Source organism: Pseudomonas sp. NPDC088444 (assembly GCF_044900175.1).
GTDB lineage: Bacteria > Pseudomonadota > Gammaproteobacteria > Pseudomonadales > Pseudomonadaceae > Aquipseudomonas.
On record NZ_JBJDNK010000004.1, the window covers coordinates 115,077 to 170,165 of the forward strand.

At 59.3% G+C, this 55,089-nt stretch carries 59 protein-coding genes (2 of these 59 running past the window's edge); 23 read left to right on the top strand and 36 right to left on the bottom strand.

Translation table 11 applies throughout. The features are described 5' to 3' along the window. Positions 1-678: the 5' end (the start) of an FUSC family protein gene (locus ACI2KB_RS09575; protein ID WP_404633775.1), read on the bottom strand. The gene continues 1,521 nt to the left of window position 1, outside the view; 678 of the gene's 2,199 nt are visible here — the first part of the coding sequence; it begins with the start codon at positions 676-678; its stop codon lies off the left edge, out of view. A 68-nt stretch (positions 679-746) separates the two neighbouring features. Beyond that, positions 747-2,258 (bottom strand): efflux transporter outer membrane subunit, encoded by a 1,512-nt coding sequence (locus tag ACI2KB_RS09580; RefSeq protein ID WP_404633777.1) that lies wholly within the window; start codon positions 2,256-2,258, stop codon positions 747-749. Positions 2,259-2,454: 196 nt separating this feature from the next. On the opposite strand from ACI2KB_RS09580, the gene ACI2KB_RS09585 reads away from it, so the two are divergent. After that, on the top strand, positions 2,455-3,402 hold the full coding sequence (locus tag ACI2KB_RS09585) for a LysR family transcriptional regulator (protein WP_404633779.1): 948 nt from the start codon (positions 2,455-2,457) through the stop codon (positions 3,400-3,402). 202 nt (positions 3,403-3,604) lie between these two features. Next, positions 3,605-4,579: a 2-hydroxyacid dehydrogenase gene (locus tag ACI2KB_RS09590; RefSeq protein ID WP_404633781.1), complete on the top strand. Its 975-nt coding sequence runs from the start codon at positions 3,605-3,607 to the stop codon at positions 4,577-4,579. Positions 4,580-4,629: 50 nt separating this feature from the next. Here the strand turns inward: ACI2KB_RS09590 and ACI2KB_RS09595 are convergent, their stop codons facing one another. Then, on the bottom strand, positions 4,630-5,529 hold the full coding sequence (locus tag ACI2KB_RS09595) for a DMT family transporter (RefSeq protein WP_404633783.1): 900 nt from the start codon (positions 5,527-5,529) through the stop codon (positions 4,630-4,632). A gap of 371 nt (positions 5,530-5,900) precedes the next feature. Between ACI2KB_RS09595 and ACI2KB_RS09600 the strand changes: the two genes are divergently transcribed. Continuing rightward, on the top strand, positions 5,901-6,773 hold the full coding sequence (locus ACI2KB_RS09600; protein ID WP_404633785.1) for a helix-turn-helix domain-containing protein: 873 nt from the start codon (positions 5,901-5,903) through the stop codon (positions 6,771-6,773). 34 nt (positions 6,774-6,807) lie between these two features. Here the strand turns inward: ACI2KB_RS09600 and ACI2KB_RS09605 are convergent, their stop codons facing one another. The 6 genes from ACI2KB_RS09605 to ACI2KB_RS09630 form a co-directional block, all read right to left on the bottom strand. Continuing rightward, positions 6,808-9,150 (bottom strand): TonB-dependent siderophore receptor, encoded by a 2,343-nt coding sequence (locus ACI2KB_RS09605; protein ID WP_404634351.1) that lies wholly within the window; start codon positions 9,148-9,150, stop codon positions 6,808-6,810. Positions 9,151-9,466: 316 nt separating this feature from the next. Continuing rightward, complete coding sequence (locus ACI2KB_RS09610) at positions 9,467-10,462, bottom strand: FecR family protein (protein WP_404633787.1); 996 nt, start codon at positions 10,460-10,462, stop codon at positions 9,467-9,469. Further along, on the bottom strand, positions 10,459-11,067 hold the full coding sequence (locus tag ACI2KB_RS09615) for an RNA polymerase sigma factor (RefSeq protein WP_404633789.1): 609 nt from the start codon (positions 11,065-11,067) through the stop codon (positions 10,459-10,461). The genes ACI2KB_RS09610 and ACI2KB_RS09615 overlap by 4 nt, the downstream gene beginning before the upstream one ends. 7 nt (positions 11,068-11,074) lie before the next feature. Beyond that, on the bottom strand, positions 11,075-11,407 hold the full coding sequence (locus ACI2KB_RS09620) for a DUF3325 domain-containing protein (protein ID WP_404633791.1): 333 nt from the start codon (positions 11,405-11,407) through the stop codon (positions 11,075-11,077). Continuing rightward, complete coding sequence (locus ACI2KB_RS09625; protein WP_404633793.1) at positions 11,407-13,053, bottom strand: PepSY-associated TM helix domain-containing protein; 1,647 nt, start codon at positions 13,051-13,053, stop codon at positions 11,407-11,409. Before ACI2KB_RS09625 ends, ACI2KB_RS09620 begins: the two co-directional genes overlap by 1 nt. After that, on the bottom strand, positions 13,050-13,397 hold the full coding sequence (locus ACI2KB_RS09630; RefSeq protein WP_404634353.1) for a DUF3649 domain-containing protein: 348 nt from the start codon (positions 13,395-13,397) through the stop codon (positions 13,050-13,052). Before ACI2KB_RS09630 ends, ACI2KB_RS09625 begins: the two co-directional genes overlap by 4 nt. A 470-nt stretch (positions 13,398-13,867) precedes the next feature. Between ACI2KB_RS09630 and ACI2KB_RS09635 the strand changes: the two genes are divergently transcribed. Together ACI2KB_RS09635 and ACI2KB_RS09640 are read left to right on the top strand one after the other, a co-directional pair. After that, positions 13,868-14,287: an HPF/RaiA family ribosome-associated protein gene (locus tag ACI2KB_RS09635; protein WP_404633795.1), complete on the top strand. Its 420-nt coding sequence runs from the start codon at positions 13,868-13,870 to the stop codon at positions 14,285-14,287. Between the two features lie 459 nt (positions 14,288-14,746). Beyond that, on the top strand, positions 14,747-15,079 hold the full coding sequence (locus ACI2KB_RS09640; protein WP_404633797.1) for a DUF3509 domain-containing protein: 333 nt from the start codon (positions 14,747-14,749) through the stop codon (positions 15,077-15,079). 110 nt (positions 15,080-15,189) lie between these two features. Here ACI2KB_RS09640 and ACI2KB_RS09645 read toward each other — a convergent pair whose 3' ends face one another. Next, positions 15,190-15,627, bottom strand: a complete 438-nt coding sequence (locus tag ACI2KB_RS09645; RefSeq protein WP_404633799.1) for a phosphate-starvation-inducible protein PsiE — start codon at positions 15,625-15,627, stop codon at positions 15,190-15,192. Between the two features lie 274 nt (positions 15,628-15,901). Between ACI2KB_RS09645 and ACI2KB_RS09650 the strand changes: the two genes are divergently transcribed. Together ACI2KB_RS09650 and ACI2KB_RS09655 are read left to right on the top strand one after the other, a co-directional pair. Next, positions 15,902-16,174: a YebG family protein gene (locus ACI2KB_RS09650; protein ID WP_404633801.1), complete on the top strand. Its 273-nt coding sequence runs from the start codon at positions 15,902-15,904 to the stop codon at positions 16,172-16,174. A gap of 221 nt (positions 16,175-16,395) precedes the next feature. After that, positions 16,396-17,430 (top strand): alpha/beta hydrolase fold domain-containing protein, encoded by a 1,035-nt coding sequence (locus tag ACI2KB_RS09655; protein WP_404633803.1) that lies wholly within the window; start codon positions 16,396-16,398, stop codon positions 17,428-17,430. Between the two features lie 287 nt (positions 17,431-17,717). Here the strand turns inward: ACI2KB_RS09655 and argH are convergent, their stop codons facing one another. From argH to ACI2KB_RS09710, 11 genes are all read right to left on the bottom strand, one after another. Next, positions 17,718-19,145 carry an argininosuccinate lyase gene (gene argH / locus ACI2KB_RS09660; RefSeq protein WP_404633805.1) on the bottom strand — a complete coding sequence of 476 codons (1,428 nt, stop codon included), beginning with the start codon at positions 19,143-19,145 and terminating at the stop codon, positions 17,718-17,720. Between the two features lie 163 nt (positions 19,146-19,308). Then, positions 19,309-20,061 (bottom strand): putative DNA-binding domain-containing protein, encoded by a 753-nt coding sequence (locus ACI2KB_RS09665; protein WP_404633807.1) that lies wholly within the window; start codon positions 20,059-20,061, stop codon positions 19,309-19,311. Then, a complete protein-coding gene (locus ACI2KB_RS09670) occupies positions 20,058-20,900 on the bottom strand; it encodes a DUF692 domain-containing protein (protein ID WP_404633809.1) in 843 nt (280 codons plus the stop codon). The genes ACI2KB_RS09665 and ACI2KB_RS09670 overlap by 4 nt, the downstream gene beginning before the upstream one ends. 74 nt (positions 20,901-20,974) lie before the next feature. Further along, positions 20,975-21,256, bottom strand: coding sequence for a hypothetical protein (locus ACI2KB_RS09675; RefSeq protein WP_404633811.1), 282 nt, complete (start codon positions 21,254-21,256; stop codon positions 20,975-20,977). 53 nt (positions 21,257-21,309) lie between these two features. Continuing rightward, a complete protein-coding gene (locus ACI2KB_RS09680) occupies positions 21,310-22,086 on the bottom strand; it encodes an alpha/beta fold hydrolase (protein WP_404633813.1) in 777 nt (258 codons plus the stop codon). Between the two features lie 62 nt (positions 22,087-22,148). Further along, positions 22,149-22,589: a DoxX family protein gene (locus ACI2KB_RS09685; protein ID WP_404633815.1), complete on the bottom strand. Its 441-nt coding sequence runs from the start codon at positions 22,587-22,589 to the stop codon at positions 22,149-22,151. After that, positions 22,589-22,864 carry a DUF2282 domain-containing protein gene (locus tag ACI2KB_RS09690; protein ID WP_404633817.1) on the bottom strand — a complete coding sequence of 92 codons (276 nt, stop codon included), beginning with the start codon at positions 22,862-22,864 and terminating at the stop codon, positions 22,589-22,591. The genes ACI2KB_RS09685 and ACI2KB_RS09690 overlap by 1 nt, the downstream gene beginning before the upstream one ends. A 405-nt stretch (positions 22,865-23,269) precedes the next feature. After that, positions 23,270-24,376, bottom strand: coding sequence for a dihydrolipoamide acetyltransferase family protein (locus tag ACI2KB_RS09695; RefSeq protein ID WP_404633819.1), 1,107 nt, complete (start codon positions 24,374-24,376; stop codon positions 23,270-23,272). 18 nt (positions 24,377-24,394) lie between these two features. Next, positions 24,395-25,396, bottom strand: coding sequence for an alpha-ketoacid dehydrogenase subunit beta (locus ACI2KB_RS09700; RefSeq protein WP_404633821.1), 1,002 nt, complete (start codon positions 25,394-25,396; stop codon positions 24,395-24,397). Further along, complete coding sequence (gene pdhA, locus ACI2KB_RS09705; RefSeq protein WP_404633823.1) at positions 25,386-26,486, bottom strand: pyruvate dehydrogenase (acetyl-transferring) E1 component subunit alpha; 1,101 nt, start codon at positions 26,484-26,486, stop codon at positions 25,386-25,388. The genes ACI2KB_RS09700 and pdhA overlap by 11 nt, the downstream gene beginning before the upstream one ends. 90 nt (positions 26,487-26,576) lie before the next feature. Further along, entirely contained in the window at positions 26,577-27,599 is a 1,023-nt protein-coding gene (locus tag ACI2KB_RS09710) for a Glu/Leu/Phe/Val dehydrogenase dimerization domain-containing protein (RefSeq protein WP_404633825.1), read from the bottom strand. A 206-nt stretch (positions 27,600-27,805) separates the two neighbouring features. On the opposite strand from ACI2KB_RS09710, the gene ACI2KB_RS09715 reads away from it, so the two are divergent. Next, positions 27,806-28,609, top strand: a complete 804-nt coding sequence (locus ACI2KB_RS09715; RefSeq protein ID WP_404633827.1) for a SirB1 family protein — start codon at positions 27,806-27,808, stop codon at positions 28,607-28,609. Here the strand turns inward: ACI2KB_RS09715 and ACI2KB_RS09720 are convergent. After that, positions 28,606-32,025 (bottom strand): dermonecrotic toxin domain-containing protein, encoded by a 3,420-nt coding sequence (locus ACI2KB_RS09720; RefSeq protein ID WP_404633829.1) that lies wholly within the window; start codon positions 32,023-32,025, stop codon positions 28,606-28,608. The genes ACI2KB_RS09715 and ACI2KB_RS09720 overlap by 4 nt on opposite strands. Positions 32,026-32,606: 581 nt before the next feature. Between ACI2KB_RS09720 and ACI2KB_RS09725 the strand changes: the two genes are divergently transcribed. After that, a complete protein-coding gene (locus ACI2KB_RS09725; protein WP_404633831.1) occupies positions 32,607-33,002 on the top strand; it encodes a hypothetical protein in 396 nt (131 codons plus the stop codon). Positions 33,003-33,055: 53 nt separating this feature from the next. On the opposite strand, the gene ACI2KB_RS09730 is transcribed toward ACI2KB_RS09725, so the two are convergent. From ACI2KB_RS09730 to ACI2KB_RS09755, 6 genes are all read right to left on the bottom strand, one after another. After that, complete coding sequence (locus ACI2KB_RS09730; RefSeq protein ID WP_404633833.1) at positions 33,056-33,580, bottom strand: hypothetical protein; 525 nt, start codon at positions 33,578-33,580, stop codon at positions 33,056-33,058. Between the two features lie 178 nt (positions 33,581-33,758). Next, a complete protein-coding gene (locus ACI2KB_RS09735; protein ID WP_404633835.1) occupies positions 33,759-34,670 on the bottom strand; it encodes an SDR family oxidoreductase in 912 nt (303 codons plus the stop codon). Between the two features lie 99 nt (positions 34,671-34,769). Next, a complete protein-coding gene (locus ACI2KB_RS09740; RefSeq protein ID WP_404633837.1) occupies positions 34,770-35,744 on the bottom strand; it encodes an alpha/beta fold hydrolase in 975 nt (324 codons plus the stop codon). Further along, positions 35,744-36,505: a class II aldolase/adducin family protein gene (locus ACI2KB_RS09745; RefSeq protein WP_404634355.1), complete on the bottom strand. Its 762-nt coding sequence runs from the start codon at positions 36,503-36,505 to the stop codon at positions 35,744-35,746. The genes ACI2KB_RS09740 and ACI2KB_RS09745 overlap by 1 nt, the downstream gene beginning before the upstream one ends. Positions 36,506-36,682: 177 nt before the next feature. Next, positions 36,683-37,369: an LrgB family protein gene (locus ACI2KB_RS09750; protein WP_404633839.1), complete on the bottom strand. Its 687-nt coding sequence runs from the start codon at positions 37,367-37,369 to the stop codon at positions 36,683-36,685. Beyond that, positions 37,366-37,755: a CidA/LrgA family protein gene (locus ACI2KB_RS09755; RefSeq protein ID WP_404633841.1), complete on the bottom strand. Its 390-nt coding sequence runs from the start codon at positions 37,753-37,755 to the stop codon at positions 37,366-37,368. The genes ACI2KB_RS09750 and ACI2KB_RS09755 overlap by 4 nt, the downstream gene beginning before the upstream one ends. A 152-nt stretch (positions 37,756-37,907) precedes the next feature. On the opposite strand from ACI2KB_RS09755, the gene ACI2KB_RS09760 reads away from it, so the two are divergent. Further along, positions 37,908-38,780 carry a LysR family transcriptional regulator gene (locus ACI2KB_RS09760; protein ID WP_404633843.1) on the top strand — a complete coding sequence of 291 codons (873 nt, stop codon included), beginning with the start codon at positions 37,908-37,910 and terminating at the stop codon, positions 38,778-38,780. Positions 38,781-38,789: 9 nt separating this feature from the next. Here ACI2KB_RS09760 and ACI2KB_RS09765 read toward each other — a convergent pair whose 3' ends face one another. Continuing rightward, a complete protein-coding gene (locus tag ACI2KB_RS09765; protein ID WP_404633845.1) occupies positions 38,790-39,245 on the bottom strand; it encodes a flavodoxin in 456 nt (151 codons plus the stop codon). A 247-nt stretch (positions 39,246-39,492) separates the two neighbouring features. Between ACI2KB_RS09765 and ACI2KB_RS09770 the strand changes: the two genes are divergently transcribed. The 7 genes from ACI2KB_RS09770 (at position 39,493) to ACI2KB_RS09800 (ending at position 43,660) form a co-directional block, all read left to right on the top strand. Further along, positions 39,493-40,098, top strand: a complete 606-nt coding sequence (locus ACI2KB_RS09770; RefSeq protein WP_404633847.1) for a hypothetical protein — start codon at positions 39,493-39,495, stop codon at positions 40,096-40,098. Between the two features lie 186 nt (positions 40,099-40,284). After that, positions 40,285-40,854, top strand: a complete 570-nt coding sequence (locus tag ACI2KB_RS09775; RefSeq protein WP_404633849.1) for an antibiotic biosynthesis monooxygenase — start codon at positions 40,285-40,287, stop codon at positions 40,852-40,854. A gap of 291 nt (positions 40,855-41,145) precedes the next feature. Then, a complete protein-coding gene (folM, locus tag ACI2KB_RS09780) occupies positions 41,146-41,856 on the top strand; it encodes a dihydromonapterin reductase (RefSeq protein WP_404633851.1) in 711 nt (236 codons plus the stop codon). A 21-nt stretch (positions 41,857-41,877) separates the two neighbouring features. After that, complete coding sequence (folE, locus tag ACI2KB_RS09785) at positions 41,878-42,438, top strand: GTP cyclohydrolase I FolE (RefSeq protein WP_404633853.1); 561 nt, start codon at positions 41,878-41,880, stop codon at positions 42,436-42,438. Positions 42,439-42,441: 3 nt separating this feature from the next. Next, positions 42,442-42,813: a dihydroneopterin triphosphate 2'-epimerase gene (gene folX, locus ACI2KB_RS09790; protein ID WP_404633855.1), complete on the top strand. Its 372-nt coding sequence runs from the start codon at positions 42,442-42,444 to the stop codon at positions 42,811-42,813. Between the two features lie 218 nt (positions 42,814-43,031). After that, a complete protein-coding gene (locus tag ACI2KB_RS09795) occupies positions 43,032-43,322 on the top strand; it encodes a DUF1244 domain-containing protein (RefSeq protein WP_404633857.1) in 291 nt (96 codons plus the stop codon). Then, positions 43,319-43,660, top strand: a complete 342-nt coding sequence (locus tag ACI2KB_RS09800; protein ID WP_404633859.1) for a HopJ type III effector protein — start codon at positions 43,319-43,321, stop codon at positions 43,658-43,660. The genes ACI2KB_RS09795 and ACI2KB_RS09800 overlap by 4 nt, the downstream gene beginning before the upstream one ends. 90 nt (positions 43,661-43,750) lie before the next feature. On the opposite strand, the gene trxB is transcribed toward ACI2KB_RS09800, so the two are convergent. Both trxB and ACI2KB_RS09810 read right to left on the bottom strand, forming a co-directional pair. Then, positions 43,751-44,713, bottom strand: a complete 963-nt coding sequence (trxB, locus tag ACI2KB_RS09805; RefSeq protein WP_404633861.1) for a thioredoxin-disulfide reductase — start codon at positions 44,711-44,713, stop codon at positions 43,751-43,753. A gap of 158 nt (positions 44,714-44,871) precedes the next feature. Next, entirely contained in the window at positions 44,872-45,471 is a 600-nt protein-coding gene (locus ACI2KB_RS09810; protein WP_404633863.1) for a peroxiredoxin, read from the bottom strand. A 261-nt stretch (positions 45,472-45,732) separates the two neighbouring features. On the opposite strand from ACI2KB_RS09810, the gene cysZ reads away from it, so the two are divergent. Beyond that, positions 45,733-46,485, top strand: a complete 753-nt coding sequence (gene cysZ / locus ACI2KB_RS09815) for a sulfate transporter CysZ (protein ID WP_404633865.1) — start codon at positions 45,733-45,735, stop codon at positions 46,483-46,485. Between the two features lie 39 nt (positions 46,486-46,524). On the opposite strand, the gene ACI2KB_RS09820 is transcribed toward cysZ, so the two are convergent. Beyond that, positions 46,525-47,133, bottom strand: a complete 609-nt coding sequence (locus tag ACI2KB_RS09820) for a hypothetical protein (protein ID WP_404633867.1) — start codon at positions 47,131-47,133, stop codon at positions 46,525-46,527. Positions 47,134-47,296: 163 nt separating this feature from the next. Here ACI2KB_RS09820 and ACI2KB_RS09825 point away from each other — a divergent pair, with 163 nt between their 5' ends. Then, on the top strand, positions 47,297-47,596 hold the full coding sequence (locus tag ACI2KB_RS09825; RefSeq protein WP_404633869.1) for a hypothetical protein: 300 nt from the start codon (positions 47,297-47,299) through the stop codon (positions 47,594-47,596). Positions 47,597-47,712: 116 nt separating this feature from the next. Then, the gene (locus ACI2KB_RS09830) at positions 47,713-48,879 is read left to right on the top strand and encodes a glycosyltransferase family 4 protein (protein WP_404633871.1); all 1,167 of its coding nucleotides are present in this window, start codon (positions 47,713-47,715) and stop codon (positions 48,877-48,879) included. 135 nt (positions 48,880-49,014) lie between these two features. Here ACI2KB_RS09830 and ACI2KB_RS09835 read toward each other — a convergent pair whose 3' ends face one another. From ACI2KB_RS09835 to ACI2KB_RS09845, 3 genes are all read right to left on the bottom strand, one after another. After that, positions 49,015-50,118, bottom strand: coding sequence for an NADH:flavin oxidoreductase (locus ACI2KB_RS09835; RefSeq protein WP_404633873.1), 1,104 nt, complete (start codon positions 50,116-50,118; stop codon positions 49,015-49,017). A gap of 274 nt (positions 50,119-50,392) precedes the next feature. After that, positions 50,393-50,875 (bottom strand): glutathione peroxidase, encoded by a 483-nt coding sequence (locus ACI2KB_RS09840; protein WP_299607273.1) that lies wholly within the window; start codon positions 50,873-50,875, stop codon positions 50,393-50,395. A 131-nt stretch (positions 50,876-51,006) separates the two neighbouring features. Continuing rightward, on the bottom strand, positions 51,007-51,492 hold the full coding sequence (locus ACI2KB_RS09845; RefSeq protein ID WP_404633875.1) for a peptidylprolyl isomerase: 486 nt from the start codon (positions 51,490-51,492) through the stop codon (positions 51,007-51,009). Positions 51,493-51,596: 104 nt separating this feature from the next. Between ACI2KB_RS09845 and ACI2KB_RS09850 the strand changes: the two genes are divergently transcribed. From ACI2KB_RS09850 to ACI2KB_RS09860, 3 genes are all read left to right on the top strand, one after another. Continuing rightward, positions 51,597-51,824, top strand: coding sequence for a DUF3565 domain-containing protein (locus ACI2KB_RS09850; protein WP_404634357.1), 228 nt, complete (start codon positions 51,597-51,599; stop codon positions 51,822-51,824). 76 nt (positions 51,825-51,900) lie between these two features. Beyond that, positions 51,901-53,994: a phosphate acetyltransferase gene (gene pta / locus ACI2KB_RS09855; RefSeq protein WP_404633877.1), complete on the top strand. Its 2,094-nt coding sequence runs from the start codon at positions 51,901-51,903 to the stop codon at positions 53,992-53,994. Positions 53,995-54,090: 96 nt separating this feature from the next. After that, complete coding sequence (locus tag ACI2KB_RS09860; RefSeq protein WP_404633879.1) at positions 54,091-54,990, top strand: acyltransferase; 900 nt, start codon at positions 54,091-54,093, stop codon at positions 54,988-54,990. A 98-nt stretch (positions 54,991-55,088) separates the two neighbouring features. Here ACI2KB_RS09860 and ACI2KB_RS09865 read toward each other — a convergent pair whose 3' ends face one another. After that, position 55,089: a 1-nt sliver of an OmpA family protein gene (locus ACI2KB_RS09865; RefSeq protein WP_404633881.1), read on the bottom strand. The gene runs 698 nt beyond the window's last position; a 1-nt sliver of its 699-nt coding sequence is all that appears in the window; its start codon lies off the right edge, out of view; its stop codon straddles the right edge of the window (only 1 of its three bases is visible, at position 55,089).

Below are 55,089 nucleotides of genomic sequence, written 5' to 3' on the forward strand. Positions count from 1 at the left end.
CAGGCCCACGGCATCAGCGATGAAGCGCACGTTGCTGGCCTCGAACGTCGCGGGGTCACTCTGGCCTCTCAGGCCGTTGATCACGAATTGGGCGAACACACCAAAGCGTTGGTACACAGTGTTGCGCATGGCCGCGCCGGAGCTTTGCGGCAGGATCGCGGCGCTGACCAGGGTCGAGCAGATGATGCCCAACGAGATTTCCAGCAGCCGCCAGACCGCCGCCATGAACGAGGTTTCCGGGTGCGCCAGCGCTGGGAGGCCTGTGAAGGCAGCGGTGTAGCCCGCCAGCACGAACCCGTAAGCGCGAAAGTTGCGATAGCGTGCAGCACCGGCGCAGCAGAAGCCGACCCACAGCGCCAGCAGCCCCAGAAACGGTGCGCTGTCCTGAGGGAACAAGGCCATCAGGACCACCATCACCACCGACCCCGCGAGGGTGCCAAGCAAGCGATAAAAGCTCTTGGCGAACACATGCCCGCTCTGGGGCTGCATGACGATGAACACCGTGATCATCGCCGTGCGCGGCTGTGGCAATTCCAGCCGCATGGCGATCCAGTAGGTCAGGAAGGCCGCGATCAAAACCTTGAAAATGTAGATCCAGGTCACCCCGTCGCTGCGCGCCCAGCCGTTGAGTTCGCGGCGAAATTCGAGGGATTTGAGCCAGGTCAGGGCTTGGTTCATTTCAATTCAAGACCTGTGTTGGCTGAGACGACGCCATCGTGGGCGTGGCTGAAAACTGCTCATCCTGCTCACCGCCCCAGCACATCCAATGAAATCGGCGTTTTCGGCGCAGCAACCTTGTCCGCCGCAGGCGAATCATTCCCCGCCATCAACCCGCCACCCAGCGCCACCACCAGTTCGGCATGCACGGTCAGACGCGCGGCCTGAACCTGTTGCTGAACCTGCTCCTGATGGAACAGCAGGGTTTGTGCGTTCAGCACATTGAGGTAATCGGTCAGCCCGCGTTTGTAGGCAACCATGGCGATGTCGTACGTCTTCTGCGCAGCCGCCACCGACTGATCGGCAAACACTTGCTGCTTGTTCATCGACTCGCGACGAATCAACTGATCGGAAATGCTCTTGAGCGCCGTCACCAGCGTCTGGTTGTACTGCGCCACCGCAGCGTCATACCCCGCCGAAGCCACACCCAGCTCAGAACGCAGGCGACCGCCATCGAAGATCGGCAGGCTGATCGCCGGACCCACGCTGTAGTTGAATTTCTTGCCGGTCAAAAACTCCAGCATCCCACCGCCGGTCGCCATGTAACCCAGGCTGCCCATCAAATCGACGTTGGGATAAAAACCGGCATGAGCGACATCGATGCCACGCGCCTGCGCCGCGACCCGCCAGCGACTGGCGACAACGTCAGGACGCTGACCCAGAAGCTGCGCAGGCAATGCAGAAGGCAAGGCGAGCGGCGCACCCAACGACAGCGTCGGGCGTTTGAGGCTTGCGCCGTCGCCCGGCCCCTTGCCCGCCAGCGCGGCAATCTGGTTGCGGCTCAGGGCGATGGCTTCGTCCAGTGAGTCAATCTGACGATGGGTTTCCGGCAGCGGGGTTTCAGCCTGACTCACTTCGAAGTGAGTGCCGATACCGCCTTTCAAACGACGCTGCGCCAGTTCAAGAATCTGCTGTTGCTGGGCGAGGGTCGCTTCGGCGATGTCGCGCTGGGCGTAGTTGAGCGACAACTGGATGTAGGCGCGGACGATGTTGTCCTGCAATTCCAGTTGTGCCTGACGCTCTTCGGCAGCACTCATGTGCGCCATGTCCAGCGCCTGCTCGGTGGTGTTACTTTCCTTGCCCCACAGGTCGAGGGAATAACTCAGCCCGATGGACGCGTTGTTGTCCCAGGTGCTGGTGTTCGACAACTCGCCCGGCCCGTAGAACTGGTCGGTCGGCCAGTTGTGGCGTTTGAGGGTGCTGTCACCCGTGACATGCAGCGATTCAGCCGACTCGGCGATCCCGGCCATGGCCTTGGCCTGACGCACGCGAGCAGCCGCAATGGCCAGACTCGGACTGCCCAGGGCTGCGAGTTCGATCCAGTGATTGAGCTGATCGTCGCCGTAAATGCGCCACCACTGGCCGTCGGGCCAATGGGCGTCTTTGGCTGCTTCCTTGATGGCGTCGTCGGTGGCCAGGGCGTCTGGCGACAACGAGTTGCCTTGAGGGGCGATTCCGCCGGTTCCGATGCAGCCGCTGATGAGTAACGTTAAAGCCCAGACACTGAGGGGTTTGAGTCCCCTGACGATGCGACGCGGCACAGCTGCAATTACCTGAAATGGGAGAAATGATTGGAGAAGAGTGGATATCGAGCCGCGATTCTAGGATGCGTCTGTTTCGGCGATAAGCCGGGACTTCTGTGAATCTTTGTTACCGAACGGAAGATAATCCTTTGGTATGGCTGACATGGATCAGTAACTTCATGTCACAATTTGCTATCTCACCAGAGAACGGCCCATGGACACTCTGCAAAACATGCGCGCTTTCAGTTGCGTGGCACAGGCAGGCAGCTTCACCGCTGCCGCAGCTCAACTGGATACCACCACCGCTAACGTTTCACGCGCTGTTTCCAATCTCGAAGCGCATCTGCAAACCCGCCTCCTCAACCGCACCACCCGACGCATTGCCCTGACCGAAGCGGGCAAGCGCTATCTGCTGCGTTGCGAGCAGATTCTGGGGTACGTCGAGGAAGCGGAAGCCGAGGCCAGCGACGCCCATGCACGACCGGCTGGGCAACTAAAGGTGCATTCGATGACCGGCGTCGGCCAGCATTATGTGATCGATGCGATTGCCCGCTATCGCCGCAACCACCCGGATGTGTCGTTCGACCTGACCATGACCAACCGCGTGCCGGATCTGCTTGAAGAAGGCTACGACGTGTCCATCGTGCTGGCCAGCGAGCTGCCGGATTCGGGGTTCGTGTCGCAGCGCCTGGGCATCACGTACAGCATCGTTTGTGCGTCTCCCGCCTACATCAAGACCTTTGGCTTGCCGCAGAAGCCTGAGGATCTGCTCAACCATGCGTGCCTGCGCCTGGTCAGCCCGGCGTTCCCGCTGGAGAAATGGGCGTTCGATGGCCCCGATGGCCAGGAGACCGTGACCATTGGCACCTCGCCGTTTCAGGTCAACTCGGCTGACGCCATGAAGGCCGCGATCAGCAGCGGCATGGGCGTGGGCATTCTGCCGATCTACTCGGCCATCGAAGGCTTGCGCAACGGTTCGTTGAGCCGCGTGTTGCCGCAGTACCGCTCCAACGAACTGAACCTGTACGCGATCTACCCGTCGCGCCAGTACCTGGACGCGAAGATCAAGACCTGGGTCGAATACCTGCGCGGCTCGCTGCCGGAAATCATGGCGGCCCATGAGGCGGATTTGCAGACTCATGTGTTGCCGGAGTTGGTGTAAGGCCCTTGGATACACACCCCATTCTGTAGGAGTGAGCTTGCTCGCGATGAGGCCGGTATGGCCGCCACATCCCCAGCGTTAGAGATGTTGTCATCGCGAGCAAGCTCACTCCTACAGGTTTCGGCGAACCGTAGCCCTCCCCCAACAAGAATGTTAGCGTGCTACGCATCGTCTAACCGAACCGCCCGAGAGAAGCTATCCGATGAAAAAGACCGTCCTTGCCTTCAGCCGCGTGTCCCCGGAAATGGCCGAGCGCCTGCAGCAAGACTTCAACGTGATCATCCCCGACCCCAAAAAGGGTGATCTGAACGAGCAGTTCAACGAAGCCCTGCCCCACGTCCACGGCATGATCGGCGCCGGTCGCAAGCTGGGCCGCGAGCAACTGGAAAGCGCGAAACAGTTGGAAGTGGTGTCGAGCATCTCGGTCGGTTATGACAATTTCGACGTCAGCTACCTCAGTGAACGCGGCATCATGCTGACCAACACCCCGGACGTGCTGACCGAAAGCACCGCCGACCTGGGCTTCTCGCTGATCATGAGCAGTGCTCGTCGCGTCGCAGAGCTGGACGCCTACACCAAGGCGGGCAAATGGACTCGCAGCATCGAAGCGCCGCAGTTCGGCACCGATGTCTACGGCAAGACCCTCGGGATCGTCGGCATGGGCAACATCGGCGCAGCGGTTGCGCGTCGTGGTCGTCTGGGGTTCAACATGCCGATTCTGTACAGCGGCAACTCGCGCAAGACGGCGGTCGAGCAGGAACTGGGCGCGCAATTCCGCACGCTGGATCAGTTGCTGGCTGAATCGGATTTCGTCTGCCTGGTCGTGCCATTGAGCGAAAAGACCAAGCACTTGATCAGCACCCGCGAACTGTCGCTGATGAAGAAAAGCGCGATTCTGGTCAACATCGCCCGTGGCCCGATCGTTGATGAACCGGCACTGATCGAGGCGCTCCAGAACGGCACCATCCGCGGCGCAGGCCTGGATGTGTACGAGAAAGAGCCACTGGCCGAATCGCCGCTGTTCCAGTTGAGCAATGCCGTGACCCTGCCGCACATCGGCTCCGCGACGCATGAAACCCGCCAAGCCATGGCCGATCGTGCGTGCGCCAACTTGCGCTCGGCGCTGCTGGGCGAGAAGCCGCAGGATCTGGTGAATCAGCAGGTGTGGAAGGGCTGATCTTCTGCGGTCCCTGATCGTTCCCACGCAGAGCGTGGGCACGATCATCTTTACGCCAGTTTCGCGGCCACAGGCACCGCCGCCTTGGGCTTCCGGAACACCAGCACATTCCCCACCATCACCAACACCAGCCCCATCAGCGCAGGCAGGGTCCACTGGTAACCTTCGGCATACGCCGAGACGTTCAACGCCACCACCGGGAAAAGCACCGTGCAGTACGCTGCGCGCTCAGGCCCCATGCGGCCCACCAGTGTCAGGTAAGCGGTAAACCCGATCACTGAACCCGGAATCACCAGGTACAGCAGCGAACCGATGTAACGCGCATTCCACTCGAACGCGAACGGTGTGCCGCTGATCAGGCAATACGCGCACAGCATCGCCGCGCCGTACAGCATGCCGTACGCATTGGTGGTCAGCGGGCGCAAACCGGCCTTCTGTTGCAGGCTCGACAGCATATTGCCCGCCGAGAAGCACAGTGTACCGAGCAAGGCCAGGCCCAGGCCGATCAGCGTCTCGCGGCTGGCGCTGTGCCCTGACAGTTCAGGCCAGAACAGACACCCCAGCCCCAACAGGCCCAGCGCGCCGCCGGTCAGCACGTTGCGGGCGACTTTCTGTTTGAAGAAGACCCGCGCGTTCAGCGCGTTCCACAGCGTGGCCGTGGAAAACACCACCGCCACCAGCCCGCTCGGGATCCAGCGGCTGGCGGTGTAGAAGCACATGAAGTTGACGCAGAACAGGCAAAGCCCCTGCGCCAGACAGATGAACTGCCCGCGACGATTGACCTTTTGCAGCTTGCCGCTGATCAGCAGCATCACGAACAGAATCAGCGCCGCCAGCCCGAAGCGGTAAACAATGGACACCGGAATCGCCACCTCGCCCAGTTGCAGCTTCAGGGCGATCCAGGTGGTGCCCCAGATCAGGACGGTCAGCAGATACAGCGAGATGTTCATGGCAGGCTCCTCATTGAGGCCCCAGTCTGAGCGCGGCCGGTGAACGTCACTTGCAAAAACTTGCGCATTTGATCGCCGTAGCGCTGGCAGCAGGCGCGCTACGGAGTAGGATGCGAGGCACGGAAAACCGATGCCGCCTGTTTCCCCTTTGGGATTCTATGGTGGCTGGTCAGCCTTTTTCGCCACCAAGGCGGCTCCCACAGTGATTGCGTCGAATCCAGATTTTTCGTTCGACGCTGAACCTGTGGGAGCCAGCTTGCTGGCGAATGCGATCTGTCAGCCAACTCATTCGTAGCGGACTCACCGTATTCGCCAGCAAGCCGGCTCCCACAGAAAGCAGTACGCCGTCGTATAGTCGCAACGAGACCGCCATGCCATCACTCGAAACCATCCAGGTCTTCCAATCCCTCAACAGCTCGCCCCACGCGCAGCTGGAGCAGAGTGCATCCCTGGGCGACGGTGTGGTAGCTGCCTTGTGGAACAACCGCCACGACTCGCAGGACTATCACGCACCGACCCACCACACCCTGTCCTGCTACATCGGCGGCGGAACCGGCACTTACCGCCGTGACCAGCCAGACCGCAAAGGCGCGCCAGACAAGCTCTGCGTATTGCCTGCCGGGCATCAGTCGTCGTGGGTGATCAATGGCGATATCCGGCTGGCGCATCTTTACATCAGCCCGGAACAGTTCGCACTCAACTGCGTCACGTTGCTGGACCGCGAACCTCGGGAGATGGCGCTACGGGAAGACACCTTCCTCGACGATCCGCTCCAGGCCGAGCGTTTCCATCGCCTGATTCGCATGAACTGGAACGAGCCGGGGGAACGCTTGCAAACCAGCAGCCTGGCCCACGAACTGCTCGCTCACGTGGTGCTCAATCAGGTCGGGCTGCGCGAGGGTCTGAAGCTGAAGGGCGGTTTGGCGCCGCATCTGCGTCGTCAGCTAGTGGAGTTCATCGAGCTGAACCTCGCCGAGCCGCTGAGTCTTGGGCAATTGGCGGGGATGTGTGCGTTGTCCGAGTACCACTTTGCGCGCATGTTCCGCGAAAGCTTCGGCCTGCCGCCACACCAGTATTTACTGGCTCGACGCATGAACCGCGCCCGCGAATTGCTGCGCACGACCCGTCTGGCTTTTGGTGAGGTTGCACTGGAATGCGGGTTTGCCAGTGCCAGCCATTTCAGCAACACGTTCAAGCAGGCGATGGGCGCGACGCCGGGGACGTATCGGTTGGCGTTTCAGTAGGCCAACACGCGCTACTACAAAGATAAAGCGCTCTTCAAAACTCCAGCATCGTCGCCAACACCACCTGCCGCGAATCCCCCACCGAAACGAAATACCGGCTCACCGCCGAGCTGTAATAGGTTCGGTCGAACAGGTTGTTCACGTTGAGCTGAAACTTGACCTTCTGCCCGTCCAGCTTCGTTTCGTAGGTCGCGAAGGCATCGGCGACGGTGTAGCCCGGCAAGGTGAAATCGTTATCGGGGTTACCCGCCCGATCGCCCACGTAGTTCGCCCCGGCACCCAGTCTCAACCGATCGCCGCCCGATACAGCACCCACGTCATACACCGCGGACAACGATCCGCTGTGCCGTGGGACGTTTTGCAGGCGATTGCCCTTCAACGTCGGGTCTTCCACCACCCAGGCATCGGTGAAGGCATAGCCGCCGATCACGCTCCAGCGCTCCGACAACTGCCCGCTCATGTCGAGTTCCAGGCCCCGGGAGCGCACTTCCCCGGCGGTGGTGTACACCGTGTTGCTCGTCAACGAATCGAAGTTGGCGACCAGCACGTTACGTTTCTTGATATCGAACAACGCCAGCGTACCGCTGATGCCGCTGTTCAGATCCCACTTCGCGCCCAGCTCCCAGGCCTTGGCCTGCTCGGGCGGAGTGCCCGAATCCAGTACTGTGCCGCCCGTCAGTGCGGCAATGCTGGAGTTGGGTTTGAACGACTCGGTGTAACTGCCATACAGCGACAGCTCATCGTTATAGCGATACACCAACCCCGCCCGGGGAATCCATTTTTCGCCATTCAGATCCGTGTTGCGGGTGAACGGAATCCCCTTGCCCGCCTGCTGATCGAACCGTTGATAACGCGCCCCCGCCACGAAGATCCACTGATCCGTCAGGTGCACCGAATCCTGAAAGAACAGCGAGTCACTGCGCAGGATGTCCAACTGATTGCTGTCCGGTGCGCTGACCTGCGTACCCTCCACTTCCTGACCGTAAACCGGATTCAGGTAACTGAACGTGGTCAGGCTCTTTTGCCGGATCAACTCACCGCGATAGAACTTGCGGTATTCATCGTCGAGGCCGAACAACAAATCGTGCTGCATGCCCGCAACGTCAACGCTGCCGTTGAGCGTCAGGGTGGTGAAGCGGTCGGTACTCAGGGAATTTCCGGTGCCATCCATCGAACGGGTCAGCGTGCCATTTTCCGCGTTCACGGCCGTTATCCGCACCTGGCTGGCGTCGTAGGTTTCGCGGTTGTAGCTGTAACCCAGATGCCCCTTCCAGGTGTCGTCGAACTGATGATCGACTTCGAGGTGGTACAGGTCCGAACGCCCTTCCATGTTGTTGAACGGCTCATCGAGTCTGCGAGTGGCGGGGATGTTCAGCGGGTGATTAGTGACCGGATCGATAGCCGTGCCCCGGTCGAACGGCGAGAGAAACTCCCGATGCTCGTAGCTGGCGACGATTTGCGTGGCGTCGCCGTACCAGGCCAGTGACGGTGCCACCAGCGACTCGCGATGCACGCCGAAATTGCGCCAGTAATCTTCGTCCTCATGGTCCACGATCAGCCGATACGCCAGCCCTGAATCGCCCAATGCGCCGGTACTGTCGAGGGTCCCGCCGCTACCGTTTTTTCCCGCCCCGTAGCTCGATCCTCGGGCCGTCAGCGCATTGTACGACTGCAACTCCGGGCGTTTGCTGACCACGTTGACCACCCCGCCTGGGTCCTGAATGCCATACAACAGCGAGGTCGGCCCCTTGAGCACTTCCACCCGTTCCACCGTCGCGTTGAGGCTGCGCCCCTGCACCACCGGCATGCTGTCGCGCATGATCGAGCCGTCGCGGTTGTCGCCAAAGCCGCGCTTCATCAGGGTGTCCTGAGTGCTGCCCAGTGTGTTGCCTTGGGTCACGCCGCTGATGTTCCTCAAGGCGTCATCGAGATTGCGCGGGGCTTTGTCCCGCAGGACTTGCGCGGGCACCACGCTGACGAATTGCGGGTTTTCCAGCGAGGGGGTCGAGGTGCGCATGACGGAACGGGTAGACGGCGGCTGCCAGCTCTCGGAAGCGTTACGCTTTGAGTCGATCTGGGTCAGCCCCAACAAAATAGCGCCGTCACTCGATGCCGGTTCCAGCGTGAAGGTGTCTGGGGTCAGGCGACGAAATCGCAGCCCCGATGCTCCCAGCAATCGCCACAAGGCCTGCTCGGCTGTGAACGATCCTTTGATGGCCGGGGCTTCGACGCCATAAGGGGCGTCCTGGGTGTAAATGACGCTCTGCCCGGTGATGCGACTGAACTCGCTCAGGGCCTGAGGCAAGGGTCGGGCAGGCATCGAAAAGTCAAAAGCAGGCTCCGCCGCCTGAACGCATGCGCTCCAGACAGTGAACATGGAAATGCCGAGCCAGACTTTCACCCTGGAAAACCTCTTAATATCGATCTCAGGCGCTTGAGACGAATACACTCCCTTTGGGAGGTTCTATGTTGGCTGGTCAGTCGCTTTCGTCGGAACGCCGCCCGCACCAAGGCGGCTCCCACAGAATCAGCGTCAATCACAAATCCAGGGTCCAACACGTATCACGGTGGGAGCCGGCTTGCTGGCGAAGGCGTTATGTCAGCAGCATAAACGTTGACTGACACGCTGCTTTCGCCAGCAAACGGAGCGCTGCCCGGCCGTCTCCCACAAATCAGCCATCCACCGCAATCACTTAACGGATGACAATCACCCGCCCCAGCGCTTCGTACTGCTCAAACCCCACCACCGATTTCAACGCGGCCAGCACCGCCACCGGATCTTTGCTGGGGAAACTGCCGCTGACCTTCTTCGCCGCGAGTTGATCGTTGAGCACCACGATGCGACCTGGGTAATAACGGCTCAGGTCGTTGATCACATCCGCCAGCGGCGTGCGGTAGTAATTCAGCCAACCCTGACGCCAGGCCAACTGGTTTTCGCTGTCGACGGGCTGCGGATCGGTGGTGCGGGTCTGGTCATAGCTGACCCGCTGCCCCGCCGTGAGAATCTGTTGCGGCAGATCAGCGCCCGCCGTCACGCCCACGCGCCCGGACAGCACCGTGACCTGTGCCCCTTGAGGCTGCAGACGCACTTCGAACTGGGTGCCCAGCACGCGGGTTTCACCCTGCCCGCCATCGACCACGAACGGCTCACCGGTATGGGTGACCTGAAAGAACGCCGCGCCTCGACGCAACTGCACGTGGCGCTCGCCGTTGGCGAAGTGCACGGCAATGGCGCTGTCGGCGTCGAGGGTCACTTGGGAGTCATCCGCCAGAGTCACGGTGCGCACCTGCCCCGGCGCGGACACGTAATCCGCGCCCACGTCGTCGATCCAGCGCTGCGGCTGCCAGCCCAGCCCCACGCCAATCATCATCACCAGACACGCCGCCATCGCCAGCGCCGCCCCCCATCGAGGCAGGGAGCGCTTTGGTGGCGCGTCCATGGCTTTGAGCAACGCGTCGAGGGACGCCGACTCTTCGGCTGCCAGTTTCGCGGCGGGCTCTTCGCTCATCTCCCAGATCACCTGGGCCTGCGCATACGCTTCGGCATGGGCCGGATCGGCCTGCAACCAGCGGCTGAAACGCGCCTGATCAGCCGCGCTCGGTTCGTCATGCAGCAAGCTCAGCCAGCGCAGGGCGGCATCGTGTTGTTCGGGGCTTATCATCGGGATCGGGTCCGTCGGCGCTTTCATCGACGAACGTCCTCGGACTTCGCACGAAAGGGAATCACCCGCGCGGCGTCCTGATCCAGACTCGCCTTGCAGGCTTGCAAGGCGCGCATCATATGTTTTTCCACCGCGCTTTGCGAAAGCCCCATGGCCTTGGCGATCTCGCCGTACTTGCGCCCGTGAATGCGATTAAGCAGAAAAATCTGCCGCGTCTTCTCGGGCAGCCCACGCAGCGCCGCTTCGATATGGCGCAGATCGTTGCTGGCCTCGACGGCAGCCTGCGGCTCGTCGTTGCGCAGATCATGCTCGTCCGGCATCAGCTCTTCATTGAGGCGCGCACGTGTACCTTCGGTGCGCAAATGATCAATGGCGATATTGCCCGCGCAGCGCAGCAAGTACGTGTTGAGTTCTTCGACCTGCACCAGCGGACGCCGCCAGAACCTGACGAACAGGTCCTGCACCAGATCCGCTGCCGTCGCACGACAGCCCACACGGCGACTCACCAGCGCTTCCATTTGCGGGCGTTGCGAGAGGAACACTTTCAGAAAATGTGCGCGTGCCGCCTTCGGAGCATCGGGGTCGGCGTCGACAGAGGTCGAGGTCGAGGTCGGAGGGGTGAGGTCGATCATGTCAGGCTCAGGCCAGAAGTTGAATGCAAGCAGCGACCGGCACGAGAAGCACGCCGATTCCTGCCAACGACAAGGCCAGCCTTGGCCAGTAAGACATCACAAAAACCAGCACCACCGCGCTGACCATCAGCGCAGCGGACCATTGCACCAGCGCCTGCCCGATACTGAGCGACACCCTGGCGATCCAAAGCGACGCCAGCAGCGCGGCCCAGCCGATCAGCCTCAGCCATTTGCCACGTGAGTCGGACAACGCGCCGCCCACAATATCCTCATAGTGGCGGCTCATCGACAGGCACAGGGCCGTGAAACCGACGTAGCAGAGCAAGGTGGCCAGAAACATCAGTTGGCCTCCCGGGCTTCAGCAGCAGGACTGACGCCATCGCGAGCAAGCTCACTCCTACAGTTTTGGGCCAGGACACTGTCTTTCATACGACGCGAACCTGTAGGAGTGAGCTTGCGCGCAATAGCGATTTTGCCCTCCCCACGAAACCTGAACGCGCCCCACGCCAGGAAAATCCCCGTCGCCAACGCCGTCACATCCAGCGCTGCCAAGGTCATGTACCCCTGTTTCAACGACGCCAGCAGATAACTGCCTGCCGTCAGCATGTCCAGAATCGGCAGCGCGCAATACAGCAACGCGGCGAGGTTCAGTTGCTCGCGCCACGCGGTGCGACCGTCGCGGAAAAACACCCGCGCAAAGCCATGCAGCAACGCCGCGCCCCACACGTAGAAAAACACCTTCACTTCCCAGTCGCTGCGCGCGGCAAAACTCATCGGCAACAACCGATTGGCCCAGAAGAAACTGATGATCGCCAACATCAACCCCGACATGCTGGACACGTTCAATGCTTCCACCAGCCGCAACTCAAAGGGCATGACTCCGGATTTGGCGTGCTTGAGCTTGCGTTTGCCCAGCCAGATCACCAGCCCTGTACCGATCATCGCCGTGCCGCCGATGCCCGCGAAGAAATATAACCAGCGCAGCAACGGCCCCGCGAAATGCCCCATGTGCAATCCGTAAAGCCCACCGGCCAGCAGCAGTGAAGCCGCGCTCATGGTGCTCTGATCTTTCAGCGCGCCGCTGACGCCATCGAACACCAGCACGGTGCCTGGCTCATTGGGGATGTGATCGGCGCCATGGCGCGTCAGCGTGACCGACGCACTGGCGCTGCCCGGATTGTTCACGGTGATCAGGCCGACGCGACTGCCGGGCCATTTGTCTGCGGCGATGTCGAACATCGGCGCGATCGGTGCCATAGGCGCCCGCTCAGCGGCGGCAGGCACGGTCTTGAACGCCGGAAACAGATCCTCGAAAAAACCCTGCGTGTTATTGCCATACGTCGTGAGAATGCTCACCGGCATAATCATCGTCATGAAAATCACCAGGCTGCTGTAGGTGATCATCAAGTGAAACGGCAACACCAGCACCGCCACCGCGTTATGGCCGTCCAGCCAGGTGCGCTGGCCTTTGCGCGGGCGGAAGGTGAAGAACTCCTTGAAGATTTTCTTGTGGGTGATGATGCCGCTGATCAGCGCGACGAACATCACCATCGCGGCCAGCGACGCCAGCCAGCGGCCCCAGGGATAGGGCATCTGCAACTGGAAGTGGAAACGGTAGAAGAACTCGCCACCCATGCTTTCGCGGGCTTGAACCGGAGCGCCGGTCAGCGAGTCGAGCGATTTGTCTTCAAAAGCGCCTTTCGCGGTGGTCCAGCTCACACCCAGCTCTGGGGTGCGTTCGTCCGGCAAACGGATGAACCAGCGTTTGGCGTCAGCGGCATTCTGTTGCAGCCAGTTCTGCGCCCGATTGACGCTGTCCGTTGCCGAGACCTCATGGGGCACGATTTCCGGCTGAGTCCATTGGGTGATTTCATTCTTGAAGTACGAAAGCGTGCCGGTCAGAAAAATCGCAAACAGCAGCCAGCCAAATACCAACCCGGCCCAAGTGTGCAACCAGGCCATCGCCTGACGGAAGCCCTCTTTCACAGCAGCCACCTCGCACTGGCGTAAACCGCGCCGAGCACCGCGCAGGGCAACAACAGGCCGTACCAGGCACGCCACGCCGTGCGGCAGGCAAAACACCAGAGCACCGCTGGCAGATAAACCAGAAACGACAGGGTCATCGACAATACTGCTGCTTCAGCGCGAGGCAGCGGCAGAAATTGCGCCATGCACACACTGGCCAATGCAGCCAGCAGGTAACCGCCGATCAAGGCAGCGGCCACGCGAGAGGCCACCGCCAAACGCACGCGCAAGCAAACGCCGCCGCGCTTTTTCGCACACTTTGCCCGCTTCTCGGGCACGGGCGCGCTCACCGATGCAGCCTCCATCACGGGCGAATCCCGAGGGTAGCGCAGGTGTTTTCGCAGCAGCTTGAGCGAATCGGCATGGCGGTGATCTTCTTGAAATCAAACAAGCGGACAGGCCCGGTCCGTAGCCTGCAAACAAAAGAATGCAATATTAATGATAAATATTCTCATATGCAAAAGAGTCTGACCGAATCCCTAGCATTTATTGGCTCATCTCGACGGCGTTTACGTGCTCGACGAGTCGAGTCCGCTGCTGTCCGGCTTCGACGTCTTTCACCACGGCCGCGCAGCTGACTGCGGGACCAGCCCCCTTACAACGGCGCGTGCGATGCTGCAAAAAGATTTCTGCAATGAAATATTTCTTTCGTTTGGGGGTTGAATTGTTTTTCGATCGGCGCCAACACTGTGCGTGAGGGCAGACGAAAATCCACCTTCGTCGAATCCCTCGCTAGCAAGCGCAAGCCCGAGCAAGCCAAAGTAAGGGAAGAACTATGCAAATCCAGGTCAACAGCGATAACCACATCGAAAGCAGCATCCGACTGGAGGAGTGGGTACGAACCACCGTTGAAAGCACGCTCGACCGCTACGAAGAAGACCTCACCCGCGTCGAAGTTCACATCCGCGACGAAAACGGCGACAAGCCCGGCCCGCATGACATCCGCTGCCAGATGGAAGCCCGGCCAAAAGGACACCAACCCATTTCCGTGACCCACAAGGCCGATTCGCTGGATCAGGCCGTAGACGGTGCCGCGCTGAAACTCGATCACGCGCTGGATCACCTGTTCGGCAAACTGCGCAGCAAACGCGGTGGTGTGTACGCCATCAGCAACGCCCGCAGCCGCACTACGGAAGACCCCGACGCCCTGCTACAGGAAGAATTCCTCGAAAATGATCAGGCACGGCACGGCTGATTTGGCTGGCTGACCTCAGCGACTGATCCAGACAACAAGGGCGGGCCTGTGGAGACAGGCCCGCCCTTTTTTGTGTCCTGCGATAACAGACTCGTGATCCCTGTAGGAGCGCAAACGCGCACACAAATCAGGCAGCCAGCGCAGTAATGGTGCTCACCCGCTACCAAGGCGGCATCTGGCTAGCACTAAAGCATTAATCAAAAACAACAAACCACTTCGCAGTTTTATCGCTGAAAGGATTCGTGATCCTTTTAAAAGCGCCATTTGTCCCAAATGGCCCGAACCCTGCAAGTATCAATGCGTCGAGCCTCCACCTCTGCAGGCCCCGCTTTTCATGGCTCGACGGGCCGCTGACTCATACACCCGATGCAGATCGACTGCTACCGTCCATCCAGCGTCAAGAACTAAAGGGACTAACCCCAAGTCAACTTATGCAGATCGATAATCAGGTATCAGGCCATGGACAATCCTTTTCAACAGATCACTGATGCGTTTCACCCAGACTACCGGGTCAATTTGAGTATCCAGGGCCTCGACGGCACCATCATGCTGACGCTCTCCAACGAGTCAGGCGTGGTCGCCAAACGCTTGATCAGCCCCGAGCAACGCAATTCACCCAAACGTCTGCGTCGCTTGATCGAAAGCGTGCAATTCGGCATTGCCATCGAACAGGGTCACAGCGCGATCAAAATTCTCGCCGCCATGACCGATGGCGACCTCAAACAACTGGCCCCGCCACCGGCGCGCAACGAAGCGTTCATCAATCGCCCACAGTTGAACGTCGGCATCTGAACAGCAGCCCGCTAAACCGAATGCTCCCCACATGACGCGAAACGAAAGGAGGCGACTCAATGAATCGCCTCCCCTTCGCAGCCCTCTCAAGATTTCTAACGTCAGCCCCTTCAATCAGCCTTTTCTTTGACCGAAGGAAACCGGGCAGAGGCGTACCGCACGACCAGAATTGAAACAGAAAGCAGCACCACGCCCCCCGTCAGATAAAGAATGCCCTCATCTGGCGACTTGTGGTGCGACACATCACTGATCAGCAGACGGATCAACGCCGTTACCCCGATGTACAACAGAAACCTGAGGGGCATGTGATTGGTGCGGAAGTAGATGCCGCTCATCGCCAGCAATTCCAGGTAGATGAACAGCAGCAAAATATCGTCAACGCTGATTTTGTCCTGATGAAGCATTTCGACGAACGCTGTAATACCCGCATAGACGGTAATGGCGCCGATGCCGAACAGGGCAAGGTAGTGAAACAGCTCCACCCCAAGGTTGCCGAGACTGTTCGCTCCGGCATGTAGCCTGATACGCATCCGGTCTGCCCATTTCATCCGTTTTCACTCCCCACAACTGGTCGTTTCGTCAAAAGAACTGCATTTTCGCTGCATTAATAAAGCCATCGGCTAGGGTTGAGAACGTGACCGGTTGTCGCAAGTCACGGCATTGGCGTTGAAAATGAATGTGAATTGCCACTATTCAGACTGCGTCGATTCCCTTATGCTGCGCACTGTATAAATACACAGTAACCACAATGGTTTTACTGTTGGCCACCAGGCCCCGCCTCGCAGGGCCAACCTCACCACTGCATACAACGACGAGGCCAAAATGGCTGTTGAAACCCTTTACCGCAGTACCCGCGATTTGGAGACTACGTTCGTGGACCGCAAACTCGCCGATGCGCATGATCAAATGCTTGAGCTGGCCGAGCTCCTCACCGACGTGCTGATGAAGAACGTGCCGGGTCTGTCCGAAAAGCATGCAGAAGACGCGAGTATTTACATGGCCAAGAACCGCGCCGTGTTCGCGGCAGCGTTCAAGAACAACGCCACGGCCCTGAACGAGCTTTCCAATCCTGGAGAGGTCGACAGCGAGAGCTGATTTGCCCCCTTCAAAACGACCTCCCTCGGGAGGTTTTTTTATGGGCGAAAAACAGCGAAAGCAATAGTCCCCAAAAGAGAAACAATGAGTCTCCATTTACCCTAATTGTTCCTTCGAGGATTAGTCCGTAAATTTACTCCCAAGCCAGCCAAGACACAGCGAAGACGCTGACAGTGGCGACCCAAATTTAAAGACCCAATCGAATCCGAAGGAACATGAAAATGACTACTCGCACTCTGAAAACCATCAAGAAAGCCGTAACCGCCACCGTTCTCGCCCTGTCCATCGGCAGCGCTTTCGCCGCTGAAACCGCAGTGCCTGAGCACCAGACCCAAGCGTTTCTGAATGCGCTGGCCGCTGGCGGTGGTCGCCCACTGGAGCAACTGAGCCCTAAAGACGCTCGGGCCGTTCTGACCGGCGCGCAGAACTCGGTGAAAGTGGACATGTCGGGCATTCAGGTCAGCGACAAAGTGATCAAGGCTGACGGCCAGGACATCAAACTGACCATCGTGCGTCCAGCCGGGGTCAAGGGTGAGCTGCCAGTGTTCATGTTCTTCCACGGCGGCGGCTGGGTACTGGGCGACTACCCGACTCACGCCCGTCTGATCCGTGATCTGGTGGTCGGTTCCGGTGCAGTGGCGGTCTACGTGGATTACACCCCATCGCCTGAAGCGCACTACCCGACTGCGATCAACCAGGCGTACGCGGCAACGAAATGGGTCGCTGAACATGGTAAAGAGATCAACGTCGACAGCTCTCGTCTGGCAGTAGCGGGTAACAGCGTCGGTGGCAACATGGCGGCGGTCGTGGCCCTGAAAGCGAAGGAGCAAGGCACACCGAAACTGCGCTTCCAGTTGCTGCTGTGGCCTGTGACGGACGCCAACTTCGACACCGGTTCGTATCAAGCGTATGCGGAAGGCCACTTCCTGACCAAAAACATGATGACCTGGTTCTGGGACAGCTACACCACCGACGCCAAACAGCGCGCCGAGATTTACGCCTCGCCACTGCGTGCAACCACCGAGCAACTGAAAGGCTTGCCACCTGCTCTGGTACAGACCGCTGCACTGGACGTGCTGCGTGACGAAGGCGAGGCTTATGCCCGCAAACTGGATGCCGCCGGTGTCGATGTGACCGCCGTGCGCTACAACGGCATGGTTCACGACTACGGCCTGCTGAACCCACTGGCCAACATTCCAGAGGTCAAGGCTGCGATGCGTCAGGCGGCCGGTGAACTGAAAGCTCACCTGAACTGATCCATCCGGTAACGAAAAAGCCCGCGAAGTGATCTTCTGATCCTTCGCGGGCTTTTGTCTTTTTGCATTCTCCACCCGTTGGCCAGCCACGGATGAGCTGACTGACGGACCGCCTTCGCCACCAAGGCGGCTCCCACAGATTCAGCATCGGACAAAATATCTGAATCCCATGCAGCCTTTGTGGGCGCCGGCTTGCTGGCGAAAGCAGTTGCCCAGCCAACATAGAAGCTCCCGAAGGAATGGCGTCCTGACAGTGGCTACTCTTTGCAATGGGCGCCCACCGAAAATCACCCCCTTGGCCCGGCGTACGCCAGCGCCCATTTCTCCTGCACTTGCAACTGCGCCTTGAACCGCTCGATCTGTTCGGCCACGCGAACCGGGGAGGTGCCGCCCCAGCCGCTGCGCGCGGCCAACGCCGCTTCGAGTGTCAGGCAATCGAGCACGTCTGGCGTCAGCCGCGCATCGGTGCGAGCCAGCATCTCGGGGGTGAGCTGTTCCAGTCCGATGTCTTGCGCTTCGCACAATTGCACCAACTGCCCGGTAATCTCATGGGCTTCCTTGAAGGGCACGCCGCGCATCGCCAGCCAGTCCGCCACTTCGGTCGCCAACGTAAAACCCAACGGCGCCTGGCGCAGCATCTCGTCTTTACGCACTTTCATCGTCGCGACCATACCCGCGAACGCTGGAAGCACCAAATGCAAGGTTTCCAGCGTGTCGATGACCGCGTGTTTGTCTTCGCTCAAGTCGCGGTTATAAGAAAGCGGCTGGGCCTTGAGCACCGCCAGAATGGCGGTCAGCGAACCGATGATGCGCCCCGACTTGCCCCGCGCAAGTTCAGCGATATCAGGGTTCTTTTTCTGCGGCATGATCGAGCTGCCGGTGGCGTAGCCGTCGTCTAGCTCGACCCAGCGAAACTGCCGCGAGGTCCACAGGCAGAATTCCTCGGCCATGCGCGAAATGTTGATGCCCAGCATGCTGCTGCAAAACAGAAACTCCGCAACGTGGTCACGACTGGCGACCGCATCAATGGAGTTTTCGCACGGCCCGGCGTAACCCATTTCAGCCGCTGACTGTTGCAGATCGCGCGCAATCGCCGAGCCTGCCAACGCCGCCGCGCCCAACGGTGACAGGCTGAAACGCTTGTCGAAATCCTGTAGCCGCTGAATGTCGCGATGAATCGCCTGGGCGTGAGCCATCAGATGGTGAGCGAAGACGATGGGCTGCGCCTGCTGCAAGTGGGTGAAGCCCGGCGCGATGGTGTGGAGGTGTTGCTCGGCCTGCCCGACTAGCGCTTTTTGCAGCTCAAGAATGGCCAGGGTCAAGCGGCGCACCTGATCGCGCAGGTACAAGCGCAGGTCGTTGGCGGACTGGTCATTGCGTGAGCGACCGGCGCGCAGCTTGCCGCCCAATGCGCCGAGACGTTCGGTCAACAAACGCTCGATGAAGGTGTGCACGTCCTCGTCCGCCGCAATGGGCTGGACCTTGCCGGCGGCGAAGTCAGCGTCGATGGACGACAACGCCTCGATGATACGTCGGGTTTCGCCCGCATCGAGCAGGCCTGCGCGTTGCAACTCGTTGGCGTGAGCCTTAGACCCGGCCACGTCGTAGGGCGTCAGACGAAAGTACGCAGAGGGTGAGCGTGAAAGATTGGCCATGGCTTCAGCCGGGCCAGACTTGAACCGCGCCCCCCACAGGCGCTCGGTAGCATCAGACATTTACCTTCTCCGTTGTCACGTTGAGTGCGAAATCGCGAACGTTGAATCGATCACCGGAGAGGGATCCTAGGAAAATTCAAAAGGGGGGCAAATGTTTCAAATGGCAAGTCTACTTACGCAAACTGGAAACCTGCCGGACCGGTCAAGCCCATCGAGCAGCGCCTCACGCCTCTTCGACGCCGACAATCAGCTCGCTGCCTAACCAGTTCGCCAGCAGCGCACCCGCTTTGGCCACGCCCTCCTCTTCCCCAAGCCGGGCAACGAGCCTTTCACACAAGCCCATGAAGCTGGCGTCGTCCTGAAGCTGAACCAAGGCGGCGTACTCCAGTGCATCGACCTCTCGCAGACGTGAAGTGAACTGTCGCCGCCAGACCACCAGTCCGCCTTCCTCAGCCAGCATTTCGCTCTCCGGTGGCGTGCGTTCTTCGCACAGTGCCGACCAGATCGCCTCGACGTTGGTGGTCATCGTATGCACACGCAGCGACGGGGTGAAACGCAAGCGAGCGTGGTCCCAATCGAGTGTCGCCAGCGCGTCCAGCGCCAGCGGTTCGGCATCACGGGCCACGAACGCCTCACCCAAGGCCTGCTCGATCCACGCCAATTCGTGCACATCGGGGTTGTCGGGAAAACGCCTGCCCAACGTCTCGCCAAACGACTCGGCATACGCATCGAGGGTCCAGGCATGAGGCGGATGGCCGTCGATGTGGGCGATGGCGGTCTGGCGAAACTCGTCCTCGCCCAGCCATTGGCGCAATTGCGGGAAAGCGTGCTCCAGGCAACTCACCAATTGCGCACGGTAGTTGTTCTGGTAGACCGCCAGCCCTGCGGCGTCGTGACAGCTCAGACGATCGGCGGCATCTTCGGACGCATCGACCAGCCAGGATTGAAAATCGCGCTGCATCTGAGCCAGTGTCATGCCACATCCCCCATGCGACGACGGGTTTCGGCCACGCCCAGATGACGGGCGATGGACAGCTCGTCAAGCAAATCGGCCAACGGCGGAATGTCGTCGTCGCGCTCAATCATGGTTGCCACCGGCCCCAGAAGCGAAATGGCCTTGGCGTACAACTGCCAGACATCCGGACACACCGGACTATCGTGGGTGTCGATCAGCAAATCGGGACCCTGGCTGTGGCCCGCCAAGTGGATCTGCCGCACGCGCTCGGCAGGAACGCCGTCGAGAAATGCCAGCGGATCGAAGCCATGGTTGCTGGCGCTGACGAACACGTTGTTGACGTCCAGCAGCAGTTCGCAGCCGGTGCGTCGGGACATCTCGGCAATGAATTCCCACTCGCTCATCGCCGCGTCGGGAAAGCTCAGGTAACTGGACGGATTTTCGAACAGCATCGTACGGCCCAGTGCATCCTGCGCTCGGGAAATATTCGCGCACACCCGCTCCAGCGCTTCCCAGGTGTACGGCACGGGCAGCAGATCGTGGGAGTTGAAGCCGCCAATCCGCGACCAGCTCAGATGGTCGGACACAAACAACGGCTCGATTTCGTCCACCAGAGCGCGCAGGCGCTTGAGGTATTCAGGATTCAGCCCGTCCGCCGAACCGATCGACATCGAAACACCGTGTAACACCACCGGATGACGTTCGCGCACCTGACGCAGAATGTGGCGCGGCTGTCCGCCTTCAATCATGAAGTTTTCCGAGATGACCTCGACGAAATCCACCGGCACGTCAGTTCCAAGAAAATCGCGATAGTGTTCTCGGCGCAACCCCAGCCCATAACCTGAAAAAACCGCTGACATCGTCTGTCCCTCGTTGCTCTTGCATGCGGAATCAATAACGGGCCTGCCGCTTAAACTGACAGGCCCGTGCTCACTTATTTAGGCTCGGTCAAGGTGCCGCCCGCTTTCAGGCATTCGGCCTTGGTCTTGACGATCACGCCCTCGCCCTTGCAAGTGTTCAGGCCTTTGCAGTCGTGCTTGGCCGTGGCGCACAGGCTTTCGCCCTTGCAGCTGTTAACGCCGTAGCAGCGGCCCGGCTTGTTGGCGTCGGCGTCCGCATCGGCGGCCGAAGCCGCAACACTGAAGGACGCCGAGGCCAGTGCGATCAGGGCAGCAGCGGTAGCGAGGCTGAAACGGGATTTGCTGGAAGTGGTCATGCGGGTGTTCTCCAATTGCGTTTTTGAGGTGATTCGTTTGGGTGAAAACGGGATTACTTGACGGCCAGCGCGGCGTCTTCGATGACCTTGGCCACGGCCTCAGGCTGCGAGATGTAAACGGCGTGGCTGGCCTTGATTTCCGTGACTTTCGAACCGGCACGCTGGTACATCCAGCGCTGCAGATCAGGGCTCAAAGCGTGGTCTTCGGTGGCAACGATTCCGTAGCTCGGTTTGTTGTGCCACGCGGCCGCCCAGGCCTGGGTGCCGAAAGTGGCGGCGGTCGCGGCCGGTTGGGAAGCGGCCATGAAGTCGGTGCGATTGCTGGTGAGGTCACCGGCGAAATCAGTGCCGAATTTGCTGCGATCAAAGAACAGGTGGCCGTCGCGAGTCGGGCGCACGTCATCGCTGGGCGACGGCATCGAGGCAATCAACTGGCCCATGCTTTCACCGACTTCCGGTTGCAGCGCGGCGACGTACACCAGCGCCTTGACCTTGTCGCGCACACCCGCTGCGCTGATCACGCCGCCGCCGGAACTGTGCCCGACCAGCACCACCGGACCGACTTGTTGATCGAGGATTTCCCGGGTCGCGGCGACATCTGCGTCCAGGTTGGTGGCGGGCTGCTGCACCACAGTGACCTTGTAGCCCTTGTGAATCAGGATGTCGTGCACGACACGCCAACCCGAGCCATCGACGAAGGAACCGTGAACGATCACGATGTTTTTCGCCCCAATGGCCGGAACCGGTGCAGCCGCAGGTGTGGCAGCGGATGCCCAGATCGGCGCAGCAACCGCCATGATGCCCAGGGCAAGTTTGGAAACAGCACGCATATGACTCTCCAGGGGCCGGTGCGGCCCCACTCAGGTTTCAAGGGTTCGGTTGAACGAAAACGTCAACGACGGGCGGTGCGAAACCGGCCAAAGAACAACTCATCCAGTGACCAGCGACCGGCGCCGTACACCACCAGCGGCAGCAGCAAGCCCGCCCAGGTCAGGTGCGTCGGCCACGCGTTCGGGTACACGAAAAACTCGATCACTGCCGTCATGGCCAGCAGCGCTGCGGCGGCCGGTCGGGTGACGAGTCCCAATACCAGCAGGATCGGAAACAAGTGCTCTGCATAGGTCGCCAGATATGCCGCCACGTCCGTTGGTAAAACGGGCAACGCGTACTCGTACTGGAACAGTTGCAGGGTCGATGGCTTGAGGGTCAACCAGCCGGAGACCTTGGTACGGCCCGACAGGAAGAACACCGCCGCGATCCCGACCCGCGCGACCAGCAGCAACGCACTGGGCGTCGCCGCCCGCAGCGAAGGCGCCAGCATCCAGCCACGCATCACTTCTGTTCCGTCAGCGAGCCGTAGCCCTTGGGTGTCTTGATCGAGGTGCAGGTGCCTTTGTCGACCAGCACCCAGGCGTCACCCTGATAATCCGCAGACGCAGTGGCCGCGCACGAAGTGCCAGGGCCCGCTGCGCAATCGTTTTGCCCAGCCAGCGACACGCCGTAACACTTCTCTTTGGGGGTTGCCTGATCGGCAGCGGAAGCCGTGCCGGCCAGTGCCGTCAGGGACAGCGCGAGGGTTGCCGCGAGGGCAGCGTATTTGCGATTCATGTGTAACTCCTGCTCGTTCGGAATGGGGACCGAATCCGGCATTCTTGCCAGGTCTCAACGTTGAAACCGGCAGCGCCTTTCGGTGAGCAGATTTAATCGCGGGGTTGTATCTCGTCTGTGTCGCAGAGCGGGACGAAGGCTGAACAGATGTATCTCTCGGGGGGCGATACACAGTGCGATACAAAGTCACAGGAAATAAAACCGAATGTGCTGCGTATGGATACGTTGTAGGAGCGCGCTTGCCTGCGATTGCGCAGTGTCAGACAACACCTGTGTGTCTGATCTGCCACCTTCGCCAGCAAGTCGGCTCCCAGAAGGGTTGCGTCTGATCCAGATCGACGCTGAACTGCGGGAGCCGGCTTGCCGACGAAGGCAATGGGTCTGACAACACCATCAGCAAGCCAATTACTCTGGCTTTTCCAAGGCCTCCACCAGCGCCTTGAAGAACCGGGCCGCCTCACCGCCCGTGACCGCCCGATGATCGAAAGTCAACGACAGCGGCAGAATCGGATGAATCACCACCTGTCCGTCCATCGCCACCGGCTCTTCACGAATGCCCCCCGCGCCGATGATCGCTACTTGCGGCGGCACCACCACCGGGTTCGCATAGCGCCCGAACAAGGTGCCGAAATTGGACAGGGTAATGGTCGCGCCCATCATTTCCTTTGGCGGAATCGAACGCGCCTTCACGTCGGCCCGCAAGCGGCTCATGCCCTCTTTCAAGTCTGCCGATTGGCGATTGCCCACGTCGCGCAACACCGGCACGAACAGCCCGTCCGGCGTGTCCACGGCAATCCCCAGATCAAGATTGTCGTGGTGTTTGATCGACAACGACTTGCCGTCGAACCAACTGTTGAGCACCGGTTCCACCTTGCACGCCGCCGCCATGGCCTTGCCAATCCGAATCAACGGATCCCGAGCCGCGCCCCAGCGATGCAGATCGGCATCACCGAAGATCGTCACCGGCACCACTTCGGCATGAGACTTGGCCATGTTCAGCGCCATGCTGCGCCGCACGCCGCGCAGTTTCTCGCCACCGAACCTGTCGCGCTCGGCCTGAGAAGCGGCCTCTACGTCAGCGCGGGTGATCAGACCTGCGCTGCCTGTGCCGCTGAGCGCGTTGAGGTCCACACCCAATTGCCGGGCCAGCTGTCGCACTGCGGGCGTTGCACGGGTCGACATGTGTTCGCGGGTCGAGGGCGCAGCACCGACGAAAAACTGATCGTCCTGACTGCTGCCCCCGCCTTCCAGACGCCCGACCACCGTGCCCGCGTCGCCCTCGCCTTCGAACGCCATCAGCGGTTCGCCAACGTGCAAGATGTCGCCATCGCCACCGTACAGCTTTGCAATTACGCCATCATAGGGCGCGGGAATGTCGACGAGGGCCTTGGCTGTCTCCACGGACACCACCCGTTGGTCAGCCTTGACGGTGTCGCCTTCCTTGACGTGCCACTCGACGATTTCCGCTTCCTGCAACCCTTCGCCCAGATCGGGCAGTTTGAAATATTTCATCGCAAGCCTCCTCGGCCGTCAGGCGAAATTCAGAGCGCTGTCGCACGCGTGAAGAATGTCTTCGACGCTGGGGATGTACAGCTGCTCAAGCCGGTACAGCGGCGGTGGAATGTCCGGCGCGGTGACGCGCTGAATCGGCGCCTGCAAATCCAGCAACACGCGCTCGTACAGGCTTGCAGCGATTTCCCCGCCCAATCCACCGGAGCGCGGCGCTTCGTGAACGATCACGCAGCGCCCGGTCTTGCGGACCGAAGCTTCCAGCGTGTCGAGGTCCAGCGGCTTGACGCAGGCGACATCGATCACCTCCGCCGACACGCCTTGCTCGGCCAGGGCGCTGGCGGCTTGCAAGGTTTCGTGAACGCTGGCGCCCCAACTGACAAGGGTGATGTCACTGCCTTCGCGCAAGGTGAAGCAGGTGTCCAGCGGCAGGCGTTTGCCATCGTCGACGAGGATTTGCGGGTTCATGCGATACAGGCGTGTGGGTTCAAGAAAGATCACCGGATCGGGATCGTCGATGGCCGCCAGCAACAGGCCGTAAGCCCGCGCAGGCGAAGACGGAATCACCACCCGCAATCCTGGCACGTGGGCAAACATCGCTTCAGTGCTTTCGCTGTGATGCTCGGGTGCGCGAATGCCCGCACCCATGGGCGAACGCATGACCATCGGGCAGCTCAGCCGCCCCCGCGTACGGTTGCGCATGCGCGCGGCATGGGATACCAGATGCTCCATCGCGGCATAGATGAAACCCATGAACTGGATTTCAACCACAGGTCTCAGGCCTTGCGCGGCCATGCCGACGACCAGTCCGCCGAGCATGGTTTCCGCCAGCGGTGAGTCGATCACCCGCTTGAAGCCGAAGGTTTCGCGCAAGCCTTGGGTCGCACGAAAAACACCGCCGTTGACGCCGACGTCCTCACCGAGCACCACGACGTTTTCGTCTTCACTCATGGCCCGGTGCATCGCCAGATTGACGGCCTCAAGCAAGCTGAGCTTTTTATCGACGGGAAGGTCATTCGCCATGATGAGCACCTCCCTGACGACGGGCCACGCGCTCCAGAAACCACTCGCGCTGATCGGCCAATGGTGCAGGCCAGCGGGCGTAGACGTGATCAATCACTGATGCCGGCGCCTGATTGCCTGCGCGTTCGAAGTTATCCACAGACTGCTGAACCAGCCCCTGACATTCGGCGATCAACGCCTGTTCACGGCCTTCGTCCCACACCCCTTGACTGGCCATGAACGATTGCAGGCGTTTGATTGGCTCCTCCTGCCAAGCCTGCTTGACCTCATCGGCGGCGCGATACCGGGTCGCGTCGTCAGCGGTGGTGTGATCGCCGAGCCGATAACTCAAGCACTCCAGCAACACCGGGCCTTTCCCTTTGCGCGCTCGCTCCAGGGCGACCTGCATGCGGTCGTACACGGCGAGCATGTCATTGCCATCGACTTGCTCACCGTGAAAGCCAGCGCCAATGGCCTTTTGCGCCAACGTCGGCGCACCACACTGAATGCGCCGGGGCACGGAGATCGCCCACTGGTTGTTGTTGATCACGAACACCACCGGCAACTGCCAGGCCCCCGCGACGTTCAACGCTTCGAGGAAATCTCCCTTACTGGTGGCGCCATCGCCGCAGGTGGTTACAGCGACGCGGTGTTCGCCGCGAATTTTGAACGCACTGGCCACACCACACGCATGCAGGGCCTGCGTGGCGATGGGAACGCACAGAGGGAAATCCTGCGCGACGGCAGGCTCGGCGTAATCGCTGCCCCGCTCGTCGCCGCCCCAATACAGCAGGATTTCTTCCATGCGCACCCCACGCATCAGCTGCACGGCGGTGTCGCGGTAATAGGGAATCAGCACGTCTTCGGGGTGCATCAGACTGCCAATCGCTACGCCGATGGCTTCCTGACCCAGTGTGGGCGCGTAGGTGCCAATACGACCGGTACGCTGCAACGCGACAGCTTTCTGATCGAAAAGCCGTGTCAGGACCATCTGGCGATAGAGGCGGGTCAGCAGGTTGAAGTCATCGGCCCAGTTGGGAAGCGCTCCGGCCAGCCGACCGTCGGGGGACAGATAACGGGTGTACGCAAGATCGATCTTGTTATTGGACATTGCACACTCCTGACACGCGCTGCCGCGCGTGATGGTCTCGACTCGCCACTTGTGGTCGCGAGCTTCAATAGAGCAGCGCCGGTAAGGCACTCACTCAAGGTTCAACAGGCGTTCTGCCAATGCATCGGCTACCCGCGCGGGTGAGCGCTTCTCGGCCTGGGCATGGGCAAATACTTCAGTCAGCCGTGTTCCTATCTGGGACAGATGTGCGGTGATGGTGTTCTGGTTTTCTCCTCGATGCTGAAGCGCGACGTAGATCAGCCCGCCGGAATTGATGACGTAATCGGGTGCGTAGAGGATGCCTCGGGTTTCGAGCTGATCGGCGATGGCTGCGCAGCTCAATTGGTTGTTGGCGCCACCGGCCACGGCAGCGCAACGCAGTTTGGTCACGCTGTGACTGTTGAGCACGCCGCCCAGTCCGCAAGGCGCGAGGATGTCGCACGGGGTGCTGAGCAAGGCTTCGCTGGCGATGGGCTTGGCGCCCATTTGCTCCATGGCCAATTGCACCTTGCCACTGTCCAGGTCGGCGACCAGCAGTTCAGCGCCCGCAGCGTGCAGTTGCTCGGCCAGCGCCCAGCCCACATGGCCCAAGCCCTGAACCGCAACGCGCAACCCTTCCAGATTGTCGCTGCCCAGCCGCGCCATGGCCGTAGTACGAATGCCAGCGTAAAGGCCCATGGCGGTATAAGAAGAAGGATCACCCGATTCGGTGGTGCTGGTGACGTGTTGGGTGTATTGCGCAATACAGTCCATGTCTTCGCCGGACGTGCCACTGTCCATGGCCGCGATGTAGCGACCATCCAGCGTCTGGATGAAACGTCCAAAGGCTTCGAACAAGGCAGCGCGATCAGGCACATGGGCAGGCCGCAAAATGACTGCGGTCCCACCGCCCAGCGGCAAGCCTGCCAGAACAGCCTTGTAGCTCATGTTCCTCGCCAGTTGAATGGCATCCTCAACGGCGCTCTCTTCATTTGGATAGGAAAGGTAGCGAACCCCACCCAGAGCAGGGCCTTTCTGACTGCTGTGGATCGCGATCACGGCTTTTAGGCAGGTGTGTGAATCGACGATCAGATGCAACGATTGAACGCGCGCGCTTTGCATGAGAGCGAACATAGGTCGTGCTCCCGGTTTTTTGTATTGCGAGTATAGGCGCTGGCAAAAAAAACGACGGCTGCGCCGGACACATCTCGACAATAAATCGGCAGATTTCTGACAGAACATGTCCGCGAGCATTCGTCACTGGACGAACATCGTCGCCAGCGCTAAAACGAAACTTCCCAAGACACCGTTTCAGACGCCTGATCCTACTGGAGAAGTCGATGAATCCACGCCAACTCTGCCTTGACTGTCTGCACCACACCCCGCCTTTGACCTTCCAGGCGGCACTGTGGATTTCGGTCGAGCACGACGCTCAGGCCGACCTTCGGCACACCCACGATCTGATGGATCAACTTCAGCGTCGTCTCAGCGCAGCGCTGCCTTTACTGCCTGCCAACGAACTCGCCCAGCCTCTGCTACGGCAAATGGCGACGATCGGTTTCCAGCAAGATGATGTCGCCCAACCCAAACCTCAGGTGGCCTTGCTGCACAAGATCGTCGAGCGCCGCCGTGGCCAGCCTCTGGGCCTGGCGCTGGTGGCGCTGGAACTGGCGCGTCGGCTGGACATTCCGCTGGAAGGCGTGAATTTTCCGGGGCACTTTCTACTTCGTGTTCCCGGCGCCGATCACACACTTGACCCCTGTGACGGCCGCAGGCTCTACCCCAAGGATTGCCGCGAACTGTTACTTCGCCAGTTCGGCCCCGACATGCCGCTCAAGGCCGAACACATGCGTACCGCCACGCCTCAAGCCATGCTTCAGCGTTTATCGCGCAATTTGCGTCATTTGCATCAGATCAACGACGATCTCATCGCATCCTTGAAGGATGCCAACCGGGTTCTGGAACTGGGGCAAGCCAACACCAGCGATTACCTCGCCCGTGCCAGCCTGTATCAGACACTGGAATGCCCGCAGGCAGAGCGTTACGACCTTGAGCATGCGCTGCTGTTGAGTGATGACCCCGTGCAGCGCATCAGGTTGACCCAGCGCCTCGTGCAACTGCCCTCGGGGCGGGCGGTGCACTAGGCCGCAACCTGATACACCCGACTCAGCTCAAGTTTGCGCCATGCCCATAGCCCTGTGCTGAGGCCAATGCCCTTGAGTACCGTCTGGGAGCCATGGATAAACGCCCGAACGCCATCGGCACCGCTCACCATCCCCATCACACCAAAGATCAGCAATGGCAATGCTGTCGCCCGGTCTCCGGATGAATACGCCTCGTAAGCTTTTATCAAATTGACCGTACTGGTCAGCGCCGTCCAGCCAAAGCTTGCGCCAGGAAAAGGCAAGAGCAGTATTGTTCCGGTCCATCTGATGACATTCCACGCGAGCGAAAGATGTTTCTCGGCCGACGTTTCGATCCGCTCATCCACGTCCGCGATCATGCGTTCGAACATCTCGCCGTAAAGCTGCTCAGAGCTGGAGATCCGGTCCTCCATACGATTGACGATGGTCAAAAACGCCGGATCATGTTTACCACCTCGTTCGAAGTTTTCGATGAACGTCCCCACTCTGCGCTGTCCGGCGTATGCCACTCGCCCGTAGAAGTAGCTTTGCATCGGCGCGGAATTCAGGAGTGCGCCATAGTCGGTCAGGGGTCTGAAATGCACACCATCCGGTGCATTAGGGGTATAGAGCATGTTGTAGTCAGGATCGCTTGTAGAAAAATCACGGAAGATAAAAACGCCCTCGATGATCTGACCCGCTATTTTGAATGCCGACACTCCGGTGTTTTTGACAATCCCTACGCTTGGGGTGCGACGGCCAAATGCATGGATGGCCGCACGGAGCCAAGAGTACTGTCGGTCATGCAGGTCCCCCTCTAGATACTGCAACATGACGCCACGCGTCATCTCGTATTCGGAACGGGTGGCGATCAACGCTTTGCGGCGAACATAAATCGGGTTATTCCTCTTCAGAAAGTCATTGGTCAGATGGCTCATGTAACGGGCGCCCAAGTCAGCCTCTCGAATCTGTTTATCCAGAAACGGAATCAGCGTCTTGGGAAGTTGCGAGACATCAAGACCAGTAGAGGAATAAAGATGAATGCCAGGCCGGTAAGACAGAATGTCTTCGGCTCCGTGCATCATTAAATCGGTCAACGATTGCAACGGTGAATGCTCGCCAAAGTCAGGGCTGTCGAAATAGGGTTGGCCCAATCCCAGATAAAGCGTGTCCGGATCGACAGGACGTCGGTAGCCCTGACTGCGCAAGAACTCTTGAAGGCGTGCTGACGTCTGCTGATGGACATAATCCCTCAAGTTCATAAGGCCCGGACTAAGCCTTGCAAACTCTGTGTTAAGAGCTTCGATACGGGACTCGACCGTTGCCAGCCCCGACAGGGTGGAACGTAATGTTTCGGCGTCCATTTGCCACAACGCGATCTTCTCGCCCTTGACGAGCGCCACGACTTTCAACAGCACAAGTAGAGCAAGGTTGGCTTCGTACGTTTCATTGGGGCAACGCTCGAATACACAGCTATCAGGCCCCCACAGTGAAGGTTTGAGCTGAATGTTATTGAGGAGCGTATTAATGCTCTGCTGTGCAGGACTGGCCAGTTGGTCGTAAACGAACGATCGACCGGACTCGCTGGCCAGCCATCCACCCACGTGCAGGCTCAGTTGTCGCCACGAAGAGAACTCATAAAAATCCTGGCCATTCGGCGCGCCGGGCGCGTAGAGCACGAATTGCTCATCGAACTCAGTTTCTTCGCTGAAAACAATCAAGTCCCTGAAGCGCGTATTACCGTGTTTCAGGTGCAGGCTGCCAATGCTGTAACTGGCTCCTTCTTTGGCCTTGTCTGCACGGATGAACATCAGCAGTTCATGGCTACGGTCCTGAACCAGATGGCCCTGCATTCGCGCCGCCTGCGCACTCAGTTCAATGGCACTGTCGCGATGGTGGGCCATGACACGAAGGTTTTCTTCGTCCAGATAGCGATCTCGCAGTTGCTCCGCGTACCGCTGAGGCAGCTTGAGCACATCGAGCATTGTGGTGACAAAGTCATGGGACCAATCAACATGAACCCGCTCGGGCGAGACTGACATTTCCCCGGCGACAAGAGGCAGCCCTTTTACCGCAAAATGCAAAAGCGACCCGCTGTAATTCGCCTGCAAGGCGTCGCCGCCACCGACATGAATCGTGTCAGACAGCGTCAGTTGAATCGCGCCGGGGTCGATCTCACAACCCAGGTGTTCGCGGCAGTACCGCATCATCTCAGCGGCGGCGAACGCCTCGATCGACTCCAGCCCCTGAAGTGCGATCTGCACCCTTTCTTTACGTCGACGGTGCTCGCCCTCCAGTACATTCAAATGCTCCCGATCCTCGGGACTGGCGTATTTGCGCCAGTGCGGCTGGGCACGTTCACTCATATGATTCGCCAACGAACGAAAGCGTTGGCCCATGGCGTCGTCCAGGTGAGCACAGCGCCTCAGACGCTCAAGACACTCCAGAAACGAACCCGCATCCAGGACGGGTGACTCTCCCTCCAGAACAAAATGAAGGTCTTCCATTTGCCTGTGTTGCAGGGCTCGAACGTGATCGAGCACGACCGGCTCGCTCACGGGCTTGAACGTCCACATCTGCGGATCCAGGTTTTCGTGGGCGCTCATTGAATGCTGATCCGAAAGCCGCAACAGATTTGCCACGACATCTGCCGGATCGACGACCCGTCGGGTGAGGGCATCACGCAGCGCATCCAGCGAAGCGAAGCGCTCGATGCCAGCGCCCGGAATGAGTAGAAACACAACGCCTTCCGGGGCGTTGGTCGCCTCGGCAAACTGGCCGACGACATAAGCAGACGGCACAAGTATCGCTACGTCATCACTGATGTTCAGATGAACAGAAAAAACGCTAGCCGGAATCGAGTTATCCACAACCGCCAGCAAACGAGACTGCTCGGTTTCGGACAGTTCTCCTGAAAAACCGCGCAACGCGATTTCGTTCGTCAGAGCATCGAAGTGCTGCTGAAGCAGGGGTTGGAGAGCGCCAGGCCCACGCCAGAATTCGTCAAAATGGAGACGGATACGCTCCGGTAAATCCCGAGCGACATCACGGATGATTTCAACCAGCGACTGGCCCTCTTCGGCGGTCAGCTTTTGCGACGGATCCAAGGTGTTGTGTCGAAGAAAAGCCTGCGCATGGCTCAGATCCCGAACCGGTGTCGCACGACGCAAGAGGTCAATGAGCAAATCCGTCATCGACCGGGATAACAGAACCCCACGCTCATCCTGCCAGTTGAAAAAAATGGCATCAGGGTTGGAAACGATCAGTTGAGTCTGCTGACGGACCCGTGCACTCAGTTGCGCCGTGGCCATATCGCGTAACGCCAGGGTGCGGGCCAGTGTTTTCGAGCATCCGGCACAGGCTTCAGCGAGCGCTGCCAGGTGTTGCGTGATGCGGTCGGTGTCGGACGCAGACGGGCCGCCGGTTACAGTGTTCATAGGTGTAGCTCCAAGGGTAAGTCGCTGATCTCCCTCCCGGCATCCAGCCGTTCGGTCATGCAGACGAGCGATGAAATGAGCGCCTATGAAACATCGCCAGCTCGATCAATGTGCGGTAACTATTGCTGGATCGACCGCGGCTGATCCGACAGAGCGGGTAGGAATTCGGATATCAAGATGTCGGTCGGCCAGCAGCATTGTTGCCGTTCAAGTAAAACAGCATGTCGCAAACCGCTCTGTTTAGAAGTGCCCGAACAACTTACCATTGGCTCACTTCGCGGCCGCCCTCGCCGCGAGTTGGAAACCTGCTTTATGAGTTTGGCTTTTACCGGCTCCATACTTTTAGAAAGGGTTTCCCGGCGTAGATTTTCAAGCTCCTGGATCTGACGTCTTGTTTAGCCGCTGCCATTGCAGCGGCTTTTTTTTTGATATTTTAAAGAACCGTCAAATCTTCAGAAATCTCCCACGCCATTATTGGGAGCAGTCCGACCAAGGAATATGTTTAAACATCCGTCATCGAAACGGGATTGCGCATGCGGTCCAGTGGCGATACACAATTCAATGACGAATGGAGATTCACCATGAACAAGAAAAAATGGATGTTATTGCTGCTCGCTCTAGGCTTGACCCAAGATTTGCCCATCGTCGTGGCAGCGCCCTTCGCGCAGGGAATTCCTTGTCTTCGATTTACCAGCCAGATGGCACCTGGCGTGGCGCAGGCTGGGGAATACAAGGTTATTCACAGTTACCAGGTGAAATGCGGTACTTCGCTGCATAACCTTACCGTTCGCACGCAACGAGGAGCATTGCAGCCTGTCACTGTCGAGCGTGATCAGGGGGGAGGCTGGGCTGTCGTCGCGAAAGATGCTCACGATCCAACTGTAAATTGGGGAAGCGGAAGTTTCCGCGTTATTCTAGATAACAGAAAAGGTACAACGCCTATTGCTTATCGCGGACATTTCTCTTTGCCGCTTTAATACCATAAAAACGAGGGCCACGAACCGTGGCTCTCGCCTAAGCCGATAACACCCTACACACGAATAGTGATCAGTGATTTTTTTTGAGAGCGCTGAGCATGCTCAACGAGCGCCTCAGTGACAGACATGACGGTTTTAAGCTTGGTTAACGTATCTCTTGCATATTCCTTTCCCTCTGACACACGAGCCGTCAAAAAATCTAGCTGGCGCTGAAAATAGCTATACATATTGACTTTCTTATCAAGACTTATTTCGTTGCCTTGCGCATCGAAATCCACGTCAATACCGGAAAGCCAACCTGATGTAGCGTAATCAACGATCCCCATATCGGCGAGCGTATTACCAATTTCACGGAGCTGCCGATTCGTCGTATTCCTCGGATCAAACCCCGAAAGGTCCATGTCGAAACCCTTCAGTTTTTCGGCGTTGGAAATGCGGGTATCCGCCCAATACTGACGCACTTTCGTCTTGATGCTCTCTTCCTGCTCTGTGGCCCCCGACCGCGTCCTGAATCGGTCATCCGGCGCCACGGTATACGCACTCAACCGCTGACGAATTTCCACGAAATTCTGAATCATGATTGCCTCCTGATAAGAACGATTACTTTCGTCCTATCGGGAGGCGCTTCAGCGGCTTGACCCCGATAACGCTCCCTTTCGAAGAAACAGATTAGTCCTACAAAACCGCAAATAACCCTCCTACAAAAGTGGCCCGTTCAATCCCTGAACCGGGCACTCCGAGCAGACTGTCAGGCCATCACCCCGCAAACCTCTGCAAGTTCGCCATCATCTCTTTCAGCGCTTCGACGTTATCCGCCGGATGAACAGCATCGCTGAAATCACTGATCACGCCCCACTGCGCTGCGACGTCTTCAGGAGAGAAGCCCGCACGCGGGTCGAATCCGGCGCCCAGACTACGTTCCCAGCGCACTTTGCCTACCCAGCCGCCGCCCACTTCATACAAGCCCGAGGTGTCCTGGCATTGCTCGCTGCCCAGATACACCACCAGCGGACTGACAAGTTCGGGCTTGAGCAATTCGAATACGCTGGCCGGGATCAGCCCTTCGGTCATGCGGGTGCCGCCGGTGGGCGCGATGGCGTTGACCAGAATGTTGTTCTTGCGCCCTTCCAGCGCCAGTGTGCGGGTCAGGCCGTAGAGTCCCAGCTTGGCCATGCCGTAGTTGGACTGACCGAAGTTGCCATAGATGCCTGATGTGGATGACGTGAAGATCACTCGACCATAATTTTGCTCGCGCAGGTGTGGCCAGGCGGCACGGGTTACTTTGTAGGCCCCCTCGACATGGACTTTGTAAACCAGGTCCCAATCGGGATCTTCCATTTTGGCGAAGCTCTTGTCGCGCAGGATGCCCGCGTTGTTGACCACGACGTCCACCCGGCCAAATGCGTCCAGTGCGTTTTGTACGATCTTGTCCCCGTCAGTGACGGAATCGTGGTTCGCCACCGCTTCGCCGCCCCCTTCGCGGATTTCTGCGACCACACGGTCCGCCGCTGAAGCATTGGCACCTTCGCCGTGTGCCGAGCCGCCGAGATCGTTGACCACCACGCGCGCACCATGGCGGGCGAACAACAGGGCGTGAGCGCGCCCCAGGCCACCACCCGCGCCGGTCACGATCACCACTTTGTCGTCAAAACGTACGGATTCGCTCATGCCACTTTCCCCGATGATGATGCTCGCTCTAAGCCCTCTTCAGGGCCGGGAGCGGCTAAACAGTCACAGGAGTTTCAACCAGTCACTTGCGAGTCACAATCAACACGAAGCAGGCTGAATGGTGTTCGATAACACAAAGGGATGATTGAGCGGCTCATTACCGGGGACCACTCGCGGCGCAAGGACGGCCGGTCTGAAATCAGCGGCGGCGGCACGAAAGGCGGCGTACAGGCGCAACACCTGCTCAGGTGCTTCAGTTTGCGGGTAGTGACCGATGCCAGGGATGGAAACCACATCAGGGTGGGGGATCAGCTCCCGATATCGCTCAGCCATGTGCTCACCGGAAACCGGATCGGCGGCCCCGTTGATGAAGCGCATCGGCACGTGATTCTGCTGCATGGCCTGCACCCAACGCTCGCGATGCAGCCGCCGCTCAGGGACGTAGTGAATCAGGCGATGCAGAATTCGATGCCCTCGATGAGCCGCGATCAGGCTCCAGAAATCGTCCAGCTCGCTTTCACTGGGGCGCGTGTCAGGCCCGAAAATGCGGCTGAAGTCCCGATCCAGACAGCCACGGTCAAACAGACGACTGACCAACCAACCCGCCCGACCGAGCAACAATTTCTGCGCTTGTATCGCTCGATGCGCCTCGGGAAACAGACCGCCGTTGAGGAACGCACAACTGGCCATTTTGAACCGACCCTCGCCGTGCCGCGCCATCAATTCTTGCGCGACGCTGACGCCATAATCATGCGCCAGCACATGCACCGGCCTCGGAACGTTCAGGTGATCCAGCAACGCCTGCTGCAAATCCGCCTGTTCGATCAGGCTATACGGATGGCGCCGAGGCTTGGCCGAATCGCCAAACCCGAGCATGTCGCAGGCGATCACCCGGTATTGACGCGAGAGCGGTTGCCACAGGTAATTCCAGTCCCAACTGGCGGTGGGGAAGCCATGAATCAGCAACAGTGGCGCCCCGTGCCCCGCTACCCAGTACCGGATAGTGCGGCCACGAAACTGAAAATCGTGCCCGCGCGTGCGCCAGACGCAGAGGGGAATCTCGCCAGGCCTCATTACTGCGAATACCCAGGCGAGAACTGGTCGAGTTTGCGCAACAGCGCGGGCCACGCCAACTTGCCGCCCATGCCTTCGGCACTGCGCGTCACGCCCGCGATCATGGCTTTGGCGCCCGAAAGAATCTGCCCGTCGATGGGAATCAACTCAGCCCCGCCCCCTTGCGCGAGCACCTGGATTTCACAGGCGCGCTGGAAGGTGAACATCATCAAAAAAGTGTCGGCGATACTGCCGCCGCAGGTCAGCAATCCATGATTGTTGAGCATCAGAAAATTGCAGTTGCCCAGATCGGCTTGCAAACGGGCTTTTTCGTCGTGATTCAGTGCAACACCTTCATAGCCGTGATAGGCCAGACTCGCGAGCACGAACAGCGACTGCTGGCTGATGGGCAGAACACCCTGTTTCTGCGCCGACACCGCGACGCCCGCTGCGGTATGGGTGTGCATCACGCAGAGCACGTCGTGGCGCACTTCGTGAACCGCGCTGTGGATGGTGTAGCCCGCAGGGTTGATGTCATAAGGGCTGTCCATGAGCTTCTTGCCCGCCTGATCGACTTTGACCAGGCTGGATGCGGTGATCTCATGAAACATCATGCCGTAGGGGTTGATCAGAAAGTCTTCGGTGCCTGGCACCTTGGCCGAGATGTGAGTGAAGATCAGATCGTCCCACCCGTGCATGGCCACGAGTCGATAACACGCAGCCAGATCGACTCGCGCCTGCCATTCCTCAGCGCTGACCTGGCCCTTCACGGTGTGGTTGATGTGACTGACGGTTTCCGCGACTACGTGTGCGACTTTCACGATCGGCTTCCCTCGGCATTTATTCTGCTCTAATGGATCAGCAGTCTAGTCAGCCAAAACGGAAGCGGTACTTGCCTTGCCAGCCAGCTTAATGGCCCGGCGAGTCAGTTATTGACTGAACGCTCTGGAACGGGCATTTCAGAGCATCCACACCAATAGAGGCGCGGCAAAAAGATTGAGCAGGCCGGTCAGTACCATGACCAATCCGGCCACAGAACCTTCTTCGCCGCCCACTTCCCTCGCCCGGCTGACGCCCGCGCCATGAGCACCGACGCCAAACAGTGCACCACGGGCCAGTGCCGTGCGCAGCGGCAGCCATTTGAGCAATACGCCACCCAATGCGGCACCGAACACCCCGGTGCACATCACGAATACCGCTGTCAGCTCCGGGACGCCGCCCAAGTCATGGGCCAATGGCATCGCGAAAGGCGTGGTGATGGAGCGCGGCACCAGTGACATCACCACGGAAGTGTCCAACGCCAGCGCCTTCGACAAGCCAAACGAGCTGGCAATCGACGCCGTACTGCCCGCCAGCATGCCGATCAGCAGCGCAGGCCAGTGCCGCGCCAGCAAGGCACGCTGCTGCCAGATTGGAATGGCGAACGCCACCGTCACCGGCCCCAGAACCAGCATCAGCCAGTGGGTGTTGGTGGAATATTCGGCGTAGGCCGTGTGCATCGGGGCCGCGATGGCCAGTAGCACCGTTGGCACCAGAATCAGCGGTGACAACAAATAGCGTCCGGTTCGACGGTACAGCCAGCGGCTGCTGACGTAAGCGCCCACCGTGATCAGCAGCCAGAAGATCGGCATCGGCTCGAATTTCATGCCTGCTCCTGCGCCGAACGGTCTTTGAGACGGCACACCACTTCGACCGTCACCGCAGTCACCAGCATGACCATCAACGTGCTGCACCCGATGACCAGCATGATGCGCCAGCCTTCATGACGCACCAACGCGCCGTAATCCAGCAGGCTCATCAAAGGCGGAATGAAGAACAGCAGCATCTCGGCCAGCAGCAACCCTGCACCGGTTTGCAGCGAAGAGGGTTGTACAGCGCCTGTCGCAAAGATCGCCAGCAACAGCGCCAGGCCGATGACTCCGCCAGGAATCGGCCAGTTCAGCCACGACGCGATCTCGCAGCCGATCTGATAAATCGCCAACAGGACGACGAGTTCGACAACAAGGCGCGCGAGACGAGACAAACGTTTCATGATCTTTGGTCCTCTGAGACCTGCAGTCTAACGATGCGCATCCCATCCCAAAAACGAATTGTTAGACTTAAAGTAATTCCATTATGGAATTCATTCATTCACACTGCCGGAATCGCCCACCCTTCATTCGGACATCGCCAGGCATTCGAACAATGGAATTCAAACAATTGCGCAGCTTCATCGAAGTGGTACGTGAGGGCGGCTTCACGCAAGCGGCCAAGACGCTATACGTCAGCCAGTCAGCGGTGAGTAAACAAGTTGCCCAGTTGGAAGAAAGCCTGGGCGTGACCCTGCTGGACCGCCACGGCTCGCAGGTCTCGCTGACGGCAGCAGGCCGGGTCACGCTGCATCGCGCCGAGGAAATGCTGATGCTGCGCAATGGCCTGCTGCGCGAGCTGGATGACCTGAGCAATCTGGCGCGAGGGGAATTGCATCTTGGTTTGCCCATGTTGGGCAGCGATACCTTGTTCGCCAAAGCCTTCGCCGAATACCGTCGGCTGTATCCGAACGTCACCATTCATTTGATCGAAGGCGGCAGCCGCGCCATCGAACATGCCGTGATGACCGGTGAACTGGAATTGGGAGCAAGCCTGACGCCCAGCGATCCGGCCTTCGCGTCCCAACCTTTCTGCGACGAACCGCTGGACGCCTTGCTGCCCGCCGACCATCCACTGGCGCATTTAAAGGAGGTGGAACTCAGCCAACTGGCCGACACCCCTTTCCTTCTTTATCAACGCAGCTTCGTGCTCAATGACCGGTTGTTGCAGGCCTGCCAGCAAGTCGGATTTACCCCAAAAGAAGGTGGCCGCAGTGGGCAGGCGGATTTCCTTGCAGCACTGGTGGCAGCCGGTCAGGGCGTAGTGCTGCTGCCGCAAGTGGTGGCCCGGGCGCTGGTCAGGCCTGGCGTTGTGCATGTAACGCTCAAGGCCCCGGAGATCCTGCGCTGGGACATCGCCTTCATCTGGCGTGAAGGCGCGTATTTGTCCAAGGCCGCGCAGGCGTGGCTGGCATTGGTTCGTCGATAGCAGCCGTGATCAGGCGCCCAGCTTTTCGACGAACGCTGCCAGCCAAGGCTCGGCATCGGTCTCTGGCGTCACGGTTTCACTGGCGTCCAGACGCAGCATCTCCTGCACTTCGCGAATGCCCAACTCCATGAACAACTCGCGGAACTGCTCGCCACCGCCGCAGAACGTCTCGCCATAACTGGCGTCGCCCAACGCAATGACACCGCCTGGCAGGCCACGCCAGGCGGCGGGCAGGACGTCGCGAATCTGCGAGTACAGCGGTTGAACGTTATCGGGCAACTCGCCCAGCCCAGTGGTCGAGGTCACGACCAGAAAAGCCTCTGGCGCGAAGGCTTGCAGGTCAGCCAATGTCACGCGTGGATTGAACAGCACGTCGTGACCGGCGTCCTTGATGATCTGCTGGGCGTGTCGGGCAACTTCTTCGGCCGAGCCGTACACCGAGCCCGAAACAATGGCGACTTTCATAAGCAATCCTGTGGATAATTGAAATCGTGCGGCATTATGCCCCAGCGCGCGGGAATGTCTTAGAATGGCGCTCACCGTCGCGCCGCAGAAAGTAGTCGAATTGCACGCGAAACAGGCGCAAGCTCATGCTCAAGACTAGGGCAGGGTCAGGCGCCGAAGCTGTAACCATTTGCAACTGACGAACGGCAGCAACCAAACATTGAATTTAGTGTCTGCTCTTTCAATAACCGGTTAACAGAGCTTGACCATGCAGCGCGACAACCTTCTCACGCAGGATGAACTGGATTTCATCCAGAACATGCAGCACAACCCCAAGCTGAACCTGCGCGACAAATCCCGCAGCCTGGTGGTCAATGGCGGCGTGCAGATTCAGGATCTCCTGACGCGTCTGGCTGCCCATGAGCAAGTGACCCTTCAAGCCCAGTTCGACAATCAGCAGATGACCTTTCCGCTGCATCTGGTCGAAGACGAATTCCATGCCCTTCACCTGGAACTGGGTGCGCCGAGCATTTTCGAAGAAGGCCCGCGCATTCGCCCGTGGCGTCTGATCCTGCCAGAGCCCGTCGCGCTGGAGACTGAAAAAGGCGCACTCACTGCACTGTGGGTCCACGAGATTTCGTTCAAGGGCATCCTGCTGGAAATCCGCAAGCAGACCAAACCGCCGAAATATTTCTCCGCCTGGTTCACACCGAACGGTCTTGCGCCCATTGCGTTGCGTGGCACATTCGAACGCCTGACCGAACAAGGCTTGGCGGCCTATCGCCTGAGCCAGAACAGTAAGGAAGACACTGAGCGCCTGCGCCAGTACATCCTTCAGGAACACCGCAAGATCCATCCTTCGATGCATTTTTGAAGCGACGTTGAACTGCAAGCGTGGATCAACGCCGCGCATCTTGTCGCTCACAGCTTGTAGCCTGCCACCGCCGTCAGGAATAATATTTGCACGCTTTTCTGCGAAGCTGACGCAATGCCATCACCCCGGCGTTGCGCCATGTGATTTCCCTATCCGGGAATCTCACTCGTCTATCGGAGATACACAATGTCTACGTCCCCCGTCACGCTGATGGTTGCCCGTCGCGTCGCCCATGGCCGCTATCAGGAACTGATTGCCTGGCTGCATGAAGGCGAACAACTCGCTACCGATTTCCCCGGCTACCTGGGTTCAGGCGTGCTCGCGCCGCCGCCGGGAGACGATGAATTTCAGATCATTTTCCGCTTTGCCGATGAAGCCACCATGCACGCCTGGGAGCATTCTGCGTCCCGACGCTCCTGGTTGGTGCGCGGCAGCGGCCTGTTTGCCAAGAACTCCACGCATCGCGTACGCGGCATGGACGGTTGGTTTGGTGCCGTTGGTCAGCGTCCACCGCGCTGGAAGCAGGCGGTTGCTATCTGGCTGGCGTTTTTCCCAGTCTCGCTGATCTTCAACTATGTGTTGGGGCCGTTGCTCAGCCAGTTTGAGTTGCTGCCGCGAATCATGATCAGCACGTTGATCCTCACGCCGTTGATGGTGTTCTGGTTCATTCCGCTGTCGACGCATTTGTTGTCCGGGTGGTTGCACAGCAACACGCAACAGCCCGTCGCGCCTGCCGAGTCGGCGTCGACCCGCTGATACCTTACAGCTCCCACAGTTTCGGCGTAGAGCGAAGTATCTGGACTCGACACGGTCCTTGTGGGAGCCGCCTTGGTGGCGAAGGCGTTTGAATAGGCAACATAGAATTTCCAACAGAAGATTGCGCCACCTTGAGGAATTGCGTCGCCCCTCCGCAGTTGTACACCACTGACCATTGGGTTAAGTTGGCCCCAGACGTTCGTTCTCTGATGGCGCATTGACCACAACCGGCGCCCGCACTCTCAGAGCCGACACGCCCGTTTTCTCTTCCCTGAATACGCGTGAGCTGCCATGAACTCCTCTTCTGCCCCTGTCCTGATCACGGGTGCCAGCCAGCGCGTCGGCCTGCATTGTGCAGAACGACTGCTGGACGAAGGACAGTCCGTGATCATCAGCTACCGCACCGAACGGCCCGGCGTACAGCGGCTCAAGGCATTGGGCGCTGATGCGATTCAAGCGGATTTTTCTTCGCAGGACGGCGTGATGACCTTCATCGCGCAACTCAAGCAGCGCACTGACAGCCTCAGGGCCATCGTTCACAACGCCTCCGAATGGCTGGCAGAAACCGAGGGCGCTGAAGCCGATGTGTTCCAGCGCATGTTCAACGTGCACATGCTCGCGCCCTATCTGATCAACCTGCATTGCGCCGACTTGCTAGAGCGCTCGCAGAAGGCCGACATTATTCACATCGGCGACGATGTGACGCGCAAGGGCAGCAGCAAACACATTGCCTACTGCGCCAGCAAAGCCGGGCTGGACAATCTGACGTTGTCGTTCGCTGCCCGCTACGCGCCCCGCATCAAGGTCAACGGCATCGCTCCGGCCATGCTGATGTTTCAACCTGACGACGACGCGGCGTACCGCGCCCGCACGCTGGCCAAATCCGCGCTGGGGATTGAACCCGGTCCTGATGTGATCTACCAAAGCGTGCGCTACTTGCTGGATAACCCTTACGTCACCGGCACTACATTGACCGTAAACGGTGGACGGCACGTCAAGTAAGCCGCCCCGAGGAACCCTTTGATGACCCTGTCACTGCCTCAGCACTATCGCGAAATCCTTGTCGGCCTGGGAGAAGACCCGGAGCGCGAAGGTCTGCTGGACACCCCCAAACGTGCCGCCAAGGCCATGCAGTACCTGTGTCACGGCTACGAGCAGACACTGGATGAAATCGTCAACGGCGCCCTCTTCGCGTCGGACAACGACGAGATGGTCATCGTCAAGGACATTGAGCTGTATTCGTTGTGCGAACACCATTTGCTGCCGTTCATCGGCAAGGCTCACGTGGCCTACATGCCCACCGGAAAAGTTCTGGGCCTGTCGAAGATCGCGCGCATTGTCGACATGTTCGCCCGCCGACTGCAGATTCAGGAAAATCTGACACGCCAGATTGCCGACGCCATCGAGAGCGTGACCCAAGCCGCCGGAGTGGCCGTGGTGATCGAAGCACAACACATGTGCATGATGATGCGTGGCGTCGAGAAGCAGAACTCGACCATGAACACTTCGGTGATGCTGGGCGCCTTTCGCGAATCGAACACGACACGGATGGAATTTTTGCAACTGATCGGACGGAGCAAGTAGTTCATGGCCAGACTCGAACCAGGCACCGCACGCATCCGGGTCAAGGACCTGTGCCTGCGTACTTACATCGGCATCAACGAGGAGGAAATCCTCAACAAACAGGACGTGCTGATCAACCTGACGATCCTGTACGCCGCGCAAGAAGCGGTGCGCGATAACGACATCGACCACGCCCTGAATTACCGGACCATCACCAAGGCCATCATTCATCACGTCGAGAACAACCGCTTCGCGCTACTGGAGCGCTTGACCCAGGAAGTGCTGGATCTGGTCATGGCTCACGACGCAGTGCAGTATGCCGAAGTCGAAGTCGACAAGCCCCATGCGCTGCGTTTTGCCGAGTCGGTGTCGATAACGCTGGCGGCAGAACGCTAAGGATTCAGGGCCTGGCACACTCACCCTGTGGGAGCGAATTCATTCCGGGCGGCGATCCGACGATTAGCCAGTACATTCGATACATCTCTATCGTCTGCACTTAAGTCTCGCGAATGAATTCGCTCCCACAGGGGGCCGTGCCGGGCTGACGAATGCCATTGCCCGCTCCCCACTGCACTCTTATCATCCGCCCCATCTTTTATCTGCCCGAGCCCATCATGACCGAGCAACAACGCCTCGAACTCGAAGCCGCCGCCTTTCGCCGTCTGGTTGCGCACCTGGACAGCCGCAAGGACGTGCAGAACATCGACCTGATGAACCTGTCCGGTTTCTGCCGTAACTGCCTGTCCAAGTGGTACAAGGCCGCCGCTGATGATCGCCAGATCGACATCAGCCTCGATGACGCCCGCGAAGTGGTCTACGGCATGCCGTACAGCGAGTGGAAATCCCTTTATCAGAAAGAAGCCAGCGCCGAACAACAAGCGGCGTTCGCCAAGGAAAAGAAATGACTGACCTGAACACCCTGCGCAGCAGCCTGAAATCCGGCGAACACATGTTTGCCGACACCCTGGCCTTTATTGCCGCGAACTACGACTACCAGCCACAAGCCTTTAGCAACGGCCCGGTGGAAAACGCTGCGGGCCAGAACGAAGGTTCGTGCAAAACCTTGGGCCTGGCACTGCTGGAAGGTCTGAACGACGAAGAGGCGCTGCTGGCGTTTGGTGAGCACTACCGTTCGGTCGTTGCTACGCCGGAAGGCAGCGATCATGGCAACATTCGTGCGTTGATCGCTCATGGCTTGGCGGGTGTGAAATTCGCTGCCCAGCCCCTGTCGCGCAAGGCCTGAAAGACCATGAAAACCCTGTAACAGCGAGCTGTCCGCAGACACAAAAAAACCGGCCCAATTGAGCCGGTTTTTTCGTTGTGGAACAGCCGATCAGAACGAAGCGTTCGCCAGGCCGTCCAGGTAACGCTCGACGTCCAGTGCCGCCATGCAGCCTGCGCCAGCCGAGGTGATTGCCTGACGGTACACGTGGTCAGCCACGTCGCCCGCCGCGAACACACCTTCAACGCTGGTAGCGGTCGCGTTGCCTTCACGGCCACCGTTGACGACCATGTAGCCATCTTTCAGCGCCAGCTGGCCTTCGAACAGCGACGTGTTCGGGGTGTGGCCGATGGCGATGAACACGCCGTCGACTTTCACTTCATCGAAGCTACCGTCGTTGTTCTTCAGGCGCGCACCGGTCACGCCCATGTTGTCGCCCAGTACTTCGTCCAGCGTGGCGTTGAGCTTGAGCTCGATCTTGCCTTCAGCCACACGTGCGTGCAGCTTGTCGATCAGGATCTTCTCGGCGCGGAAGGTATCGCGGCGGTGAACCAGAGTCACTTTGCTGGCGATGTTGGCCAGGTACAGCGCCTCCTCCACTGCGGTGTTGCCACCACCGACCACAGCCACCGGCTTGTTGCGATAGAAGAAGCCGTCGCAGGTCGCGCAGGCCGAAACGCCTTTGCCCATGAACGCTTCTTCGGACGGCAGGCCCAGATAGCGAGCGCTGGCGCCGGTAGCGATGATCAGCGCGTCACAGGTGTAGGTGCCGCTGTCGCCCTTGAGGCTGAACGGCTTACCGGCCAGATCCACAGCGTTGATGTGATCGAAAATGATCTCGGTCTCGAAACGCTCGGCGTGCTCGCGCATACGCTCCATCAGCACCGGGCCGGTCAGGCCATGGGGGTCGCCCGGCCAGTTGTCGACTTCGGTGGTGGTGGTCAGTTGACCACCCGCCTGCATGCCGGTGATCAGCAGAGGCTTGAGGTTGGCGCGTGCTGCATACACCGCAGCGCTGTAACCGGCAGGGCCGGAGCCGAGAATAATCACTCGGGAATGACGTACATCAGACATGACACACTCCTATCGACCGGCCATCGTTACGTGTGGTCGGAGTTACTGAGATCTGTACCGGCGTACCGGCTGAATAAAACGGATCGGCGAGCCACTTCGCACAGTACGCTCACCCATCCTGAAATCGTGACGCTGCGGCCGAAACCGCAGCGACGGTATTACAAGCTCTTGGCGTTCTCAGCCAAGTAATCGGCAACGCCGGAAGCGTCAGCCTTCATGCCTTTCTGGCCTGGACGCCAGCCAGCCGGGCAGACTTCGCCGTGCTGTTCAGTGAACTGCAGGGCTTCAACCAGACGGACCATTTCGTCAACGTCGCGACCCAGTGGCAGGTTGTTCACAACCTGGTGCTGAACCACGCCGTTCTGGTCGATCAGGAACGAACCGCGCAGCGCAACGCCGTCTTCGTGTTCGATGCCATAAGCGCGAGTGATTTCGTGCTTGATGTCGGCAACCATGGTGAACTGGACCTGGCCAATGCCGCCCTTTTCAACCGGGGTGTTGCGCCATGCTGCGTGGGTGAAATGCGAGTCGACGGAAACGCCAACCACTTCAACGCCCAGGTCGCGGAATTTAGCGACGCGGTTGTCGTGGGCGATGATTTCCGACGGGCACACGAACGTGAAGTCCAGTGGCCAGAAAAACAGCACGACGTATTTGCCGCGCAGGGAAGACAGCTGGAAGCTGTCGACGATCGAACCGTCACCCAGGACTGCCGCTGCGGTGAAATCAGGGGCTTGTTTGTTTACCAGAACGCTCATCAAAACTCCTTCGAGGTTCAAAGTGAATGGGAATAGGTCTAAAAGTTGCCCGCAAGCTTATCGGGGCGGCGAAGATTAAGGAAATATCGTTTCACAATCCAGCTCATAGACCGCCCCTATTCCGACAAGCTGCTACGCGCGGGGTATCGATAGACTCTACCCTCGTCAGATTGTTTCGGCGAATGTCCAAAGGCTGATCCAGCTTCCGCCGTTCTCGCAAAGCCGGTAAGGTCGGCGCGTTTTCAACGTTTGGAGGCCCACATGCCTGCACCCGCTCTCTCTGGCCCTCAATACCTGCGCGAAGGCCTGAAACTGATCCTCAGCCCCGGCCTGCGTCTGTTCGTCCTGTTGCCGCTGACCATCAATCTGGTGCTGTTCGGCGCCCTCATCTATTTCGCCGGTCATGAATTCAGCCTCTGGGTCGACTCATTCATGCCCACCCTGCCGAGCTGGCTGAGCTTCCTTAATTACATCCTCTGGCCGCTGTTCGTCGCACTGGTCGTCCTGATGGTGTTTTTCACCTTCACCATGATCGCCAACGTCATCGCCGCGCCGTTCAATGGCTTTCTTTCTGAGAAAGTGGAAGTCGTGCTACGCGGAAAAGACGACTTCCCGGCCTTCAGTTGGGGTGAACTGATCGAAATGATCCCTCGCACCCTGAGCCGCGAAATGCGCAAACTGGGCTACTTCCTGCCCCGCGCCATTGGCCTGTTCATCCTGTCGTGGATTCCCGTGGTCAATATCGTTGCTGCGCCACTGTGGCTGATCTTCGGCGTGTGGATGATGGCCATCCAGTACATCGACTACCCCGCCGACAACCACAAGATGAGCTGGCAAGACATGCTCGCCTGGCTACGCGCCAAGCGCTGGCAGAGCATGAGCTTTGGCGGAATTGTGTACCTGGCGCTGCTGATCCCGGTGGTCAACATCCTGATGATGCCTGCGGCGGTGGCCGGGGCGACGATGTTTTGGGTCAGAGAGCGTGGGGCGGAGACGTTGGCGGAGAGGGTTTAACAGCGGTTGAAAAAGGGCCTCAAATGAGGCCTTTTTTGATCATGCCTGAAACGCAAGATGCGTCCCCACACTGATTGAAAACCATACCAATAGGCCAATCAGGATCCAGATGAAATTGCCTACACTGTAACGAGCATTCGCCATCCCATTCGGGTCTTCGTTTACAAGGTTGATGAATCGCTGAACCCTCAGCACGATCAAGCTCTGAAACACAATCACCGCAGTTCCCATGAAGAAGTCGAGCCAGAATTCGATTGGTGCGGTATCACTGCCGCTGAGCGCTCTGTACATACCGTACGCAAAGCCGATGAGAAAAGGAATAAACGGCAAGAGCACATACAGAACACTACTGATCCCCCAGTAAGGCATACCTGTCGCGCTCTTGACCTTGGACGCCCGGTCAATTTTGCAGAACAGTGAAGGTGTGTAAAAAAGCGCAAACAGGGTGCGCGCCAAAGGCCAAATCTCTCGTCCTGAGCGATTTCTATAGTTCTTCCAGTTCTGATAGAACCAGTAAGCGACATAGAGACCATGAGTCAGCAACATCATCACGATCAGCTTGCGTGGTGCGACCGTGAAGAATTCCGGATGGCCATTGCTGGGCGGCTGTAAATCAGCAGCAGGCGGCGTATAAAAAACGTCAGACACATCGTTCCCTCGGTGAGTAAGTGCAGCGCATCCTAGCGGTCAAAACGCGTTTTTAATCACCTCCCGAAAAATCAGGAAGAGTCCTACAAAAGTCTTCCGAACATCCCACAACTGACCTGTTCCCATGGACAAGCCCACTCCGGGCGCTTTCATCAGGAGTGTCATGTCCATGGAAATGAGTCGTGTCGACGCATCGAACCCGCCTCAGTCCGTGCTGCTGAAACCGAAACCCAAACCAGAACCCAACGCGCCCAAGTTCATGCAGGCGCTCGCCGAAGCAGTGGAAACGGCGACATCCAAGACCTTGAAAGCGGAACCCGCAAACCTGGCAAGACAGGTCAAACCTCGTTGCCATCTGGATCTGATCAGCCTGAACCCTGTGCAGACGAGTTATGTGCCGGAAGCGGCGGCGCTGGAGCGAGTTGGCAGGTCGCGGATATTGCCGCTTACCACCGCCGGATAAGACCTCACCGGCTTTTGAACAATGGCACGTAGCGCTATCGCGCCATTGTTCAACCGTCACAAATCCATCACCCAACCGCCACACAAGCGCAACGCAGCCCTCTGAAACTGGCTGTCATGAGTAAATCCCTGCACATCACCCTGATCACTGAAACCTACGCACCGGAAATCAACGGCGTGGCCAATACGCTGAGCCGGTTGTGCGACGGTTTGCGCACGCGCGGGCATCGGGTGGAGGTGATTCGGCCGCGCCAGAGCGAGGATGAGGTGCGGGCGGCCGGGGATGATTTGATGCTGTGTCGCGGCTGGCCGATTCCGGGGTATCCGGGCTTGCAGTGGGGGCAGTCGTCGATGCACAAGTTGTTGCGGCGCTGGCAACGCAACAGGCCTGACGTGTTGTACATCGCGACCGAGGGGCCGCTGGGACTTTCGGCTTTGAGGGCGGCGCGTCGGCTGCGCATTGCGATTGTCAGCGGTTTTCACACCAATTTTCAGCAGTACACGCGCCAGTACGGGTTGGGGTTCATCACGCGCTTGCTGACCTCGTATCTGCGCTGGTTTCACAACCGCTCCAACGCCACGCTGGTGCCGAGTGCCAGTCAGAAAACCGAACTGGAGCGCAGAGGCTTCGAGCGGTTGGAACTGCTATCGCGCGGTGTGGATTGTCAGCTTTTTCACCCGTCTCGTCGCTCCAGTCTCTTGCGTGAGGCTTGGGGACTGGAGCCAGGTGACACGGCTGTTTTGCACGTAGGACGGCTGGCGGCGGAAAAAAATCTGGGCCTGCTCAAGACCAGTTTCGACAGCCTGGCCAGCGCTTATCCTGATAAAAAGCTCAAGCTGGTGATTGTCGGTGACGGCCCCATTCGCATGACATTGGAGCAGCAACTGCCTGATGCGATTTTCTGCGGCACGCAACGCGGCGAAGCGTTGGCGGCACATTACGCGTCGGGGGATCTGTTTCTGTTTCCGAGCATGACTGAAACTTTTGGCAACGTTGTGCTCGAAGCGCTGGCTTCCGGACTGGGAGTTGTGGCGTATGACGAAGCAGCAGCGGCCCAGCATATTCGTCATGGGCATAACGGCGCCGTGGCGATGCCGGGGGATGAAGAGGGATTCATCGACGCGGCGCGCTGGATGCTGGAGGACGACGAAACGCTGCGCAGAGTGCGCTTGAATGCGCGTCAGCACGCGAGCCGTCAGGGCTGGTCGGGCGTGATCGAAGCGTTTGAATGCTATTTGCGTAATGCCAGTGAGACGCGGGATGGGGTCGCTCTAGGCGCGTAATGACAGTCTTCAGGTGATTCCCTGTGGGAGCGAATGTATTCGCGAATCGGTGTGTCAGGCGAAAAGAATGTTCAATGTGCCGACGTCATCGCGAATGAATTCGCTCCCACAGGTTGTCATTCCACCCCGTAAAACTTACTCCAACTTACCCAATGCATCGCGGCTGAACGGCAGGATGTCTTCTTCACGGCCATCGCGCACTTTCACTGCCCAATCCGGGTCGACCAGCAACGCACGGCCCACGGCCACCAGGTCGAACTCGTCATCACCCAGACGCTTGAGCAGGTTCTCCAGGCTGGCCGGTTTGGCCACCTTGTCGGTGTTGACCATGAACTGCAAAAACTCACCATCCAGCCCCACACTGCCCACAGTAATGGTCGGCTTGCCGGTCAGTTTGCGCGTCCAGCCTGCGAGGTTGAGGTCGGAACCTTCGAATTCCGGTTCCCAGAAACGGCGCGTCGAGCAGTGGAAAATGTCCACACCTGCGTCAGAAAGCGGCTTGAGGAACGCCTCCAGCGCTTCCGGGGTCTGCACCAGACGTGCGCTGTAGTCCTGCTGCTTCCATTGGGAGTAACGGAAGATGATTGGGAAGTCAGGGCCGACAGCGGCGCGCACCGCCTGAATCAGCTCGATGGCGAAGCGCGAACGGTGCGCCAGATCACCGCCGTATTCGTCGGTACGCTGGTTGGTGCCTTCCCAGAAGAACTGGTCGACGATATAGCCGTGAGCGCCGTGGATTTCCACGCCGTCCATGCCGATGTCTTTTGCGTCTTTGGCAGCCTGGGCGAAAGCGGCGATGACGTCGGCAATGTCCTGTTTGCTCATGCCGTGCACGACGACGTTGCCATCCTTGAGTTTCTCGGTCGGGCCATAAGCCGGAACGGTGCCATCCGGCTCTGTGCCCAAGCGACGCACGGCGCCCACGTGCCAGAGTTGCGGAACGATCTTGCCGCCCTCGGCATGGACCGCTTCGACCACTTTCTTCCAGCCTGCCAACGCGGCCTCGCCGAAGAATTGCGGCACATTCGGGTAGCCGTTGGAGGCCTTGTGGCCGACGGTTGTGCCCTCGGTGATGATCAGGCCCACGCCTGCCGCGGCACGACGGCGGTAATACTCGATCACCTTGGAATTGGGCACGCCACCCGGAGAAAACGAGCGGGTCATTGGGGCCATCACCACGCGCGTCGGCAATTCCAGGCTGCCCATATGAAAGGGTTTGAACAAGGCTTTGACTGGCATCGAAACGTCCTCGGCGGCAGGAAATATTATGAAGGTCATACAGAATGAGCCGACGAGGCTGCGATGCCTAGCACTATTGATTTGGGTGATTAAGGTTTAGAAGGCTAGAGGAATCGTGAGAGAGCCACGCCACCTCTGTGGGAGCGAATTCATTCGCGAATCGGAGTGTCAGGCAAAGAAGATATTCAATGTGCCGACGTCATCGCGAATGAATTCGCTCCCACAAAGAACATCATGTCTGCTCAAAGAGGGGTGCCAGATCAGAAGGCGCTGCTCAATGCAGCGCCTTTTCAATCGCCTGAATCACCGCCGGATCATCGGGCGTGGTGCGCGGAGAGAAGCGCGCCAGTACGCGGCCATCCTGCCCCACCAGAAATTTTTCGAAGTTCCAGGTGATGTCGCCCGGAAACTCGGCCCCCTCGCCCGCCAGCATCTGGTAGAGCCGATGACGATGAGGCCCGTTCACTTCCAGTTTGTCGCCCAGCGGAAAGGTCACGCCGTAGTTCAGCGAGCAGAATTCCTGGATCTCTTCCTGAGTGCCCGGCTCTTGACCGGCGAATTGATTACAAGGCAAACCCAAGACGCTGAAGCCCCGATCCTTGTACTTCTGATAGAGGTTTTCAAGTGCGGCGTATTGCGGCGTAAGGCCACATTTGGAGGCCACGTTGACCACCAGAACCACTTTGCCTTTCAGCGGCGCGAGAGGCAGTTCCTGACCATCCAGAGCTTTTAATTTCAGGTCGTGAAATATACTCATGACGAAACTCCCCTGCTCTCTAAACAAAAAACATCGGCAGAAAAAGGCGCCCTGTCAGACCGCGAAACCAAGGTGGTTTTCGCAAAGCCCGCGAGGACGCCTGGCCAGCTATTGGAGCTTAGCAGGACAAATCAGTGGTGATGGCCGCCTTCGCCATGCACGTGACCGTGAGCGACTTCTTCCTGACTGGCGTCACGAACGGCAACGACCTTGACCTGGAAGTTCAGACGCTGACCGGCCAGCGGGTGGTTGCCGTCGACAGTGACGTCGTCGCCGTCCAGGTCACGGATGGTGACGATCTGCATCTGGCCGTCCGGCGCGGAGGCGTGGAACTGCATGCCGACTTCCAGCTCGTCGACACCTTCGAACATGCTGCGGTTCAGAGTGCTGACCAGCTCGGCCGAGTATTCGCCGTAAGCGTCTTCTGGTTCGATGGCGACTTTCAGCTCGTCACCGACGTCCTTGCCTTCCAGTGCCTTTTCCAGACCCGGAATGATGTTACCCGCGCCGTGCAGGTAAACCAGCGGCGCGCCGCCGGACGAACTGTCGATGACCTCACCAGCGTCGTTAGTCAGGGTATAGTCGATGGAGACAGCCTTGTTGGCGGCGATCGGCATGGGGCAAGACCTTTTGCAAATAGAGATATGAGCGAGCAAGTCTAACCAAGCCCTCGCGCGAAAGCGAACGCAACTCAGACGGACGGCCCCGATTGCGCGACCCCATGATGCCCGGCAGCGACACCACGATTACCGGTTTCCGTCAGGACGAGGACGGTCACTGGATCGCCGAGCTGTCCTGCGGCCATACCCAGCATCTGCGCCACCAGCCGCCATGGCAGTCACGGGCCTGGGTACTCGATGCGCAGCAGCGACATGAAAAAATAGGCCAATCCTTTCGCTGTGGCTGGTGTGCGCAGGGGGCAGATGACGATAACCTTGTCCCCCATTGAGACGCTGCGCTTGAACAGCGTCCTGTTTCGCCCGGTCCATTGATGACCTTTGCACGCTCACCTTCGAGAAGCCCGCATGCAGACTTTCTTTATCGCGCCCACAGACTTCGGTGTGGGTTTGACGTCCATCAGCCTGGGGCTGGTGAGAACCCTGGAGCGCGCCGGACTCAAAGTCGGCTTTTTCAAACCCATCGCCCAGCCTCACCCTGGCGATCTCGGCCCCGAGCGCTCGACCGAACTGGTCGCCCGCACCCACGGCCTCAAACCGCCCAAACCGCTGGCACTGGCCCATGTCGAGCGCATGCTCGGTGAGGGCCAACTGGATGAGCTGCTGGAAGAAATCATCACTCTCTATCAGCAGGCATGCGAAGGCCGCGATGTGGTCATCGTCGAGGGCATGGTGCCAACCCGCACCGCCAGCTACGCCGCCCGGGTCAACTTGCACATGGCCAAAGCGCTCGACGCTGAAGTGATTCTGGTGTCGGCCCCGGAAAATGAAGTGCTGACCGAGCTTTCCGGCCGCGTCGAGTTGCAAGCGCAGATGTTCGGCGGCCCGAAAGACCCGAAAGTGCTGGGTGTGATCCTCAACAAAGTGCGTACCGACGAGAGCATGGAAGCCTTCTCGGCGCGCTTGAAAGAACACTCGCCGTTGCTGCGTAGTGGCGATTTCCGTCTGCTGGGTTGCATCCCGTTTCAGGCTGACCTCAACGCGCCGCGCACCCGCGATGTGGCCGATTTAATGGGCGCGCAGGTGATCAACGCAGGCGATTACGAACAGCGGCGCATGTCGAAGATCATCATCTGCGCCCGCACCGTGCTCAACACACTGCAACTGCTCAAGCCAGGCGTGCTGGTGGTGACGCCGGGAGACCGCGACGACATCATCCTCGCCGTCAGCCTGGCCACGTTGAACGGCGTACCGCTGGCCGGTCTGCTGTTGACCAGCGACACCTTGCCCGATCCACGCATCATGGACCTGTGCCGAGGCGCGTTGCAGGCCGGGTTGCCGGTGTTGTCGGTGAGCACGGGGTCGTACGATACGGCCAACCAGCTCAACCAGTTGAACAAGGAAATCCCGATCGACGACCGCGAACGCGCGGAGATCATTACTGACTTTGTCGCCAGCCATCTGGACGCCAACTGGCTGCACCAGCGCTGCGGCACCCCGCGTGAAATGCGCCTGTCACCCGCCGTGTTCCGCTATCAACTGATTCAGCGCGCGCAAGCTGCCAACAAGCGCATCGTTCTGCCGGAAGGCGCCGAGCCGCTGACCGTGCAGGCCGCTGCCATCTGTACCGCCCGGGGCATCGCCCGTTGTGTATTGCTCGCCAAGCCTGACGAAGTTCAGGCCGTCGCCCGGGCCCAAGGCATCGAGTTGCCGCCGGGGCTGGAAATCCTCGACCCGGACGTGATTCGCGAACGCTACGTGGCCCCCATGGTCGACCTGCGCAAGAACAAGAGCCTCAACGCGCCGATGGCCGAGCAACAATTGGAAGACCCGGTGGTGATCGGCACGATGATGCTGGCGCTGGATGAAGTCGACGGGCTGGTGTCTGGCGTCATTCACTCCACCGCCAACACCATCCGCCCGGCCCTGCAACTGATCAAGACCGCGCCGGGCTGCACACTGGTGTCGTCGGTGTTTTTCATGCTGTTCCCCGAGCAGGTGCTGGTCTACGGCGACTGCATCATGAACCCGCATCCAACGGCACAGGAGCTGGCGGAAATCGCCGTTCAGAGCGCCGATTCGGCCGTTGCATTCGGCTTGTCGCCTCGGGTGGCGATGATCAGCTATTCAAGCAACCACTCCGACAGCGGCGAGGAAGTCGAGAAGGTCCGTGAAGCCACGCAACTGGCGCAGGAAACCCAGCGCAGCCTGTTGATCGACGGCCCGCTGCAATACGACGCCGCCGCCAACGAAAATGTCGCCCGACAGCTGGCCCCCGACAGCCCGGTGGCCGGTCGCGCCAACGTGTTCGTGTTTCCTGACCTCAACACTGGCAACACGACCTACAAGGCCGTGCAACGCAGTGCGGATTGCGTGAGCCTCGGCCCGATGTTGCAAGGCCTGCGTAAACCCGTGAACGACCTGCCGCGTGGTGCTCAGGTGGACGACATTGTCTACACCATCGCCCTGACGGCCATTCAGGCCGCGACCTTGCCGCAATAGGCGTCGCAATAGCTGTCGTCCTGAAACATCGTTCACTCACAATCACGCCGCCGGGAACGCACCGGCGGCTGTCTTACCCTCGGAGTTCGGTCCCTCATGGATTTCTTGCCCGCCCCTTTGCGCGGTGTCATCGCCTCGCTGCTGTTGGCGCTCAATACGATTGTCTGCTGCACCCCGCTGTTCATCGTCGCGATCTTCAAACTGTGCCTGCCCTTCCCTGCGGCGCAGAAAGCTACCGACTGGCTGATGAGCCACATTCACGAAGCGTGGATCAGCAACAACAACGCCTGGATCAACCTGCTGGGCCGTACTCGCTGGCACTTGAGCGGGCTGGAAGGTCTGGACTATCAGCACTCGTATCTGGTGACCAGCAACCACCAGAGCTGGGTCGACATCATGGTGTTGCAGTACGTGCTCAACCGGCGCATTCGCCCGCTGAAGTTCTTCCTCAAACAAGAGCTGATCTGGGTGCCGGTGATTGGCCTGGCGTGGTGGGCGTTGGGCTTTCCATTCATGAAACGTTACAGCAAGGCGTATCTGGCCAAACACCCGGAAAAGAAAGGCAAGGACCTGGAAACCACGCGCCGCACCTGTGCGAAATTTCGCAACAACCCGGTGGGCATTTTCAACTTCGCCGAGGGCACGCGCTTTACCCCTGGCAAGCACGCACAACAGCAATCACCCTTTCGTTATCTGCTCAAGCCCAAGGCGGGTGGCATTGCGTTTGTGCTGGATGCGATGGGCGAACAGCTTGAATCCATCGTCAACGTGACCATCCATTACCCTTTTGGTCGTCCCGGCTATTGGGACCTGCTGTGCGGACGCGTTCGTGAGGTGGTTGCGCACTTTGAAGAAGTACAGATTCCGACGCAGTTCATCGGCAAGAGCTACGACCAGGACGAGGCGTATCGCGCAGAGTTCCAGCAGTGGATCAACCGCCTGTGGGAAGAAAAGGATGCGTTGCTGGGGCAGATGCGTGAGCGGTATTCCGGCTGACTCATGTCGCTCGCAGCGCGCATCCATTGAGGACTCCTTCGCGAGCAAACAAAAACCCCGGCACGAAGGCCGGGGTTGTCTGATAGAACGCGGTCAGGT

Excerpts from the sequence above, each read along its gene's own strand:
- ACI2KB_RS09710 (WP_404633825.1), bottom strand. The coding sequence starts at position 27,599 with ATGTTCGCTCTCATGCAAAGCGCGCGCGTTCAATCGTTGCATCTGATC.
- ACI2KB_RS09675 (WP_404633811.1), bottom strand. The coding sequence starts at position 21,256 with ATGACCACTTCCAGCAAATCCCGTTTCAGCCTCGCTACCGCTGCTGCC.
- ACI2KB_RS09840 (WP_299607273.1), bottom strand. The coding sequence starts at position 50,875 with ATGAGTATATTTCACGACCTGAAATTAAAAGCTCTGGATGGTCAGGAA.
- ACI2KB_RS09770 (WP_404633847.1), top strand. The coding sequence starts at position 39,493 with ATGCAGCGCGACAACCTTCTCACGCAGGATGAACTGGATTTCATCCAG.
- ACI2KB_RS09640 (WP_404633797.1), top strand. The coding sequence starts at position 14,747 with ATGGACAATCCTTTTCAACAGATCACTGATGCGTTTCACCCAGACTAC.
- ACI2KB_RS09725 (WP_404633831.1), top strand. The coding sequence starts at position 32,607 with ATGAACAAGAAAAAATGGATGTTATTGCTGCTCGCTCTAGGCTTGACC.
- folX (WP_404633855.1), top strand. The coding sequence starts at position 42,442 with ATGGCCAGACTCGAACCAGGCACCGCACGCATCCGGGTCAAGGACCTG.
- ACI2KB_RS09800 (WP_404633859.1), top strand. The coding sequence starts at position 43,319 with ATGACTGACCTGAACACCCTGCGCAGCAGCCTGAAATCCGGCGAACAC.
- ACI2KB_RS09830 (WP_404633871.1), top strand. The coding sequence starts at position 47,713 with ATGAGTAAATCCCTGCACATCACCCTGATCACTGAAACCTACGCACCG.
- ACI2KB_RS09655 (WP_404633803.1), top strand. The coding sequence starts at position 16,396 with ATGACTACTCGCACTCTGAAAACCATCAAGAAAGCCGTAACCGCCACC.
- ACI2KB_RS09615 (WP_404633789.1), bottom strand. The coding sequence starts at position 11,067 with ATGATCGACCTCACCCCTCCGACCTCGACCTCGACCTCTGTCGACGCC.
- ACI2KB_RS09650 (WP_404633801.1), top strand. The coding sequence starts at position 15,902 with ATGGCTGTTGAAACCCTTTACCGCAGTACCCGCGATTTGGAGACTACG.
- ACI2KB_RS09670 (WP_404633809.1), bottom strand. The coding sequence starts at position 20,900 with ATGTCAGCGGTTTTTTCAGGTTATGGGCTGGGGTTGCGCCGAGAACAC.
- ACI2KB_RS09600 (WP_404633785.1), top strand. The coding sequence starts at position 5,901 with ATGCCATCACTCGAAACCATCCAGGTCTTCCAATCCCTCAACAGCTCG.
- ACI2KB_RS09845 (WP_404633875.1), bottom strand. The coding sequence starts at position 51,492 with ATGCCGATCGCCGCCAACAAGGCTGTCTCCATCGACTATACCCTGACT.
- ACI2KB_RS09750 (WP_404633839.1), bottom strand. The coding sequence starts at position 37,369 with ATGAAATTCGAGCCGATGCCGATCTTCTGGCTGCTGATCACGGTGGGC.
- ACI2KB_RS09715 (WP_404633827.1), top strand. The coding sequence starts at position 27,806 with ATGAATCCACGCCAACTCTGCCTTGACTGTCTGCACCACACCCCGCCT.
- ACI2KB_RS09680 (WP_404633813.1), bottom strand. The coding sequence starts at position 22,086 with ATGCGTGCTGTTTCCAAACTTGCCCTGGGCATCATGGCGGTTGCTGCG.
- ACI2KB_RS09690 (WP_404633817.1), bottom strand. The coding sequence starts at position 22,864 with ATGAATCGCAAATACGCTGCCCTCGCGGCAACCCTCGCGCTGTCCCTG.
- ACI2KB_RS09810 (WP_404633863.1), bottom strand. The coding sequence starts at position 45,471 with ATGAGCGTTCTGGTAAACAAACAAGCCCCTGATTTCACCGCAGCGGCA.
- pta (WP_404633877.1), top strand. The coding sequence starts at position 51,901 with ATGCAGACTTTCTTTATCGCGCCCACAGACTTCGGTGTGGGTTTGACG.
- ACI2KB_RS09835 (WP_404633873.1), bottom strand. The coding sequence starts at position 50,118 with ATGCCAGTCAAAGCCTTGTTCAAACCCTTTCATATGGGCAGCCTGGAA.
- ACI2KB_RS09860 (WP_404633879.1), top strand. The coding sequence starts at position 54,091 with ATGGATTTCTTGCCCGCCCCTTTGCGCGGTGTCATCGCCTCGCTGCTG.
- ACI2KB_RS09730 (WP_404633833.1), bottom strand. The coding sequence starts at position 33,580 with ATGATTCAGAATTTCGTGGAAATTCGTCAGCGGTTGAGTGCGTATACC.
- ACI2KB_RS09630 (WP_404634353.1), bottom strand. The coding sequence starts at position 13,397 with ATGGAGGCTGCATCGGTGAGCGCGCCCGTGCCCGAGAAGCGGGCAAAG.
- ACI2KB_RS09595 (WP_404633783.1), bottom strand. The coding sequence starts at position 5,529 with ATGAACATCTCGCTGTATCTGCTGACCGTCCTGATCTGGGGCACCACC.
- ACI2KB_RS09695 (WP_404633819.1), bottom strand. The coding sequence starts at position 24,376 with ATGAAATATTTCAAACTGCCCGATCTGGGCGAAGGGTTGCAGGAAGCG.
- ACI2KB_RS09775 (WP_404633849.1), top strand. The coding sequence starts at position 40,285 with ATGTCTACGTCCCCCGTCACGCTGATGGTTGCCCGTCGCGTCGCCCAT.
- ACI2KB_RS09610 (WP_404633787.1), bottom strand. The coding sequence starts at position 10,462 with ATGAAAGCGCCGACGGACCCGATCCCGATGATAAGCCCCGAACAACAC.
- ACI2KB_RS09720 (WP_404633829.1), bottom strand. The coding sequence starts at position 32,025 with ATGAACACTGTAACCGGCGGCCCGTCTGCGTCCGACACCGACCGCATC.
- ACI2KB_RS09620 (WP_404633791.1), bottom strand. The coding sequence starts at position 11,407 with ATGTTTCTGGCCACCTTGCTCTGCTACGTCGGTTTCACGGCCCTGTGC.
- ACI2KB_RS09635 (WP_404633795.1), top strand. The coding sequence starts at position 13,868 with ATGCAAATCCAGGTCAACAGCGATAACCACATCGAAAGCAGCATCCGA.
- ACI2KB_RS09765 (WP_404633845.1), bottom strand. The coding sequence starts at position 39,245 with ATGAAAGTCGCCATTGTTTCGGGCTCGGTGTACGGCTCGGCCGAAGAA.
- ACI2KB_RS09685 (WP_404633815.1), bottom strand. The coding sequence starts at position 22,589 with ATGCGTGGCTGGATGCTGGCGCCTTCGCTGCGGGCGGCGACGCCCAGT.
- ACI2KB_RS09645 (WP_404633799.1), bottom strand. The coding sequence starts at position 15,627 with ATGAAATGGGCAGACCGGATGCGTATCAGGCTACATGCCGGAGCGAAC.
- ACI2KB_RS09590 (WP_404633781.1), top strand. The coding sequence starts at position 3,605 with ATGAAAAAGACCGTCCTTGCCTTCAGCCGCGTGTCCCCGGAAATGGCC.
- ACI2KB_RS09755 (WP_404633841.1), bottom strand. The coding sequence starts at position 37,755 with ATGAAACGTTTGTCTCGTCTCGCGCGCCTTGTTGTCGAACTCGTCGTC.
- argH (WP_404633805.1), bottom strand. The coding sequence starts at position 19,145 with ATGTCTGATGCTACCGAGCGCCTGTGGGGGGCGCGGTTCAAGTCTGGC.
- cysZ (WP_404633865.1), top strand. The coding sequence starts at position 45,733 with ATGCCTGCACCCGCTCTCTCTGGCCCTCAATACCTGCGCGAAGGCCTG.
- ACI2KB_RS09740 (WP_404633837.1), bottom strand. The coding sequence starts at position 35,744 with ATGAGGCCTGGCGAGATTCCCCTCTGCGTCTGGCGCACGCGCGGGCAC.
- ACI2KB_RS09760 (WP_404633843.1), top strand. The coding sequence starts at position 37,908 with ATGGAATTCAAACAATTGCGCAGCTTCATCGAAGTGGTACGTGAGGGC.
- ACI2KB_RS09605 (WP_404634351.1), bottom strand. The coding sequence starts at position 9,150 with ATGTTCACTGTCTGGAGCGCATGCGTTCAGGCGGCGGAGCCTGCTTTT.
- pdhA (WP_404633823.1), bottom strand. The coding sequence starts at position 26,486 with ATGTCCAATAACAAGATCGATCTTGCGTACACCCGTTATCTGTCCCCC.
- folE (WP_404633853.1), top strand. The coding sequence starts at position 41,878 with ATGACCCTGTCACTGCCTCAGCACTATCGCGAAATCCTTGTCGGCCTG.
- trxB (WP_404633861.1), bottom strand. The coding sequence starts at position 44,713 with ATGTCTGATGTACGTCATTCCCGAGTGATTATTCTCGGCTCCGGCCCT.
- ACI2KB_RS09735 (WP_404633835.1), bottom strand. The coding sequence starts at position 34,670 with ATGAGCGAATCCGTACGTTTTGACGACAAAGTGGTGATCGTGACCGGC.
- ACI2KB_RS09585 (WP_404633779.1), top strand. The coding sequence starts at position 2,455 with ATGGACACTCTGCAAAACATGCGCGCTTTCAGTTGCGTGGCACAGGCA.
- ACI2KB_RS09665 (WP_404633807.1), bottom strand. The coding sequence starts at position 20,061 with ATGACACTGGCTCAGATGCAGCGCGATTTTCAATCCTGGCTGGTCGAT.
- ACI2KB_RS09825 (WP_404633869.1), top strand. The coding sequence starts at position 47,297 with ATGTCCATGGAAATGAGTCGTGTCGACGCATCGAACCCGCCTCAGTCC.
- folM (WP_404633851.1), top strand. The coding sequence starts at position 41,146 with ATGAACTCCTCTTCTGCCCCTGTCCTGATCACGGGTGCCAGCCAGCGC.
- ACI2KB_RS09850 (WP_404634357.1), top strand. The coding sequence starts at position 51,597 with ATGATGCCCGGCAGCGACACCACGATTACCGGTTTCCGTCAGGACGAG.
- ACI2KB_RS09700 (WP_404633821.1), bottom strand. The coding sequence starts at position 25,396 with ATGGCGAATGACCTTCCCGTCGATAAAAAGCTCAGCTTGCTTGAGGCC.
- ACI2KB_RS09795 (WP_404633857.1), top strand. The coding sequence starts at position 43,032 with ATGACCGAGCAACAACGCCTCGAACTCGAAGCCGCCGCCTTTCGCCGT.